This is a genomic window from Chryseobacterium sp. KCF3-3, from assembly GCF_045865955.1.
In the GTDB taxonomy this organism is placed as follows: domain Bacteria; phylum Bacteroidota; class Bacteroidia; order Flavobacteriales; family Weeksellaceae; genus Chryseobacterium.
This window is the reverse complement of sequence record NZ_AP035792.1, coordinates 2,650,908-2,707,363: the sequence shown is the minus strand read 5'-3', so window position 1 is coordinate 2,707,363 and position 56,456 is coordinate 2,650,908. Positions and strand designations below refer to the sequence as shown.

Below are 56,456 nucleotides of genomic sequence, written 5' to 3'. Positions count from 1 at the left end.
GACACTTACAACACGATTGATGAGAAAAAAGCTCATCTGGAAACGTTAAAACAAAATCTTCACAGCATTATCAGCGGAGATTAATACACAACAAAATAAATAAAGGCGGAGCAAAGCAATTTGTCTTCGCTTTTTCTTTTTATAAATATGAACAACGACGAATTTTATATTAAAAGATGTATTGAGCTGGCTCAAAAAGCTCTTGGCAACACCTACCCTAACCCTCTTGTTGGAAGTGTGATCGTACACAACGGAGAAATAATAGGTGAAGGATATCATCACAAAGCAGGAGAACACCATGCAGAGATCAATGCCATTAATTCTGTTAAGAATAAAGATCTTATTCCGGAATCTACAATTTATGTATCCCTGGAACCCTGCGCACATTATGGAAAAACTCCGCCATGTGCTTTGAAAATTAAAGAATTAGGCTTTAAAAAAGTAGTAATTGGTGCTATGGATTCTCATGATAAAGTGAATGGAAAAGGAAAGAAAATCATTCAGGATGCAGGAATTGAAGCAGTTTCAGGAATACTTGAAAAAGAATGCATTGAACTTAACAAAAGGTTTTTCACTTATCACGAAAAGAAAAGACCATATATCATTTTAAAATGGGCAGAATCCGGTGATGGATTTTTGGATCAGGATTTTAAACCGACAGCCGTTTCCAATACATTAGTGAACCAGTTTGTTCATCAGTTAAGAGCTGATGAGCATGCCATTTTAGTAGGAACCCAAACTGCTTTGAATGACAATCCAAGTCTTACCGTCAGAAATGCTGAAGGCGTAAATCCTGTCAGAATTCTGATTGATTTTGATTTAAAAGTTCCTGCCAGCTTCAATATTTATAACAATGAAGCAAGAACATTAATTTTAAATTCCGTAAAAGAAGGTACTGAAGGACATATTCATTTCATTAAAATCAATAAAGATAATTTCCTGTCTGAACTCATGGAGGCATTGTATAAAGAACAAATCCAGTCTGTCATTATTGAAGGTGGTCGTTTTACTCTGCAGGAATTTATAAATGCTAGTCTGTGGGACGAAGCCATTGTAATTAAAAACGAGAATTTGATATTAGAAAATGGGACAAAAGCCCCGGAATTCGGTCAAATTCCTGCTACAATTGAAAATTTCAGAGATAATACCGTTTCATTTTTTAAAGCAAAATAACACTTTTTATCACCTTCAAATGAAATAATTTCTTTACATTAGTTTTACAAAATTAAAATTACTATGAAAAATTTAAAGAAAGTTTCGAGACAGAGCTTAAAAAAAGTAAACGGAGGAATTGCTCCTGAGTGCTGTTCATTCTATCCACCATCATTACAGCATTGCTGTGCAACACCTTCCAGTATGAGTTGCCCACCACCTTGGGCCGATGGAACATTCCCTTGTTAACCTATTTTTAAGCATAACAATGAAAAATTTGAAAAAAGTATCAAGGATTGACTTAAAAGCAATCCAGGGAGGAAGGACTTTTGTAAACTGTATTTTACCTGATGGATAGCCTACCAGATGTATTGATAGTTGTCCTGTAGATTTTTGTGGTCCCACAAGTCACCTATGCTTGATTCCCGGAGATTTATGCTCCTAAAAAAGTTTAAAGATTCTTAGAAAATAAAACAGGAGCTGTCAGAAATCTGGCGGCTTCTTTCATTAACTACTAGGATTTATTTAATATTTTTGCAGAACAAAGCAGCTACTCTGATGACGTTTGAATACAAAACCATAGAAAAACCCATAGAAAATACTCTTTTAAAAGAAAAAGGAAGCAAGTTTATAGGATTTGCTTATCCTGTGACTAATGAAAAAGAACTAAAGAGTGCGCTGGAAAAGATAAGAGAAGAGCACCCGAAAGCTACTCATCACTGTTATGCTTTCAGAATGGGATTAAATGGGGAAAACTATCGCGCCAATGATGATGGTGAACCTTCCGGAAGTGCTGGCTTACCTATTTACAACCAGCTTTTGGCTAACGAAATCACGAATGTTCTTGTCATTGTTGTCCGTTATTACGGAGGAACCAAACTGGGAGTTTCCGGACTTGTAAAAGCTTATAAAGAATCTGCGAAGATTACATTGGAGGAAGCCAGTATTATCACCAGAGAATTAGAAACAGAAGTAGAGATTCAATTTAATTTCAATCAGCAGAATACAATTTTCACCCTGCTTTCAAAATTTGATGCTAAAGTTTTGAACTTCGATGCGAATGAAAATTGTATCCTTACCGCCTCCTTGAAACTGGCACAAAAAGAAAACATCTCAGAAAAGCTTTCTGAGATGCAATATGTTTCATTTGAATTTAATGATTAATCCCTTCTTCCACCAAGAAGCAAAGATCCCCAGTAAAGAAGTTGTGCCAGAGAACCTAATGCGGCTACCACATAAGTTCTTGCAGCCCATTTCAAACTATCCTGTACTCCAACAAATTCTTCAACAGTTACAGTTCCGGTATCTTTAAGCCACTTCATCGCTCTGTTACTTGCATCGTATTCCACTGGAAGTGTTACAAAAGCAAAGAGTGTGGTCATCGCAAACATTGCAACTCCGATTGCCAGAACAGTAGTATTTCCGTTGGGATTCTCAATCGTTCTTGACGCTGCCATTACCGCAATACCTGCAATAAGGACAAACTGCATCAGATTGGAACTTATATTCACTATAGGAACCAGTTTTGAACGTAAATTCAACATAGAATATCCTACCGCATGTTGTACTGCGTGTCCGCATTCGTGAGCTGCTACTGCCGCTGCTGCTGCGTTTCTCTGCATATAAACTCCTTCAGAAAGGTTTACTGTTTTATCTGCCGGATTATAGTGGTCCGTCAACTGTCCGGGTACTGATATGACCTGAACATCATTTATCCCGTTATCTCTCAACATCTTTTCCGCTACTTCTTTCCCCGAAAGGCCATTTCGAAGGTGTACATTGGAATAATATTCAAATTTCGATTTCAATCTGGACGAAACCCACCAGCTCACCAACATTGAAATACCAATAATGATATAATAACCCACCATTTTATATAAATTTTGTGTTTAATTTTACCCATAATCATATAAAAACTGTGCCAAAGTATAAGATATTATTATTTATATTTGTCCTTTAATTCCTCTCAAAAAACATGTCTACAGTTTCAATTATTGAAGTAAAAACAGCGGGTCAGCTCAAGCAATTCGTAAGGTTTCCAATGGATTTGTATAAAAACAATCCCTACTATGTTCCGTCCTTTATCAATGACGAAATCAACATTTGGAATGTGGATGAAAATCCTGCGCTTCAATATTCAGAAGCCAAGCAGTATCTGGCTTATAAGAATGATAAGATTGTAGGAAGAATTGCAGTTCTGATCAATCACAAAGAAGAGAGAGAGTTAGGCATTAAAAAAGTACGTTTTGGATGGATCGACTTTATTGATGATGCTGAAGTTTCAAAGGCATTGATTCAAAAAGCGGTTGATTATGCCAAAGAAAAAAATATTGACAAAATTGAAGGTCCAATGGGCTTTACCAATCTTGACAAGGCAGGAATGCTGATCAAAGGTTTTGACCAACTGGCGACTATGATTGGAATTTACAATAATGAATACTATCCAAAACATCTTGAGAACCTGGGATTGACTAAGGAAAAGGAATGGGTAGAATTTGAGATCATCTTCCCTGAAACGTTACCGGACAAAATTCATAAATTTAATCAGCTTATTTCTGAAAAGTACAAGCTGAAGGTTTTAAAATTCAAAACAAAAGAAGAGATTATCCAGTATGTAGATCCTATGTTTGATCTTTTGGATGAGACTTACAAACATCTTTCTACGTATACTCCAATTTCGGATGAACAGCGCAAAACCTACAAAGAGAAATATTTCAAACTTATTGATAAAGATTTCATTGTTTGTATTGCTGATGAACACAATAATCTGGTCTCATTCGCTATTACAATGCCTTCTTATTCCAAAGCCCTGCAGAAGTCCGGTGGAAAACTGCTTCCTTTTGGCTGGTGGCATTTCTTACAAGCAGGAAAGAAAAATGACAGAGCGAACTTCTACCTGATCGGAATTCATCCGGATTATCAGAGAAGAGGAGTAACTTCTATTATTTTCAAAGAAATCTGGGATATTTTCAGAAAAAAAGGAGTAAAGTATCTTGAAACCAATCCGGAGCTGGAAGAAAACAAAAGTATTCAGCTGTTGTGGCAGGATTACAATCCGGTGAATCACAAAAGAAGAAGAACGTATTCAATGGAACTCAAATAATTGATACTGCATTTTGTAAAACACAAACTCACACCCAAACTTTGAACTTTATGAAACCACAGCTTATCATATTTGCTATTTTAATTGCCGGATTTATCGGTTATAATATCTTTTTCCAGTCGCCCGATGACAAAACCAATACGGTAATTAATATTCTTTTTGCCAGTATTCTTTTTGGATATATTTCTTTTATGGCTTACACTCTTTTGAAAAAAATGAAAAAATAAGTGATAAACATAGCTCAATAGGAGCTTTAATCGCTTGCTTTTATTCCCCAATAAATAAATTCAAAATATCCGCAGTGTACATGATGGGATATAATTTTTCCAGAGTTACTACAAAAAAAGGGGAAAAACATCACAAAAAAATAATCATAAAAAGCTAATTTTTATTGATTCTAAATTACCGATTTAGCTGATTTTAATCCGACTTTTAAGCCGATTAATTTCATGCTTTCTTGTTTATTCGCTAAATTTGCAAATTGAGATAATAATGCAAAAATGAATTTACCTGAAAGTTATATTCCAATCCTTATCCAGGCTGGTGTAGCAGTAGGATTTGTAGCAGTTTCTTTGCTCGGAGCACATTTCTTAGGTCCACAACAGAAAAAAGGAGACTCTGTAAAAAACCAAAGCTGGGAATGTGGAATTCCTGTAGAAGGAAATGCAAGAACACCGTTTTCCATCAAGTACTTCCTGACTGCGGTATTGTTCGTACTATTCGATATTGAAATCGTATTCTTTTATCCTTACGCTGTCAACTTCAGAGAATTCGGCATGGAAGGTTTCCTTGCCGTGCTTACATTCGTTGCGATCTTCTTCGTAGCGTTTTTCTATGTCTGGAAACGAGGCGCGCTGGATTGGGATAAATAAATTTTAACATTAAAAGATTGAATAATTTAATCATTGAAAAACAGAGATGATTAAATTTTATAAACACTTTAATCTTTAAATATCAACAAAAGAAAATGTCAGATAAAAAACCAGTAATAAGAACAGATGCACCTGCTCCCGAAGGCTATGAAGGAGAAGGGTTTTTCGCAACAAAACTGAGCAGTGTAATCGGGATGGCAAGAAAGTTTTCACTTTGGCCGTTACCCTTTGCAACCTCTTGTTGTGGTATCGAGTTTATGGCTACCCTGAACCCGACTTATGATGCTTCAAGATTTGGTATGGAAAGAAACTCTTTCTCTCCAAGACAAGCAGATATGCTGATGGTTTGCGGAACTATATCAAAGAAATTAGGACCAGTCCTAAAAGAAGTTTACACTCAGATGGCTGAGCCGAAATGGGTGGTAGCAGTTGGAGCTTGTGCTTCCAGCGGTGGTATTTTTGATACGTATTCTGTACTTCAGGGAATTGATACAATTATTCCGGTAGACGTTTACGTTCCTGGATGTCCTCCAAGACCTGAACAGATCATTGAAGGCGTAATGCAGGTACAGGCTCTTGCAGAAAGCGAAAGCATCAGAAGAAGAGATATGCCTGAATATCAGAAATTATTAGATTCTTACAACATAAGCAACTAAACGGAAATGACAAACGAATTTGTATTAGAAGCCATCACAAGAGAATTTCCGGAATCTGTCATTTCAAGCTCAGAACCGTATGGAATGCTGACTATTGAAGTGAAGAAAGAAGATATTAAGAAAATCATTCACTATCTGAAAGATTCATCACTGGAATTTAATTTCCTTACGGATATCTGTGGTATTCATTATCCTGAATTCCCTGAAAAGGAAATTGGTGTTGTTTACCATTTGCATAATATGATGGCCAATTTCAGATTACGTCTGAAAATCTTTATGTCCAGAGAAAATATTGAAGTAGACTCTCTTGTAGAGCTCTATGCAGGAGCCAACTGGATGGAAAGAGAAACGTATGATTTCTATGGGATTAAATTTAAAGGACACCCGGATCTTAGACCTATTTTAAATATGGAAGATCTTGGATACCACCCAATGTTGAAGGAATATCGCCTTGAAGACGGTACAAGAACCGACAAGAACGATAGCATGTTCGGAAGATAAAAAAGCGAATGGCCAATGGCAGCTAGCCAATAGCCAGAAGCAAATAGCTAAAAGCAATCATTATGAAAGATAACTCATTATCTAATATACTAAACCAGTACGAAAGTAAGGAACAGATTGACGGACAATTATATACCCTGAATCTAGGACCTACCCACCCTGCTACGCACGGGATTTTCCAGAATATCTTAACGATGGACGGAGAAAGAATCCTTCACGCAGAGCAAACAGTAGGATATATCCACAGAGCATTTGAGAAAATTTCTGAAAGAAGAAACTATTCTCAGATCACTACCCTTACAGACCGTATGAATTACTGTTCTGCACCCATCAATAACTTAGGTTGGCACATGACAGTAGAGAAGCTGATTGGCGTGGAAGTTCCAAAACGTGTAGACTATATGCGTGTTATCTTGATGGAGCTAGCCAGAATCGGTGACCACCTGATCTGTAACGGGGTAACCGGAATGGACTCAGGAGCGATTACAGGTCTTACTTATATGTTCATCGAGAGAGAACGTATTTATGATATGTATGAGCAGATCTGCGGAGCCAGAATGACAACCAATATGGGAAGAATCGGAGGTTTTGAAAGAGATTTCACACCTAAGTTTCATGAGTTGTTGAAAGACTTCTTAAAAACTTTCCCACCAAGATTCAAAGAATTCTGTACTCTATTAGAAAGAAACAGAATTTTCATGGACAGAACCATCGGTACAGGAGCTATTTCTGCCGAGAGAGCTTTAAGCTATGGTTTTACAGGTCCAAACTTACGTGCAGCAGGTGTAGATTATGATGTAAGAGTTGCACAGCCTTATTCCTCATACGAAGATTTCGACTTCATTATTCCTGTAGGAACTTCAGGAGATACTTACGACCGTTTCATGGTTCGTCAACAGGAAATCTGGGAATCAATCAAAATTATCAAACAAGCATACGAAAATCTTCCGGAAGGACCATTCCATGCGGATGTTCCTGATTTCTATCTTCCTGAAAAGGCAGATGTATATCAGAAAATGGAAGCATTGATCTACCATTTCAAAATTGTAATGGGAGAAACTGATGTACCGAAAGGAGAAGTTTACCATGCTGTAGAAGGTGGAAACGGAGAATTAGGTTTCTATCTTGTGAGTGACGGAGGAAGAAGCCCTTACAGACTTCACTTCAGAAGACCATGCTTCATCTACTATCAGGCCTACCCTGAAATGATTACAGGTTCTGTAATTTCAGATGCCATTGTAACGATGTGTAGTATGAATATTATTGCGGGAGAATTAGACGCATAACTGGAATTATAAATTTTGAATTATAAATTATAAATTGATTTTAGACCGTTATTCATTTAGAATTTAAATCTAAAATCTAAAATTTCAAAAATGAGCGAAACAATAGCTTTTAAACCGGAAAGTTTAGCACAGGTACACAAAATTATCGCAAGATATCCTGAAGGAAGACAGAAATCTGCTCTTCTTCCCGTACTTCACTTGGCACAGAAAGAATTCGGAGGATGGTTAGATGTTCCTGTGATGGATTATGTTGCCGGACTATTAAGTATCCAACCGATCGAAGTATATGAAGTGGCAACTTTCTATACCATGTTCAATATGAAGCCGGTAGGTAAATATGTTTTGGAAGTTTGCAGAACAGGACCTTGTATGGTTTGTGGAAGCGAAAAAATTCTGGATCATATCAGAACAAAACTGAATATTAAGGACGGAGAGACTACTGAAGACGGTATGTTCACCTTAAAGCCTGCTGAATGTCTTGGAGCATGCGGATATGCACCAATGCTGCAGCTTGGAAAATTCTTTCATGAAAATTTAACGATAGAAAAAGTAGATGAAATCCTTGATCTTTGCAGACAGGGACAAGTTGCTTTAGACTAATAGAAATTTTAAATTCTAAATTTTAGATTTTAAATTATTCACTTAACGTTTAATCATAATTAATGCAAGAAGCCAAAAGCCGATTGCAATAAGCAAATAACAATGAGTAAAAAACTTTTACTTAAAGACGCACATATAGAAGGTATTCGCTACTTTGAGACTTACCGTAAACAGGGAGGTTACACTGCAGCAGAAAAAGCCTTGAAAATGACTCCTGACGAAATTCTTGAAGAAGTAAAAGCTTCAGGACTACGAGGTCGTGGTGGAGCTGGATTCCCAACAGGAATGAAATGGAGCTTTTTGGCTAAGCCTGAAGGTGTTCCAAGACACCTTGTTGTGAATGCGGATGAATCTGAACCTGGAACATTCAAGGACAGATATCTGATGGAGTTCCTTCCTCATTTATTGATAGAGGGAATGCTAATTTCTTCTTACTGTTTAGGTTCCAATACTTCTTATATCTACATCCGTGGAGAATATTCATGGATTCCGGATATCCTTGAGGAAGCTATTGAAGAAGCTAAAGCAGCAGGATTTTTAGGTAAAAATATTTTAGGAACTGGTTTCGATCTTGAAATCTATGTACAGAGAGGTGGTGGAGCATATATCTGTGGTGAAGAAACTGCATTGCTTGAATCCCTTGAAGGAAAAAGAGGTAATCCAAGACTAAAACCGCCATTCCCGGCTGTAAAAGGTCTTTGGGAGAGACCAACGGTGGTAAACAACGTTGAATCTATTGCTGCAATTGTTCCGATCATTGATATTACAGGTGCTGAATACGCTAAAATTGGTGTTGGAAGATCTACAGGAACGAAATTGATTTCTGCTTGTGGAAACATCAACAAACCAGGTGTATACGAAATCGATATGACAATCACGGTGGAAGAATTCATCTATTCTGATGAATATTGCGGTGGTATTAAAGATGGTAAAAAATTAAAGGCTTGTATTCCTGGAGGAAGTTCTGTTCCGATTGTTCCGGCTAATTTATTGCTGAGAACCGTGAACGGAGAGCCAAGATATATGAACTATGAATCATTGGCAGATGGTGGTTTTGCTACCGGAACAATGATGGGTTCAGGAGGTTTCATCGTTTTGGATGAAGACCAGTGTATTGTAGATCACACCATGACATTGGCAAGATTCTACAACCACGAAAGCTGTGGACAATGTACTCCTTGCCGTGAAGGAACGGGATGGATGTACAAGATTTTAAAGAAAATCGAGAAAGGAGAAGGAAAAATGGAAGATATCGATCTACTTTGGGATATCCAGAGAAAAATCGAAGGAAATACGATTTGTCCGTTGGGTGATGCCGCAGCTTGGCCGGTTGCAGCAGCGATCCGTCACTTCAGAGATGAATTTGAGTGGCACGTGAAAAACCCTGAATTGTCTCAGACACAAAACTATGGATTGGCACATTATGCAGATCCTATCCCGGCTGTTGAAAAGAATGCGTAGGTAAGATGAAAAAATTATTGGTTGTCGGCTTAATGATGTCGAATCTTGTATTTGCACAAAAGAAGAAGAGTGATACCGTAGATTATAACAGATCTGTTGAAGAGGATTTGTCATATGTAGCGAGTGAGAAAGAGCAGATTAAGGCTGAAAAAAAGGAGAAACCTTTACCATTAAGCAAAAAAGGTCAGGTTTTCGTATTTTATGGATGGAACAGAGCTGCTTATAGTAATTCTGACATCCATTTTACCGGAAACGGATACGATTTTCAATTGAATAATGTAACCGCGCAAGACAGACCTACAAAATTTGGAATTGTTTATTTTGATCCAAGCTGGTTTACGGTAACACAGTATAATTTCAGAATAGGATATTTCATTAAAGACAATTTAGCATTGGTATTGGGGATAGACCATATGAAATATGTAATGGATCAAAACCAGACTGTAGGTTTCAAAGGACATATTTCAGATCCTGAATATGCAGCAATGGTTCAAAATGGGCAGGTAAATCTTGCAGATGAGAAGTTCCTTACTTTTGAACATACAGACGGACTTAATTATGAAAACTTAGGTCTTGAGAAATACAAAAATCTTGTTCATAAGAAGAATATAGATTTAGTATGGTCTTATGGAGCCGGAATCGGGTTTATGTTTCCGAAAAGTAACGTAAAACTTTTTGGAAATGAAAGAAGTGACCGTTTTCACGTTGCAGGTATGGGAACTGATATCAGATCCAGTCTTAACTTAGTTTTCTGGAAAAACTGGATGCTGAGATTAGAAGGAAAAGCAGGATATATCAATATGTGGGACATTAAAACCACATTGAATAATAAACCGGACAAAGCACGTCAGGATTTTGTTTTCGGACAGATTCTGGGAGGAATTGGATATACATTTAATACAAAGAAATATAAATAACAAAGCCTATTGCTTAACGCATAAAGCTTAAAGCATATCATATGAGCGAAGAAGTTAAAAAATTCAAAATAACTATAGACGGACAGACTACTGAAGTTTTGCCTGGTACTTCTATTCTGGAAGCTGCAAGACAAATCGGTGGTAAATCTGTACCTCCTGCAATGTGCTACTACAGCAAGTTGGAAACCAGTGGAGGAAGATGTAGAACTTGTCTGGTAGAAGTTTCTAAAGGATCTGAAGCAGACCCACGTCCTATGCCAAAATTAGTAGCAAGCTGCAGAACTAATGTAATGGACGGGATGGAAGTAAAAAATCTTACTTCTGAGAAAGCTCAGGAAGGAAGAAAAGCGGTTACCGAATTCTTATTGGTAAACCACCCGCTGGACTGCCCTATCTGCGACCAGGCAGGAGAATGTCATCTTCAGGACTTAGGATATGAGCATGGTGTAGAAAACACAAGAACAGAATTCGAAAGAAATACTTACGAAGCTGATGATCTTGGACCGAACATCAAATTAAATATGAACCGTTGTATTCTTTGCGCAAGATGCGTACTGACAGCTAACCAGCTTACAGAAACAAGAGAACACGGTATCCTTTTCAGAGGAGATCACGCTGAAATTTCAACGTATTTAAATAAAGCCTTAGACAATGACTTCATCGGAAACGTTATCGACGTTTGCCCTGTAGGAGCATTAACAGACAGAACAGCACGTTTTGCAAGCAGAGTTTGGTTTACAAAACCGATGAACGCAACTTGTAAATGTGATAAGTGTTCTGGAAAAGCTGTTGTATGGTTTAAAGGAGACGAAATTGTAAGAGTTACGGCAAGAAAAGACCAGTGGGGTGAAGTAGAAGAATTCATCTGCGATACATGTCGTTTCGAAAGAAAAGCCTTATCAGACTGGAACATCGAAGGCCCTAGACATATCGACAGACATTCTGTAATTTCATTGAACCACTACGAAAAGCCTAAAGATGAGCTAAGAGTTTTAGACAATCCGATGGCTAAAGAAATCAGTGAAAAAGACGAAAAATAAAATAGTTGGAAGTTAGGAAGCTGGAAGCTGGGAGTTTAATAAATACCCTAAATTTCAGTTTTAATTTTAGCTGTTTTAATAATATATAAAAAATTTGGTAATGTGATGAAGAGTTGATGCCACGACGTGATAAACTTCCAGCTTCCAGCTCCCATCTTCAAACATTTAAAATAAAAAATGGATTTACTTACATTTAAACTTATACTTGTACTAGCACTTTTCCTGCTATCACTTACGATTGCAGCCTACTCTACCTGGGCAGAAAGAAAAGTAGCCTCTATCATGCAGGATAGAATTGGTCCTAACAGAGCCGGACCTTTCGGATTACTGCAGCCTCTTGCTGACGGTGGAAAATTCTTCTTTAAAGAAGACTTTACGCCAGCCAATGCAGAAAGATTCCTTTTCGTATTAGGGCCAGCTTTGGTAATGTTTATTTCATTGATTACAGGAGCTGTGATTCCTTGGGGTAAAAGTTTAAATATTGCAGGTACTTCTTTTGATCTTCAGGTAGCAAACATCGATGTTGGTGTACTTTTCATCATCGGTATGGCTTCCATTGGGGTTTACGGAATTATGATCGGAGGTTGGGCTTCGAACAACAAATACTCATTATTAGGTGCTATCCGTGCTTCTTCTCAGATGATTTCTTATGAATTGGCGATGGGATTAGCACTTCTTTCTATCATCATGATGTCTGGAAGTTTGGATTTAAAAGAAATCACTGAAAGTCAGACTACCGGAAAATTATGGGGAGTTATTCCTTGGGTTTCAGGATTGAACTGGAACATTTTCTACCAGCCGATCGCATTCCTTGTTTTCTTTGTCGCTGCTTTGGCAGAAACCAACAGACACCCGTTCGATTTACCTGAGTGTGAATCTGAATTGGTAACAGGATACTCTACAGAATACTCTTCCATGAAGTTAGGGTTATATATGTTCGGAGAATATGTGAACATGTTTATTTCCAATGCTTTTATGGTTGTTCTTTTCTTCGGAGGGTATAACTATCCTGGTATTGAATGGGTAACTCAGAACTGGGGAGAAAATGCTGCAGGAATCTTGAGCGTTGTAGCATTCCTTACAAAAACAGTAATCGGAATTCTGATCTTCATGTGGATCAGATGGACACTTCCAAGATTCAGATATGACCAGTTAATGCACTTAGGATGGAAAACATTAATCCCAATGGCATTGGTAAACCTATTAATTACAGGAGCTGTAATTTTAGCATTTGCAAACTAAGAAATTTGAAAATGAGCTGATTTGAAAATTTGATAATGAAATCAAAGTTTTATCTTTAGCGTATCATATTCAATCATCAATATTAAATAATTAAGATAACAGACAAGATTAGTCTAAAATCTAATGTCTAACATCTAATATCTATAATTAAATGAAACTTACAAACAGATCAAAAGTTGTTTCCAATAAAGAAATGACCCTTGCTGAAAAAATCTACCTTCCTGCCATCTTTACAGGGATGGGGATTACATTTAAGCATGCTGTAAGAACCGTGATAAAGGGTGCTCCCGCAGTATATTCGTATCCGGAAGTACAGAAACCAAGAACCACCATCTGGAGAGGTCAGCACGTTTTGAAGAGAGACGAAGAAGGCAGAGAAAGATGTACAGCTTGTGGACTTTGTGCGGTAGCTTGTCCTGCAGAAGCCATTACGATGACTGCTGCTGAAAGAACTAAAGAGGAAAGAGGTCTTTACAGAGAAGAGAAATACGCTTCAGTATATGAAATCAATATGCTAAGATGTATTTTCTGTGGTATGTGTGAAGAAGCTTGTCCTAAATCTGCCATCTATCTTACCGACAGATTGGTAGACGTAGAAACCAACAGAGGTTCTTTCATTTACGGAAAAGATAAATTAGTTGAAAAAATAAATGAAAGGATTGATATCACGACAAGACAATCCGAGAAACAAAAAAATGCGGTAAAATAATGGATCAGTTTTTATTTTTCTTGGTGGCGTTTTTAGCAGTGGCAAGTGCTGTTTACTTTGTATTTGCAAGAAATCCTCTTTATGCTATTTTGTCATTAATTGTTACGATGTTTTCAATTGCCGGAATGTACATTCTTCTCAATGCACAGTTCCTGGCAATCATCCAGATTATAGTGTACGCAGGTGCTATCATGGTACTTTTCCTTTATATCTTAATGATGCTTAACCTTAATAAGCAAGACGAAAGTAAAAAGAACAATACTTTAAAATTTGTTGGAGTTTTTACAGCAGGTCTTCTTTTGGTAGGTGTATTAGGAGTTTTCAGAGGAGTAAAAGACAATCACATTGTTGTTGAAAATGTAGACAGAGGTGTAGGTCTTACCAAAAATCTGGGTAGACTTTTGTTTAATGAATATGTTTTACCGTTTGAGCTTGCTTCCATCCTAATTCTGGCAGGTATTGTAGGCGCGGTATTAATCGGTAAAAAAGATTTATAAAATTATGGGAGAAGTAAATACATTTATACAAAGCATCCCTTTGGACTACTTCATCATTCTTTCATCAGTATTGTTCTGTTTGGGAGTAATGGGAGTATTGCTTAGAAAAAATGCTATTGTGATTCTGGGCTGTGTAGAGCTTATGCTGAATTCTGTAAACCTTTTATTAGCAGCTTTTTCAGCGTATAAAGGCAACGGCGACGGACAGCTTTTAGTTTTCTTCATTATGGTGGTAGCTGCTGCTGAAGTAGCAGTAGGTCTGGCAATTATTGCGATGCTATATAGAAACACCCGTTCTGTAGATGTGAGTATATTTAATAAATTAAGAGGATAAGAATGGAGAATCTAGTATATGCAATAGTACTTTTACCACTTTTAGGGTTTCTTATTAACGGGCTATTCGGGAAAAATCTTCCAAAAATATTGGTAGGATCTTTGGCTACAGCTATGGTTTTCGGATCTTTCTGTATTGCTGTAAGTATTTTCATGAATTTCAATTCTGAAAGCCAGCCTGTTATTGTAAAAGCTTTTGAATGGTTTAGAGTAAACGGAGTTCAAATCAATTTTGGATTCCAGATTGATCAGCTTTCTTTAATGATGGTGATGATCATTACGGGTATCGGTTCACTGATCCACTTATACTCTATCGGATATATGAGTCATGATAAAGGATTCTATAAGTTTTTTACTTACCTGAATCTTTTCATCTTCTCGATGTTACTTTTAGTAATGGGAAGCAACTACCTTATCCTGTTTATCGGATGGGAAGGTGTAGGTCTTTGTTCTTACCTGTTAATCGGATTCTGGTATACTAACGAAGAATACGGTAAAGCAGCAAGAAAAGCTTTCATCATGAACAGAATTGGTGACCTTGCGTTATTGATCGGTATTTTCATGATCGCTTCTCAGACTAATGCTGTAGATTATCTTTCTGTAGCAGAAAACGCTTCAAAATTTGAATTAGACGGAACAGTGATTATCTTTATCACAGCGAGTTTATTCATCGGTGCTACCGGTAAATCTGCTCAGGTTCCATTATATACATGGTTACCGGATGCGATGGCAGGACCTACTCCTGTATCAGCGTTGATCCACGCGGCAACGATGGTAACAGCAGGTATTTACTTAGTAGTAAGATCCAACTTCTTATTTACTTTAGCACCTACGGTACAGGGAGGAATTTTATTCATCGGATTCTTAACGGCTGCTTTGGCAGGATTTTATGCACTACGTCAAAACGACATCAAAAAAGTATTGGCATACTCTACAGTTTCACAGCTTGGATTTATGTTCATCGCTTTAGGTCTTGGAGCATATACAACAGCAATGTTCCACGTAATGACGCACGCTTTCTTCAAAGCTTTATTATTCTTGGGTGCAGGTTCTGTAATCCACGCTATGAGCAACGAGCAGGATATGCGTTTCATGGGAGGTCTTAAAAAATATATTCCTCTTACCCACGCTACATTCCTTATCGGAACATTAGCCATCTCAGGTTTCCCTTTACTATCAGGGATGATCTCTAAAGACGAAATTTTAGTAGCAGCTTTCGCTAAAAACCCTGTTTACTGGGTAATCTTATTTGTTTTAGCGGCAATGACTGCAACTTATATGTTCAGACTATACTACCTGACATTCCACGGAGAATTCAGAGGTACAGAAGAACAAAAACACCACTTACATGAAAGCCCTTCTAATATGACATTACCATTGATCGTATTGGCTATTCTTTCTGTAATCGGAGGTTTTATCAACCTGCCACACTTCATCGGTCACGGCCATTATGCTAAACTGATGGAATGGTTAAAGCCAGTTCTTACGGAACAAAGCTACAGCCAGATGGAAGCTACTCTTTCAGGAGTACCTTTCAATACTGAAATGATCTTATTAGCAGCTACAGTATTAATGTTCTTCACTGTATGGTTCATCGTTAGAAATACTTATGTAAGTAAGAAAAAGATGGCTGTTGCAGAGGAAAACTATACCGGATGGGAAAAGCTTTCTGCTAAGAAATTATACGTTGACGAACTTTACAACGCATTGATTGTAAAAACTGTTGAAGGATTAGGACGCGGAGGAAAAATGTTTGATAAGGGTATCTTAGACCGTTTTGTAAACTTTGTAGGTGATGGTGCTGAAGACAGCGGAAAAGCTATGAAGCGTGTACAGAACGGAAATGTAGAGACATATATCCTTATCATGTCTTTAGCTGTGGGAATTATATTAATTGTTAACTTTTTATTACAATAATAATGTCTTGTTTGTTATTAACATTATTACTATTACCTCTAGTAGGTTCGGGATTAGTTTTTGCCTGGAAGAATAATTCCAGCAAATATTTGGCGCTTGGAATTGCATTGGTACAAATGCTCCTTACGTTCTATATATTATCGGATTTTGATTTTACTCCGACAGTAGACAGCGTATTGCAGCACGAGATCAATTATCCATGGTCACAATTTATGAAGAGCTCTCTTCACTTCGGTATCGATGGGATGAGCATGCTTCTTTTATTATTGACCAACATTCTGGCTCCAATCATTATTTTATCATCTTTCAATGAAAATGTAAACTACAGAAATACATTCTACGGACTGATTCTGTTGATGCAGTTCGGTCTTGTAGGAGTGTTCACTTCTTTAGACGGATTGTTATTCTACATTTTCTGGGAAGTAACTTTGATTCCAATTTGGTTCATTGCCGGACTTTGGGGACAAGAGAATAAAAGGTTCGAGTTCACTACGAAATTCTTCGTATATACATTCGTTGGATCATTATTTATGTTAGCCGGATTGATCTATGTGTACAACCACTCTGCATCATTCGCTTTAACAGATTTATATAATGCTCAGCTGAATGAAGTACAGCAGACTGTGGTATTCTGGTTTATTTTCTTTGCTTTTGCAGTGAAATTACCGGTATTCCCTTTCCATACTTGGCAGCCTGACACGTATACCTACTCTCCTACTCAGGGATCCATGTTATTATCAGGGATCATGCTGAAGATGGCAGTATACGGTGTAATGCGTTATTTACTTCCAATCACTCCACTTCCTATAGCTGGAATTTCCGGACAGATCGTAATTATTCTTGCTATTGTAGGAATTGTTCACGGTGCGTTGATCGCTATTATCCAAACGGATATGAAGAGAATCATTGCGTATTCTTCTTTCTCTCACGTAGGATTGATGGTAGCAGGTATCTTTGCTTCTGCAGTAGTTACTTTAAGAGGAACTTTCAATGTAGAAGGAGCTGAAGGAGCTTTGGTACAGACATTTGCTCACGGTATCAACGTAGTAGGTTTATTCTACTGTTGTGATATTTTATATAAGAGATTTAAATCAAGAGACATCAGACAAATGGGTGGTTTAGCTAAAGTAGCGCCTAAGTTTGCTGTATTGTTTCTGATCATTATATTAGGTTCAATGGGAGTTCCATTAACCAATGGATTCATCGGGGAATTTATTTTGTTGAAATCAGTTTATGATTTTAACGGAACAGCGGCAGTAATTGCTGGTCTTACGGTAATTCTTTGTGCAGTGTATTTATTGAGATTCTACGGAAAAGCGATGTTTGGAGAAGGAGATGAAGCCGTTTTAAGTACAGCAAAAGATTTATCAGGTGTAGAATTTTCTGTATTGGCAAGTTTAGCGGTTTTTGTGATTTTACTAGGTATTTTCCCACAACCGGTAATCGACATGGTGAGTAGTTCGGTGAAGTTTATCTACCAATCAATGGTAAGTTAATTTGATATTTTAAGAAATGAGTGTTTTAATTATTGTTTTCCTAACGGCAGTTATTGCGTTATTTTCAGGAGTTTTTGAACAAGGAAAATTCGCAAGATACATTGGGATTTTGGGATTAATCATTGCATTGTATGTAAGTTTTATGCCGGAATGTTCGTTCTTCGACCATTACAAGCATATGTACGAGTACAGTGACAATACCGCATTATTCACTAAAATATCAATCGTAACAACTTTATTGTTATTCTTCCTGGGAGGTTTTGCTTTCAGCAACCACAGAAGCCACCAGTCAGAATTATATGCATTGATGCTATTTGCATTATGTGGAGGAATCATCCTTTTCGGATACCAGAACCTGGTAACGATGTTCTTAGGAGTTGAGATCCTTTCTATTCCATTATATGTAATGGCTGGAGCTAATAAAACTGATCTTAGATCCAACGAAGCTTCTATTAAATATTTCCTTATGGGTGCATTCGCAACAGGTTTCTTACTGTTCGGTATTGCGTTCATCTACGGAAGTGCAGGAAGTTTTGATTTATACAAAATCCACGATTTCGGGGTAGCTAATTCAGGGAATGTAATGTTCATCTTAGGAGTATTACTAATTCTTTGTGCATTGGCATTTAAGGTAGCTTTAGCACCTTTCCACATGTGGAGTCCTGATGTATATGCAGGTTCTCCTTCATTAATCACAGCTTTCATGGCAAGTGTAGTAAAGATCTCAGGATTCTTTGCTCTGTTCAGATTGATGACGCTTGGTTTCGCAGGAGTAACTCACGAATGGATTAATGTTTTAGGAGTATTCTTAATCATTACATTACTTTTGGCAAACGTTATGGGTCTTGCTCAGACGAATGCAAAAAGAATGTTGGCATACTCTTCAGTATCTCACGCAGGATATATCGGATTGGTATTCTTCGGAATGACAAGCCTTTCTACGTATAACCTGGCATTTTATTTATTTGCTTATTCTTTATCTACAGTAGGTGTTTTCATGTGTCTGATCTGGGTAGAGAAATTAAAGAGAGAAACTTCTTTCGGAGCCTTCAAAGGATTGGCGAAGACTGAACCTTTATTAGCAACAGCAGCAACGATCTCTATGCTTTCAATGGCAGGAGTTCCGTTAACCGCTGGTTTCATGGGGAAATTTGCTTTATTCTCCCAGGCTATGAACGGTGCAGCTTTCTTAGTATTAGTAGCCGTGTTAGGTTCTGCCCTATCTATTGCTTACTATTTAAGACTGATCATTGCGATGTTCTTCTTTAAAGAATCAACATTCAAATCATCAGAAAAAGTAACCCTTACTTACAACATCATTGCAGTGGTTGTTATTGCTTTGATTATCATTCTTGGAGTTTTCCCGGATCTATTTGCAAGAATATTCGGATTATAAAATCTGAATTTTAAGATATAAAAAGCACAACTCTTCAGTTGTGCTTTTTTATTATCCTTTGAATAATGAATATCTCCCCCAAAAAACTATAATTTTTATTTATCAGTAAATCTATAATCTGTCTTTCCAAAAAAAAGTAAAGAATTAGAACATACCTTGCAGAGTTTCCCAAAGCACCTGCAAATTATGTACAATAAAATAAAAATTCCACACTATCAATATTCTGCTTTTTTCATAACTTTACTTTAAATTTTTCAGCTCTTGGCTAATCTCTATAAAAAAGACTCTCCCTTTCAGGTTTATATATCATTCAAAAAATATTTGGATGTTCTGGAACATATCCGGTATAATGACAGACTGGAATACAGGGTCAATTATGCAGAGTCTTTACTAGAGAGCACCAGAAATTTTAAAGAACTTAGAGAAGGTTTTAATGACACTACCCTTCTTGAAAAACATGAAGACCTCATCAGACTACTTCTTGCTGATCTTTTTCCAACAGGCCTCACCAGAAACGAAATAAAAGCAGCAAGTATTCCGCTTTCCAACATTACTTTCAACTATACCGAAAGGTTTAAAGATATTCTGAAAGACGCAGGAAAAGACTTCGAAATAGAACTCAGGAATATTTCAGATAATGAATTTTATGTATTCTGTTGCTGTCTGATTCTTCAGAGCTACTTCAAAAAAGATATTAAAAGTACCATCCCGTTTTATTATGATATTCCCAATAAGCAGGGAATCATGAAGCATTATAAAATTACGGTCAATTCAGATTTTACAGAAATTACTCCTACAGAAGATGCCAAAATTCCGTCTGATGATGTTCTGGATATGCTGCTGGAAAATCTTGATGACTTTAAGCTTTGGAAGAAATATTTCCCATCTCAATCCTGGATATTGAAAGGATTTACCATTATTTCACTGGTAGACTGTACCTCTGAAGTTGCCCTTTCTGATCTGAAATCAAGCATGATTGAAATTGATCCGGAAAATATGAATCCCAACGAAAATCTCACAGAAATTTTCAAATCTTACTTTGATGTTCCTGAGCTAAGTTTTGGGCTGATGACTTTCAATAAAAAGGAACAGAAACTGGATAAGCTCCCGATTTATGAAAGCCTTCTCACCAATCATATCCTGGATTTCTGGATCAATGCATTTGATGAAGAAACCCGTAAGAGTACTTTTAATAATTTAAATCATAATTCAAAGCCTGTAGTTGTTTCCAATGTAAACAACCTGGACGAGAATGTCAAGCTGCTTCCTTCCTTCAGTATTTTAAAGGATAATAATGTGAACAGCTTCATGGTAATTCCTATCATGAAAGATGGTGAGCTCCTTGCTATCATGGAATTCACCTCTCCTATTGCCGGAAGTTTCAATGGTTTAAAGCTTAAAAAACTGGAGTTTTTCACTGATATGGTTCTTTTCTCTCTGAACAGATTTTACTTTGAGAAAAACTATCAGATAGAAGCTATTATTCAGCGTGAATATACAACCATCCACGACAGCGTGGTGTGGAAATTTAGAAATGAAGCTGAAAAATATTTTACAGCATCGCTTGGAAAAAAAATATATACTTTAAAGCAGATTGCATTTAAAAATCTGACTCCTTTGTTTGGGGTTTCAGATATCCGTTCTTCTTCTGAAAAACGTTTTAATCTGATGCTGCAGGATCTTAATCAACAAATTGAATGGCTGAATGAGGTTTTGGTACTCACCAATTCCGATTCAGAAAAATTTGTACTGGCGCTGGATGTTTTTGAGAATGAGATCAACAATGAGATCAAAGCGGATACGGAACAACGTTTCCAGAGATTATTAAGGGAAGAAATTCATCCTTTCCTCCAGGGTAAACTGGAAGTAAGAACCTCAAGAGAAATAAAAACTAAAATCAAAGACTATTTTTCACACATCTTTACTTCTACGGATCTGTTTTATCACCACAGGAAAAACCTTGATGATTCTATCACCCTGGTCAACCGAAAACTGGCAGATATGTTGGATGAAAGCCAGATAAAAGCACAGGAAATTTTCCCACATTACTATGAAAGATTCAAATCTGACGGTGTGGAACATAATCTGTACAGTGGTTCTACCATCGCTCCGGAACTTCACTATACTTCGAAAGTAGTTCACAAACTGAGATACTGGCAGCTTAAGACGATTTGTAAAATGGAACTTGAATTTCAGTCGTTCAAAAAATATCTTCCTGTACAGCTGGATATTGCTTCGCTGATCTTCGTGTATAATGAAAAAATAGACATCCGTTTCAGAATGGATGAAAAACGCTTTGATGTAGACGGAGCTTACAATTCTTATTACGAAATTATCAAAAAGCGTCTGGATAAAGCGCATGTCAAAGATTCTTCTGAACGTATCACCGCTCCCGGAAAAATCACCATCGTCTATTTCGGGATGGAAAATCAGAAAGAATACCTCGACTACATTTCAAAACTTCAGAAGAAAGGAGTATTACAGCATGATGTAGAATTTTTAAAGGTAGAGGATCTTCAGGGAATTACAGGATTGCTGGCGTTGAGGGTTTCTTTTACGCTTCCGCAGGAATAGAAAAATCCGGAATATACATCCCGGATGATTATTTATCGTTTTTCTTCAATAAAAATACTGATTTCAAATTCCTGTTTTACAGGATATTTATAAACTTTAGCAGAATACCAGTTGTCAAGTTCTTTTGATTGAAATAAACGTTCTATTTCTTTCTTTGAAGCTTCATCTGTATACTTTATGAAATCAATTTTTTCAATCGCATTTTGTTTTCCTATTGTTACGCGAAGTCTGTTTTCTCCTTTCTGTGCATTTGCCTGAACCTTAAATTTTTCAAATAAGATTTTGCGAAAATTGTCTATTCCGGTCTTAAAACCTGCATAATTAGGCTCAAACAGCTCTATATCATCAATACAGTTCCCATTTATTTTCTGGCATTTTTCCAGAGATGTTACAGCTTCTGATTTTAATGAATCAATTGCTTTTCTTTCTTCTGATGTAGATGGAAGTATTTTTATATTCTCTAATGTTGAAATATAATGAATTAGTGCTTCTGATTTTACAGAGTGTAACGTATCATTTTTAATAACTTTTCTAGTATGTGCTACTCCTTTAATCTCTTGCGAAGATACTTTGGATAGAAAAAGAATTGAGTAAATCAACATTAATTTCTTCATCATTAACGATATACTTTTATCCCTTTTATGATTTTACTTCCATAAAAATTTCTTTCTTCATTGGTGAATAAGGCATTATTTAATTCTTGGAAATATCTGGTTTCATGTCTTAAAATTGGAGTTTCCCATTCTATTGATAAAGTAACTACATTATGAAAAGAAGCTTCTTTATCACAAAAATTAAAATCAGTTGAAAAATTATAATATTTAGTTCTAAAATTTGGGACAGGCCAAACCGTTTTAGGTTGAATTTGTGTCATATCATTTAATAACTTAGAAAAAGGCTTCCCTATATAACTTGTTTTATTAACTTCAAATTGCTTTAAATAATTCAACGTATCTAGTTGAGCAAAACTTTTAATGAATAGACAAAAAGTAATCATTAATAATATTTTTGATATTTTTTTCATTGGTAATTATTTTAAATTGCAGTCTATTGTTTCTTTATATATTATTTTTGTTGGGTCTGTTGGATCAGGTAATTCTTTCACATAAATTGGGCTAAAATTACCCGAACTATCTTTTTTACTTATACCAATTCCCATTCCATATTTTCCTATTACAAAAGCTGTTGCAAGTTCCATTGATTCTTCATCAGATTTTTTTGAAACACTAAAAAAATAATTATATACTAAATTAAAGTCTTTTCCAATACTCATTGATGTATTCCAGTTTTGACTTGTCATATCAAAATAAGTAAGCTCGGGATAAGTTGTTGTAAAATTAGCAAAAGCAGTAGGATTTGTGATCGTATATACGTAAGTTGCTCCTGTATAAGCCCCATTAGTATAGTAATAATTAAAATTAGGATTAATATTATGAACTTTCCAAAACCAATAAATATCTCCAGGGGAAGCTACATCATAAGTTACTGATGTGTGGTTATGTATACCTCCTTCCACAACAAAATCAGGATTTGTTGCAGGCATTGGTACACTAGCCCCAGAAGAGCTTCCTAAAATGATACTTGAAACTTTATAAATACCTGAAGGATTTTTACCAAAAGTAAAAGCTTTTTCAACAGTTGAAGTAGAAATACCTGACTTCATTGTATTATTTTGTAAATCAACTACAGATTCATTTAAAAGGGTTTTTGCTTTTGCATTTTCAGTAATAATTTTTTTACAAGGTCTACTAGGAAGTGGTAAATTAGGGATTGTAGGTGTACCATTATTATTTCCGCCTGATCCTCCAAAAGGTCCACCACCTCCACCAGTTCCATCATCACCCAATCCAGTTGTAGCTGGAAGAGCTTTACATCTATGGACAACTACTGTTACCCGTGTGGAAGGCTGATCTGCTTTACAGGGACCTCCTTGCGTTTTTGGAAGCTCTCCATTGAAATGCTGTCCTTCACTGCAGGAAGTATAATAGGATTCTTCTACCCATTCACAGGAGATATCTGACTTCCCAACTAATCCACCATTGTAAGTTCCCGGATTAAGTTCTTCTACGGTCAGTTTTCCTTTTGTATCCACAGAGCCTCCATTGGCCAGAATTTGTTTTTCCGGTAGGGTAAAGTGATAAGTAATTAAAAGTTCTTTGTAAGTCCCATCAGGAAGAAGACTTAGCACAAGGTTTTCCAAAGGTGCATCCTCAGCAGCATTATCCCTTGTAAGATGAAAAGTATAACTGTGAACATCAGGCCCTCGTTCTATGTAAATCACATCATCTGTATTTACAGAAACCCCATTACTGTACTTTACAGCTTTCCCTGAAACATAGGTTTCTAATGTTTTAAATTTCTCATTGACTTTTTTAAGCTCAGGAATAAGATTAGTCTTGTGCTTACTTTCATCCAGTGAAATTCTTTTGTAAGTATACCGGAGAGCATTCCTGTCATTAGGATTCTCCTGCTGATCTGGGAAATAATCATTCCTGCAGGAATGTATTGCAAGGCTAAAGACTATCATAAGCAGCAGCTATGAAAGTAGTTTTTTCGTCATAATTTTGTGTTTTTAAAATAGTTAAAGTTTCAATACTTAAAAAAGCATGAGCAATATAAAGAAAAAATACTATGAAGCATTACGGGTTTCCACAATTCTTTTATAAATAACAGAAATACCTAATCTAGGAAAAAATTTTGTGCTAATCCACAAAATAAGTATCCGGCTTCTTCAATTCCCCTTGCGGAATTCCAGCCTGTTCAAAAATAGAAAATTCAATAGTACGGCAGATGCTGTTCAGGGCAAGGTCATTTTCCTCTTCACCAAAAGGTTCTCCAATCTCCTGAATAATAGCATCAAGAGCAATAAAGGTGTAGCTGATCAATAAAACGATTAAAGGCATCATCCAGCCCAAAGAATCTACCAATCCAAATGGAAGCCAGAAACAATATAAATAAACAGTACGATGCAACAAAACACTGTAAGCAAAGGGTAAGGGCGTATTGTAAATTCTCTCACAGCCTCCGGAAATATTAGAAAACTGGTTCAGCTGATGATCCATAGAAGTCATCACAATGGTGTCTATATTTCCTTTTTTATTCTGTTCATTGAGCCAGTCTGCAATAAATCCAAGAATAATACTGGGAATGAATTTTTTATTCTTCACCTGTTCCAGTTGTTCGGGCGAAAGCAATCTCTCAAGATGCTCTGTCCCGGATTTATCTCTCAACTGAAAGTTCAGTGACCAGGAGAATGCAGAAATCAGCTTGATCATTCTCTCTTTTTCCTCTTTAGCTTCAGGAGAAGAATCATTTACTAAGGATAAGATCTGTCTTGTGAGAGATCTGGTCTCAATCACAAGTAATCCCCAGAGTTTCCGTCCTTCCCAGAAACGGTCATAGCTCGCAGAATTACAGAAACCCATAAATATAGCAAGTGCCAATCCTATCAATGTAAAAATGGTAGGATTGAGATGTACTTTATAATCGAATATTCTCCCTTTGAAAAAATAGATAGCCAGGGAAAACAGCGTGATAATGGAAAGCTGAACAACAATTTTCTTTAATACGGAACCTCTCCATATAAATAACATTTTCAGCCAATTGGTACGCTGTCTGACGATCATTTGTGTGTATATTTTAATTAAAGACTAAGAAAAGCCACCCCGAAAGATAAAACGGAAATAATAATCCCCGCCATAAAGATCTTATAGGTAATGGATAAAAGCTTGTATTTTCTGTTAAGAACTTTCCCAAGATAATACAGATCTTTCACCATAGAATCGTAGATATAATCCCTGTCTTTAATAAGGTCTTTCATCGCATTGTTATAATCGTCAAATAACATCTGCTGAAAGTTCCCAAAGAACAGTAGGTTTACTTTTCTGTTAGTAATATCCTCAGAAGTAAATGTTGATTTTGTGACATTCGGTTTTGTGGATAAAATCGCAAATATGATTGTCAGTACGCTAGACAGTAATAATATGAAGCTTGGAAGAATCAGATGCGAATTCTTAGGAGCATCCAGTTTCGGTACCAATACAGAAAGACAAACTGAAATAATAATGGCATTTACCGATAAAAGAATATTGGCTTTGCTGTCTGCAATATCACTTAATCTTGTATGGTTATTCAACGTCACTCTGAATAAAGTATCCACACTTCTGTCCGATTTTTCTTTTTCTTTTTTACCTTCTGAAACCTCCTTTTTACTTTCTTTTTTCTCTTCTTCTTTTTCCAGCTTCTTCTCGATCTTTTTAATATTTTTCTTTTTCAGCGGTTCCCAGTTTTCTTTGGCGTAATCCGTATAAAAAGTATGCTTGTTTTTCAGCATGTCCAGATTTCCGGCATTCCATTCTTCATTGGAAAAACATCTTACATTGGTAAGCTCCCATTCTTTTCTCAAAGCATCGGAAATATCACTGTAATCATGTCCCGCAAAATGGCTGAAGTCTGCATCCTTTACAATTTTTTCCAGTAAATTCTGAGGTTCATACTGTATTTTCGTAGCCAAAATTAGTTTTTCAACGTCTGCAATATAGGCTTCCGGATAGTTTTCCTGGTGTAAAAAGGCTTTCATCACCTCTACACTCCTTTCCTCATGGTTGAGGGCACATTCTATATATCCCGTATCATGAAACCATAATGCCACGAGTACCTTCTCCTGATCCTCTTCAGAAACAGGAGTGTTTTTCATGATTTCCTCAGCCTTATTAACGGTATAGGCAGTATGGATAAAATTATGATAAAAATATACCGAAGATAACTTATCTTTGAATAAGATTTCAACATAATTTTTAGCTTTTTGTAAAATGCTCATCCCTGAAATTTTGTTAATGTAAATTTATGAATTTATCCTTTAAAACTCATCTAAAAAATACTTCTATTGTTCTTCGAACGGTAATGTCCGCAGGAGTCCTTTATTCCTGTGCTACCTATAACGTGCAAAAGGGCAAAAACTTATTTGAAGTAAAAGATTCCGAAATAAAATCTGAAAATGATTTTAAACTCTTTCTGATTGGAGATGCAGGAAACTCAGATGAACCTCAGGCACAAAAAACGCTGAATTTACTGAAAAGTAAGCTGGATTCTGCCAGCAGTAACTCTATGCTGATCTTTCTGGGTGATAATATCTACCCCAATGGGATGCCCAAAGAAACAGATAAAGATTATGCCACAGCAAAGCAGAAACTGGAAAATCAACTCTCCATTACCAAAAATTTTAAAGGGAAAACCCTTGTAATTCCGGGAAATCATGACTGGTACAGTGGACTGGAAGGATTGAATACCCAGGAAGGACTCGTTAAAAAATATCTTGATGATAAAAAAGCTTTCCTTCCTAAAAATGGATGCCCTATTGATGACATCAACATTTCTAAAGATATCAAACTTATTGCTATCGATTCGGAATGGGTGATTGCCAACTGGGACAATTATCCTGGAATCAACAAAAACTGTAATATCAAAACCCGTGAAGATTTTTTCACAGAGTTTAAAGATCTAATCATTAAAAATCAGGGTAAAAAAATAATTGTTGCCCTACACCATCCCATCATCAGTAGTGGAACACATGCAGGTTTTAATTCTGCAAAATCTCATCTCTTTCCCTTAAAGAGTAAAGTTCCTGTACCTGTGGTGGCAAGTGTAATCAATATATTAAGGAGTTCCTCAGGAGCCAGCCCTGAAGATATCAACAATCAACATTATGCAGATCTGGCCAACAGATTGAAAAGTATTGTTCAGGATAAAGAAAATATTATTTTCGTATCCGGCCATGACCATAATCTGCAATATCACGAAGATGGAAACTTAAGACAGATCATCAGTGGCGCAGGTTCTAAAACAGATCCTTCTACCATTGTAGAAAAAACAGACTTTTCCTACGGAGGCAGTGGTTTTGCAGTTTTAAATTTCAGAAAAGATGAAAGTACAGATGTGGAGTATTTTTCTACTAAAGATGCTCAACTTCAAAAACTGACTCATATTTCCGTGATTTCCAAACCGGATGTGTTTGTTAATAATTTCCCTAATTCTTTTCCTGCAACATTCTCTTCAACCATTTACCCGGTACCACTTACCGAAAAAAGAAAGTTTTACCGTTGGCTTTGGGGAGATCATTACAGAAGATATTACGGAATTCCCATTGAAGCTCCAACAGCTAATCTTTCTGAATTGAATGGTGGATACATTCCTTTCAGAGAAGGTGGAGGAAACCAGTCCAACAGTTTGCGATTGAAGTCTGCAGACGGACAGGAATTCGTGATGCGTGGCGTGAAAAAAAGCGCGATCCGTTTCTTAAATAATATGGCTTTCCAGAAAAGCACATTGGGAGAAGAACTTGCAGATACATATCCTGAAAAATTCTTACTTGATTTTTATACCACCAATCATCCGTTTACTCCATTTACGATTGGAAATATGTCTGAAAAACTGGGCATTTTCCACAGTAATCCTAAACTGTATTATATTCCTAAACAAAAGGCTTTGGGAACCTATAATGAGAATTATGGAGATGAAATGTATATGATTGAAGAACGTTTTTCTTCAGATCCGAAAACACTGGCTTCTCTCGATAATGCAAAAGATATTGTTTCTACAGATGATGTATTAAAAAACCTCAGCAAGAGTAATAAATATTCTGTAGACAGAGAATCTTACATCAGAGCAAGGTTATTTGATATGCTTATCGGAGACTGGGACAGACACTCAGATCAATGGAAATGGGCGCAATATGATGAGGGTGATAAAGTGATTTATAAACCCATTCCAAAAGACAGGGATCAGGCTTTCAGTAAATATGACGGGGCAGCTTTCAGAATTATTATGAATGTTCCGGCCATCCGCCATATGAAAACCTTTACAGAAGACATCAGCAGTGTCAAATGGCTTGCCATGGAACCTTACCCAATGGATCTTGTATTCTTAAAAGGCTCAGACCAGAATGAGTGGGAAACCCAGGCAAAATATATTCAGGAACATCTTACGGATACGGATATTGATGATGCTTTTCATAATCTTCCAAAAGAGGTGCAGGATGAAACGATTGCTGAAATCCAGAGAAAACTGAAAATAAGAAAAACAAAACTTCAGAGCTATGCCGCTCAGTACTATGATGTATTGCTGAAAAAAGTTCCTTTGGCGGGAACGGTAAACCCTGATAAGTTTGTCATCACCAAAAACGGACATTCAGTACTTGTACAGCAATATTATCTGGGTAAGAATAAAGACCAGAATGAACTGGTTTTTGAAAAGACCTATCACGATTCGAAAACAAAAGAATTATGGATCTATGGACTTGAAGATGATGATACTTATGTAGTAACAGGAAGCGGAAGTCCTAAAATGAATATCAGACTGATTGGTGGCTATAATCATGATACCTACAACGTTGCAGATGGAAGAAAAGTGAAGATTTATGATTTTAAATCTCAGAAAAACACGTATAATGACGGTAATGCAACAAAGAATATTACGGATGATTATGATATCAACAGCTATAATTATAAGCATCCTAAATATAATTCTGTTGCCGGATATCCAAACCTGGATTACAACCCGGATGATGGTGTTATTGTAGGAGTTCTGGCTAATTATACGGTGAATAATTTTATCCGTGACCCATTTACTCAGAGACATAGCTTAAAAGCTAATTTTTATACAGCAACTGCAGGATTTAGCCTCACATACAAAGGGGTATTTAAAAAGGCAATCTCAGGTTGGGATATCAACCTTGATGCATTTTATACGACTCCGAGATTCTCTCAAAACTTCTTTGGACTTTCCAATGAAAGTGAATATGACAAAGAGGATACGGAAAGAGAATACAACAGAGCCAGAATATCCAAGTTTAACTTCGCACCTTCTATCTCTCAAAAGAGCTGGATGAATCTCAGCCACCAGTTTCAACTGACTTTTGAAGATAATAAAGTACAGAGAAAAGCTGACCGTTTCATCAATCAGTCTCCGGATGTAAGACCTGGCGTATTTAACAGCCAGCAGTTTGTAGGAGCCAATTATACCTTTGGCTATAAAAATGCAGATAATACAGCCTTCCCTACTCTTGGATTGGAGTTTATGTTGAATGCAGACTGGAAAGCAACACTTTCTGATTTTAATAAAAACTTTGTTACCGTAAAAGGAAAACTTGCCATTGACCACAGAATTGATAAAAAGGGAACATTTGTATTCGCCAATTCCAGCAATGTGATGTGGATCAATAATAATAATTTTGAATTCTACCAGGCTGCAGCTATTGGAGGCAATAATGGAATGAGAGCCTTCAGAAATGAAAGATTTTCAGGAAGATCATATTTTACCAATAACTCGGAAATCCGATGGGATTTCGGACGGGTAAGAAATAATATTGTTCCTGCAAACATGGGAATTCTTATCGGATATGATATCGGCCGTGTATGGAATGACAATGAAAACTCCAGAAAATGGCATCAGTCTGCCGGTGCCGGTGTATGGCTGAGTATTGTGGAAATGATGTCTGCAAGATTGAATTATTTTTATGGCTCAGACGGTGGAAGGATTTCTGCCGGAGTGGGAATGAAATTTTAATCTGGTCATTAAAAAAAATCTCATTTTTGAAATGAGTACCGCAGTCAAAAACTCAACATAAAACACTGTTTAACAACATATTAAACTATTTAAAATTAAAAATTTGAAAAAATTTCAATTTTAATAAAATTTAATAATTCAAATTTTCAACTCACACTTTTTACTGATAAAATAAATATGGCTTTTAAATAAAGGCCATATTTTCAGCTATATAAGTCAAAACCAGACATAGTTCAATATGATTATCAATTCCTTAAAAAATAGACATTTTAAAAACATTTTATATTTGTGGCAACAAAAAATCAACAAATGATGAAAAAAAAGCTACTGTATATGGCATTATTTGTCATGTTCATACACTTAAATGCACAGATAGGGATTAAAACTCCAACTCCACAACATACTCTGCATGTAAATGGTTCTCTTCAGGTAGTTAAAGATCTGAATGTAGGCGGAGATGACAGAACAAAGGGAAATTCAGGAAACAAAGGCGAGGTCTTAATGTCCAACGGAGCGGGAAATGCTCCGGTTTGGAAAACGATTGAATCTGAAAACTTTCTAAAGGTGGTTTATGTGGGAAACAAAACAAATATCAGCCCTGCAAGTGGAAGCTATACAGGAACGCATTCTACACCGGTGAACACTCATGAAAGCTATTCGCAAACCTATGTTTTCAATGTGAGTAATAAGATTGATAATGCTTATTTAACGTACAATTCTACAACGGGGCTTTTCACTGTAGTAAAACCTGGATTTTACAATATTGTTCCTTATGCTACCTATGATCTTAATTTAAATCCATCAGGGCAAACTGCAGGAACAGCTAATTCATACATACAAAAAGTTTCCCCTACACTTACAACGCTTGCGGGTATCTCTACAGGCCATGGAGAGCGTACTACAGGATTAAATCATAATCTTTCCTCCATTAACTTTTTTGATACAGGAGAAACCTTTAGGATACGCTGCCGTTATACTCAGGATTTCAGATTATCAAGCGGAAATATTCATATTTCGTATCTGACTCCGTAAACATTACAAATGTCAATCACTTCATTAACATTTCATATATTCAAAAACCCCACAGATTTCTCTGTGGGGTTTTATTTATTCATTTATGGTACTGGAAAGTATAATAATATTTGCCCATTGGCATCGTATTTATAGTTCCATGTTTTTATTGATGTTTTTGGAGGAATACTAAGAACTAAGTTTACAACAGTAGTTTCTTTTTTTCTGAAATTATTAACGGATAAACTTTTCTCAAAAAAAGTATCATTGATCAGATAAAGTTTTTTAAATGGATTAGCTGCACTATCAAAATCAGAATATATAGTGGTGGTCATCTTATTATCTACTCCATTTATTCTTTCCAAAAACTCGCTTTTAGTAAGATTGCTGCTGTTATCATAATAATAGGTTGTGAAATATTCGTAGTTTCCAGGACCAGGAAATACCAAATGGGCACTTTTTAATTTATCCTGTTCATAAGTATAAGTTTTTGCAAAAGATAGAGAACTTGTGCCAGTACTATTATTTACATAATAATGTTCTTTCTTTGAAAGTCTATTATTATCCATTGTATAATGATATTCGTTATGCCCTACAGCATTTGCCTCCTCCAATTGACTTACAACTACTTTATTATTAATATAAGATAATTTAGTGATATGATCAGCAAAAAACAAATTTTCAAATTGTACATATATTGGATAAAACCTGCCTTTAATATTAGTTAACTTATCATTTTCAAAGGTAAATTCATAAAACTCTTTAGGATTAAGGGTTCCAGCACCATCTGAACAATATGTGTACGCTTTTTCTGTCTGTATAACCGGAGGCGGTGGAGTGTCTGCTGGAGTATCATCACTACTGCTGCATGAAAACAGACTTAATGCAAGTGAAAGGTAAAGTAATTTTTTCATGGTTGGTTAGTTTATTTTTTATAAATATATAATTTAATTTAAAGAAAAAGTATACACATTTCCACCTTCATTCTTCCCTTTCTCATCGGCAATCATTAGCGTTTTATCATCAAAGAATACCATAGCTTCTTTTTGGGAATTATGATTCAAAGGGATTTTCTGAATTTTTGCAGCACTGAAATTGTCTGCTGTAAATCCAGTAAGAACGTGTACATTTTTATGGGTAAGCAATACAATTTTATCTTTTGTACTGTTGATGGTGGCAGAGGTAATAGCTGCATCATTATAACCTCCATCAAGCTTTAATGTCCCTATTAACTTCGCTTCAAAATTACCTTCTTTGTTAGGCACCTGGAAAACAAGGAAAGTTCCATCAAAACCTTTGCTTCTGTTTTTGGTGAATAAGTAAAAGTTACCATTCATTTCAACAAAAGCTTCACAATCATACAACAGATTTGATTTTTTTGGAGGAAACTCCGTCTGTCCCTGATAATGGAATTTAGTTGTCTGAACAACCTTGGCAGCAATTTGTTTGGTATCTTTTAAATCTGTTTTTAAAATCGCCAGATCCTGCCTGTTATTGTCATTATTTCCAAAATCTCCGATATAAATATTTCCCTGAGGATCAGATATAATATCTTCCCAGTCTGTATTTTCAGCATTTTCTACCGGTATTTTTGCCAGCATATCGCCTTTATCACTCAGCCCGTATATTGCATTTTTATTTCCTCTGTCTTCTATCGCCCAGATTGTTTTCTTATCCTTTGATAAAGTAATTCCGGAAACTTCCTTCAACTTTTTAGGTAAGGTAAACTGAACTTTCAATTCATCCTCGTTAGTGGGAGAATTCTGAGCTTTTGGATTGCAGCTCAATAAAAGCAAGGCGGGTAAAATAAGAAAGCGTAACATATTTATTTTTTATTTTTTTAACTGAATATAAGAAGCATTAATTGTTCCAATCGGCAACTATGAAAGTTTTTTTGCCTTTTCCCAAAGAACATCCATTTCTTCCAGAGACATATCTGCCAGTTTTAAATCCTGATCTTCGGCAAGTCCTTCCATCTTTTGAAATCTTGAAATAAACTTAAGATTGGTTCTTTCCAACGCAGAATCCGGATTAATACCTGAAATTCTTGCATAATTAATCAAAGAGAAAAAAACGTCGCCAAGTTCCTGTTCTTTTTTATCCAAATCCGTCTCCGCATGGAACTCCTGAATCTCTTCATCTACTTTTTTCCATGCATCTTCTGCATCATGAAACTCAAAACCTATTCCCTTCACCTTGTCCTGGATTCTGTAGGCTTTCACTAAACTTGGCAGGCTTTTCGGAACTCCACCCAAAATAGATTTGTTCCCTTCTTTTAATTTTAATTTTTCCCAGTTCTGTTTCACTTCTTCTTCATCTTTCACTTCAACATCTCCATAGATATGAGGATGACGGAAAATCAGCTTTTCATTCAGGGAATTAATCACATCTGCGATATCAAAACTTTCTTTTTCAGAACCTATTTTAGCATAAAAAACCAGATGAAGCAGAACATCACCCAGTTCTTTTTTTACTTCCTGTAAATCTTCCTGTAAAATAGCATCTGAAAGCTCGTAGGTTTCTTCAAGGGTAAGATGGCGAAGTGATTGTAATGTCTGTTTCTGATCCCACGGACATTTTTCACGCAAATCATCCATAATATCCAGTAATCTTCCGAAGGCGTCCAGTTTCTCTTGTTTCGTATTCATAAATAATGGGAAATTCAATCTCATACAAATGTAAGGGATATTCGGACATCATTACAAACGTTGGAAGTAAAAGTTGCGGAGAGCAGAATTCGGATAGATTCGATATATAAACCTAACAGATTTTCGAAACCTGTTAGGTTTGGAATATTAGCACACAATTATCTTTTGTCTGAAAAAACAAAAAACCTTGTCCGGAAATTCCAGACAAGGTTTTGTATTTTTAATTCAAAAATGAATTATCCTTGTTTTCTGTGTGTACTCTTAGGAGCTGATTTTGCAGCGGAAGTAGCTTTTACTTTTGGAGCAGCTGGTTTTTCTGCTTTTGGAGCTTTTTTAGCTTCTTTTTCAATGCTTACTTCTTCAGCTGGTTCACCTTCCAAAGTTTCAGGCTCTGCTTTTACAAAGCTATCCGGAGTGATATATCCTGCTTTATGAAGGATGTTGTACCACTGAGCCAATTTCTTGATGTCAGAAGAATATACTCTTTCTGTATCATAGTTAGGAAGTGATTCCAGCATAAAATCTTTCAAATCTGCATCAGAAGATTTGTGAGAAATCGTTTCCTTATAGTCGTTGTTTTTAGCAATATTTTCAAATACTTCAAACAAAGGAACTTCTTTCTCAAATGTAAACATGGCAATATTGTCCAATAAACTTACCTGGCTTGAGTTTCCAATGCTTACTTTTTTCTTGTTGGTAACATCTTCAATGATGAATCCGTTTCTTAATTGAGAAACTAATTTGAAAAGTCCTGGTTTTCCAGAAATTGAAATTATTTTTTCTAACAGCATAATTTTATTTTTTGTAAATTCTGCAATCAGCACTAGCTTTTTGCTTTTTATTATTCGTTTTAATCCTTATTTAATTATTTTGGAAATCTCATTTTGTAACCGATGTTCACGTCACCCTGAGAGATTTTAGTCAGCTTACCTTTTACGAGTTTCTTCTTCAGAGCGCTCAGGTGATCGGTAAACAGAACTCCTTCAATGTGGTCATATTCATGCTGAATTACGCGGGCTCTAATATCGGAAAAAGTTTCTGTATGTTTCACAAAATTTTCGTCATAATATTCAATAACGATTGTTCCTTTTCTTTTCACATCTTCTCTTACATCCGGGATAGAAAGACAGCCCTCATTGAACTTCCATTCTTCCCCTGATTCTTCAAGAATCTGGGCATTGATGAAAACTTTTTTGAACTCTGCCAACTCATCTTTAATATCTTCATAATCCTCATCTTCTGCAAGAGGCGTCACATCTATTACAAACAGACGGATATCCAAACCAATCTGTGGCGCTGCAAGACCTATGCCATTTGCGCTGTACATGGTTTCGAACATGTTATCTATCAGTTCCTGTAATTCGGGATAATCTTTGTCTATATCTTTTCCTACTTTTCTCAAAACAGGATCCCCAAAAGCTCTTATCGGTAATATCATCTTAATCTTTGTTCTAAAAAATTCTGCAATATGATTGTTGCACTTACTTTATCTATTAATCCTTTTTCCTGCCTCTTTTTCTTGTTTTTTCCACTTTGGGAAATAAAAAATGAAGCCATTTTGGAGGTAAACCTTTCATCCAAACGATGAACTGCAATATCCGAAAATTCTTTTTTAAATTCTTCTATGAATTTTAAAATATCGGTTTCCACTTCAGAAACATTTCCTTTCAAATCTATGGGAAGCCCAACTACCACTTCATCTACCTTGTTTTCATTGAAATATTTTTTCAAAAATTCCATTAAAGAACGGTTCTCTACAGTCTCCAGCCCACTGGCTATAATCTGCATATCATCGGTTGCAGCGATGCCACAACGAGCCTTTCCGTAGTCTATTGCAAGGATTTGTCCCATAAGTTTGCAAATTTAGTAAAATTTACTGATTTTATTCATAACGCAGTTTTTTTATATAAATCATGTTTTATTCCATTATTTTTTTTATAATTTTAATCTTCCAAAAAACAATTATATGAAGAAACTCATCCTCGTTAGACATGCAAAAAGCGACTGGCCGGAGGAAACGGAGGACTTTGACAGACCTTTGGCAGACAAAGGTTTGGAGGATGCTATGCACATGTCCAGATTCCTGAAAAGCAATAATATTTCTATAGACCATTTTGTATCGAGCCCTGCGGTTCGTGCACTGAATACCTGTAAAATCTTTAATCAGGCCTATCAGCTGAAATGTTCTACTGATGAAAAACTATATAACCCTTCGGAAAGAAGCTTTGAATCTGTAATTTATGATCTGGATGACAACCTGAATTCAGTTGCGTTCTTCTCTCACAATAATGGAATTTCCAATTTTGCCAATTCCATTTCTGAGGATATTTTCCATTTTCCCACTTGCGGAGTTGCCGGTTTTGAAGTAGACTGTGAATCCTGGGCAGAATTCGACGGTGCTAAAAAGAAACTTCTTTTCTTTTATGAACCAGGGAAAATATAATTTCACTTTTCTATTTTTTTATGTCACAATAATTACGCTTCTTTTCTCTTGCCAGAAACAGAAGAAAAGTTACTATGAATCTATTGCACTGAATGATATCAAACTTTCCTCTTCTCCAAAACCCGGAAGCTGGCGGTATAATCATGATGAGCATTTCCAGACATTTGAAGATTTTCAAAAATTAAAAAAGATAAAACCTGTACCTGGAAAAAACACTATTTATCTTCAGCCCATCAGGAAATTTGATAAACTTCAGAAAAAAGAAATAACACTTACTCAACAATATTTGAAAAACTATTATCAGCTGGAGACAAAAGTACTTCCTGTTTTATCAAACAGTATTTTCCCCAGCAATGTCAAAAGAATTTCAAAAGAAGGGAATGAACAGATTCTTGCAGGATATGTACTGGACAGCATTCTGATCAAAAGAAAACCAAAAGACGCTGTAGTACTGATGGGAATTACCGAAAAAGATCTTTTCCCAAAACCGGAGTGGAACTATGTTTTCGGACTGGCTTCTTATGAAGATGGTGTAGGAGTAACTTCTATGTACAGATTTGCAGGTGGTCATTTAACCGATTCAAATTTCAATGAAAGCCTTTTAAGATTAATAAAAATCAGTTCACATGAAATTGGTCACATGTTTGGAATCAGCCATTGTCTGAATGCTAATTGCGTGATGAATGGAACCAATTCATTAACTGAAACTGATTATCATCTTGCCAGAGCCTGTTCGTTATGCCAAAGAAAATTGAATTCAAGCATACATTACAACAATAAAAAAAGATTACTTGAACTAAAAAATTTCTTTGAAAAGCAACATCTTAACACAGAGCTTACTTTAGCAAATCAGGACCTGAATCTTGTGCAATAAACCAATATTTCTTTTACCGACTGCTTATTCCCCTCCACCGGAGGGGTGGCAAAAAATTTATTTTTTGACGGGGTGGTTATCTTCAGCTAAAGCCCGTTCCTACTGAATTATTTCAGTTCTAATTTTCAATGATTATTAAAATCAGTGTTATCTGTGAATAAATTAGTGGCATTCGTAGTTAACAAACAAAAAAGAACAGACCGAAGCCCATTCTTTTTAATATTTTTCTAAGATTTTATCTTTTACTTTCTTTTCAAATCCAGATCATCAAAATCAAAACTGAAATCCGTCACATCAGAGATCGCTTTCAATTTTGCAGATTCTGCTTTTCCGTTTTCATCATAGCTGAAAATAATGTAGGCATCCGCATCATAACTTCTGTCGTCCCATTTGATGATGAAAGAATTATTGGAATAAGGAAGTAATTCTCCTTTTAATCTTGGTGAATTTTTACATGAAATTCTGTAGGTATTTCCCTGCTGGGCAATGTCTACATCACCAAACCAAACATCGTTATACGTTCCTGTGAACTGCTCTGCTTTTGGTTGCAGCGCTTTTTCTTTTTTGAAGGCTTCAGACTTTGCAAAAGCATCTTTCTTCTGTTTGTTGAATTCAGCTTCCATTTTAGACATTCTGTCACCATAGGTTTTCAGCCAGTTTCTGTCGGCAACCCCAAGGTAAGAGTCTTTCACTGTATTGGTAATCGTGTTGAAGGCTGCTCCTGATTGCTGATTTGTCAAGACTACAATTCCCAACTTCATATCAGGAATTAAAGTAAACTGTGTAACCGTTCCAATCAAACCACCGGTATGTTGTACTTGCTTATGCCCTTTTACATCACTCAGAAACCATCCTAAACCATATCCGTAAAAACTTGTATCATATGGATTTTTTGCAGCCACTCTATCTGGAATTTGCAAGCTCCATAACTGTTGTACATTCTTATCAGAAACCAGCTTTTTACCATCTTTTGTAGTGAAGTTATTTAAAAGACATTCTGCCCAGGTTGTCATATCTTTGATATTACTCATGATTCCTCCAGCTGCATTGCCCGTCTCATTCCAGTCATGAGGAACAGCAATTGCTTTTCCGTCTACCGGAGCGTGTGCGTCAATTTTGTTTGCTGTAGCTTTTGCTCTGTTGTAGCTTCCGAAACTTGAAGTCATGCCTACAGGTTTCATGATTCTTTGCTCAATAAACTCTGCCCAGCTTAATCCGGAAACTCTGTGAATGACTTCTCCGGCCACAATAAACATGATATTGTTATAATCTAATTTTGTTCTGAAAGGATTCTCCGGTTTCAGGTATCTCACATTGTGAACGATATCATTAACAGTTAAATTTCCTCCTTCCGGAAAAAACATTAGATCTCCCTGTCCAAGTCCTAAACCAGCTCTGTGAGTGATAAGATCTTTGATCGTTACATTCTGAGAAACGTAAGGATCATACATTTGAAACTCAGGAATATATTTTGAAACTTTATCATCCCAGTTCAGTTTTCCTTCATCTGCTAAGATGGCTAATGCTGTACAGGTAAAGCCTTTTGAGTTGGAAGCAATCCCTACTAGCGTATTGTCATCCATCGGCTGCTTTGTTGTAAGAGAACGTACACCAAACCCTTTGGAATAGATCATTTTTCCATCTTTCACAATTCCTACCGACATTCCCGGTACATCAAAGGTTTTCAGGGTATTTTGGATCAGTTCATCCAGTTTTTTTTCTTCCACCTGCGCATTGGCCAATCCAACGGTCAAAAGAAAAATGAAAAAAGAAAGTTTACGTTTCATTGTTTATTTTAATTTTCCCAAATTTACTAAATATTACGCATGCTAATTTTAGCCGTGCTAAAACTTTACGATAAATCAGCAGTATTCATGAAAAAGCCTATTTGTATCTGTATTTTCTCTCTTTTCGCAATCAGTGGTATCAAAGCCCAGGACAGAACTTCCAATCCTTTACTTTTACAGACCTGGAATCTCAGTAAAATGGACACCTATATTTATACCTATGAAAAACAGGATGGTTTTGAAGCAAGAAGAGAAGGAATAAGATTTCAGAAAAATGGAAAAATCACAGGAAATCTGATTAAATCTACCTTAAGATATGATACCCTGGAAGAACCTGTAAATAAAAAAAATGAAAAACCAGACCGTTATATCGGGAGCTGGAAAAAAGCTTCAGATTCTACAGTGACGTTAGTTTTCCCTTCTAATACCAATATGACCGGTACTTTTGTTATTTCAAAGCTTACAGAGAATCAACTGAAACTGAAAAAGGTTTTCAGCGCAGATATTGAAAAGAAAATGGATTCTATCAGAAAAACAAAAAATATTACTGATTAGGATCTCCTGTGAATTGATAAAAGCTTCTTTATATTTGCAGTCTTAAAAAAATAGTAAAATGACAGTTAACAGATTATTGACTTTCTTCTTATTGATGATAAGCTGTAATTTATACTTCTCTCAGGATGTAACCATCAAAGACGATAAAGTTTTACTGGATGGAAAACAGATCCTGAAAGCTGAAAAGATCAATGTAGCACAATATTCATTTTTCTCCATGAAAGATGATGAGGAAGTTCTTCTTTACAGATATATGGATAATGAAACGCCAAGTTATGTAAGTGATGATTATTTTATCCTGAATTTTCTGACAGAAAAGGTAAAGGTAGAATCTACTGATATCGGTAAAATTGCCAATTTTATGAATTCTAAAAAAGGGATGGAAAAGCTGGTGAAATGGTTATTGAAAGAAAGAGTCATTAATCATGACGGAGCACTGAATCCCGACCGTGTAGCCATTTTCAAAGATAAATACAACGAAAACATTACTGAAAGAACCCTTAGATAATGACAAAAGTTCTTCTCCTCTCCGACTCTCATTCTTATATTGATGACCGAATTCTGGAATATGCTTCTCAGGCTGATGAAGTATGGCATTGCGGAGATTTCGGAAGTCTGGATGTGATTGAACAGCTTGAAAAAATAAAACCCCTGAAGGGTGTTTACGGAAATATTGATGATGCTAAAATTCAGGCAGAATTTCCGGAAGTGAACCGTTTCTTTTGTGAAAAACTGGAAGTTTTGATGATTCATATCGGAGGTTATCCGGGAAAATATACTCCACTTACTAAAAAAGAAATTGCAGAAAAAGCTCCGAAATTATTTATTTCAGGACACTCTCATATTTTAAAAGCAATGTATGACGAGAAAAACAGCCTTCTTCATCTTAACCCGGGAGCTTGCGGTAAACAGGGCTGGCATAAAGTGAGAACTATGATGCGCTTTGTGGTAGACGGTGAGGAAATCAAAGATCTGGAGGTCATTGAACTGGGACCAAGAGCCTGACGGGGTGAGAGGGTTTGAGAATTTGAGAGTTTGTGTTCATCCATTTTACTTTCTACCTTTGCAGAAATATTGGGTTCAGATAAGTCTTAAAAATTATGAAGATCGGCGATAAGGTTTCGGTAGTAGATGAAGATTTAAACGGAGTAATTACTTCCGTGAAGGGAAATATTGTCGTTTTTAAAGATGAATATGGTTTTACTCATCAATACCCTAAAGAAAAACTGGTTCCTAAAGATGCTGATCTTTATGAAAATATCAGAGTCGTAAGAAAAGCGGAACCTAAAAAAATCATTTCTAAAAAACATCAGAAAAATCATTTGGTTTTAGACCTGCATTTTCATAATTTGGTAAAGAATCCCAATGATTATGACAGTTTTGAAAGATTGTTTATTCAAAAGGAAAAACTGATTGAAGTGATTGAGTTTTGCAGAAAAAACAACCTGAAGAGACTGGAAATTGTTCACGGCATTGGTGACGGGACTTTGCAGAGGATGGTTCGGGATGTATTGGAAAGCCAGGTCAATATTGATTTTTATAATAAGGAAATACTTCACCATCAATCGGGTGCGGTAATGGTAGAATTTCACTAAATTTGCAGGAATTGAAATATGAACGTACTTAATTTACTTTTTACCAAAGACGGATTGATTTGCCAGATTGTTAAAAACAAAAACATTCTGGAGGAAAAGTCTTATTTCGTTACTGAAGAGACACCGGCCAATCTTATTGACCAAAAGCTGGATGAAGTTCTTATAAAGCAGCGCTATGACGAGATCCATGTGATTTCAGCATTGAATCACTTCACCCTGATGCCGGAAGGTTTTTCCGAGCATGATGCAGGATTTGACCTGATTGCTTTCAACGCTCCCACAGACAGAGAAAAGGAAGAACTGATGCTTTCTATCAACAAGAAATTCAACATTCAGTTTTATTATACTTTCCCGAAAAATTACTATAAAAAAATAAAGGAACTGGCGATACCGGCTCATTTTAATTTCTCCGGAGAAAAGTTTCTAAGTTCTGTCAATAATAAAGCAGGTAAAGAAATTCACATCAATCTGTATCATAATCAGTGTGAGTTTTTTGCGATTGATAATAAAAAAATCATTCTTTATAATAATCTGGATGTGAATTCTGAAGTAGATTTCCTTTACTTCATTATGTTTACATTGAGCAAGATCGGTTTCGGAATCAATGAAACCACCTTTTATGCTTATGGAGAAACTACGGAAAATGAAACGTTTATTTCCGAACTTCAGAAATTTGTTAAAAACCTGAAAATTGTTTTTGACAATATTCCCAACAAGAATTTTATACTTAACTAGGTTGCAGGCCGCAGGTAATAGTCACCTGCTCCCTATAATCTACAACCTAAACCCTAACAAAAAATATGTTCAGAATCATATCAGGCAAATGGAAAGCCAAAAAAATTGCCGCTCCTAAAAACTTTGAAGTAAGACCTACAACCGATTTTGCGAAAGAGGCTTTATTCAGCATTCTGGAAAACAAATACGATATGCAGTCGATTTCCGTGCTTGATCTTTTTGCAGGAATTGGCTCTATTACCTTTGAATTTGCTTCCAGAGGATGTCAGAATGTAACGTCTGTGGAATTGAATCCAAAGCATACCGCATTTATCAACTCCACTGCTTCTGAGCTTGACATGGCACTTCAGATCAATGTACAGAGAGGTGATGTTTTTGACTGGTTAAAAAAATTCAGAAATAAAAAATCGTTCGAGATTGTTTTCTCCGATGCTCCTTTTGAAATGGAAGAGAAAAAATACCACGAGCTGATTTCTCTGGTTTTAAACAATAAATACCTGAAAGAAAACGGAGTTCTCATTGTAGAGCACCAAAGCCGTATGAAGCTTGAACATCCTAATTTAATAGATACCCGAAAATACGGAAACGTAAGTTTCAGTTTTTTTGAACCGAATAAAGAAGATAATCAGGAACTTTAGTTTCTGATTATTTTTTTTGAGATGACAGGAGATTCTTCGCCCCATTTTGTGATCGCTTCCAATACGGGTAAAAGCGTCTTTCCAAAGTCTGTCAGTTCATATTCAACAACTAAAGGAGGCTTTTCCGTAAAAACCTTTCTATCCACAATTCCGTCTTCTTCCAGCTGTTTTAGCTGTAAGCTTAATGTTCTTTCCGTAATTGTCGGAATTGATTTTCTTATCTCGTTATAGCGTTTAGCTCCTCCAATAAGGTGGTGCAAAATTACTGCTTTCCATTTCCCTCCTATAAATTTCATGGTGACACTGGTACAGCAGGGATACGATTTATTATCTATGGTATACATTTTTATACTATCATTTTTTACCGTTATTGCAAAGTTAAGAAACTTAAATTACTTTTGTAACTATAAAAATGATAGTATAAAATTATGAACTTTTTAGACCAAATGAAAAACAGGTATACTGTAAAAAAGTATAACCCACAGGGAAAAATCAGTGAAGAACAAATTGCAACGCTTCAGGAGATTTTAAATTTAAGTCCTTCTTCCATTAACAGCCAGCCATGGAATTTTATCTTTGTGAATGATCCGGAACTGAAAAGGCAATTAGGGAGAAGTCTTATTTCAATAAAGAAAAAGTGTTGGACAGCAGCCATATTATTGTCTTTCAGGTGATCAAAAACATAGAAAGCTTTGAAAAACAAATTGAAGAAAACCTTCCGGAAGGTTCTGTTAATTATTACCGAACTATGGTAAAACCCAAAGGAGAAGATGCTATAAAATCATGGCTTGGTCATCAGGTCTATTTATCATTAGGAGTTCTTTTATCTGCATGTGCAGCAATGGGAATAGATTCTACTCCGATGGAAGGAATCGAACCTGAAGGATATGATGCTATTCTGAATAATGAAAAATACGAAACACTATTTGCGGTAGCTATTGGAGAAAGAGATGAAGCAGATGCCAATCAGCCTAAATTTAATCCGAAGAAAAGGCTGAATGCTGAAAAAGTAATTGTGGAGGCATAATTTAAATACAAATTTCAAGATCTTTTTCACAAGAAATACAAATGAAATTGAATATTATTTTCCCACAGATTTCACAGAGGACACAGATTTTTAGCATTATTATCTGTGGAATTTGTGAAATCTGTGGGAACTCAATGAGGCATAAAACTTTATGGAAAATAAATCTTTGTGCCTTAAAAACATGATTTTGTAACGACAAAATGTAAAAAATAAAAAAGTCTGCTTCAATAGAGAGGCAGACTTTTTTATTTATAATACTTTCAATTCTAAATCAATTGTTTTTCCGAAGAATTTCTTGGAGATTTTCTCAAAATTCTTGGTAATATCCGAAAGGTAGAAATGATAATTCGGTTTTGAATTATGATCATTTAGGAGGTTATACTTATCCAGAATGATCTTCAGATGATTGGCTACAATATTCGGAGAGTCTATCACACGGACCCTGTTTCCGTAATACTGCTTGATTTCATCTATTAAAAGGGGATAATGGGTACAGCCCAGAATCAACGTTTCAATATTCTTTAATTTATTATTGCTTAAATAATTATAAATAATAGCATGCGTGATGGGATGGTTTTTAAAACCTTCCTCAATGGCAGGAACCAATAACGGGGTAGCCAATTCGTCTACTTTGATCCATTTATTGTGCTTACGGATGCTCTTTTTATACAGCCCTGAATTCACAGTTGCCTTAGTAGCAATTACTCCTACATTATTATGGATTTCGTATGAAACTTTTTCTGCAACAGGATTAATAACGTCTATGACAGGAACTTTTCCGGCAACAGACTGCATAACTTCGTTCAAAGCGTTTGCAGTTGCCGTATTACAGGCTATCACAATCGCTTTACAGTTCTGCTCCAGCAGAAAATTGGTGATCTTTGTAGAATATTCAATAATCGCATCTTTAGACTTTTCACCGTATGGAAGATGCTTGGTATCTCCAAAGTAGATCAGATCTTCGTTGGGAAGAAGTCTTTTGATTTCTTTGGCAACGGTAAGACCTCCTACCCCGCTGTCGAAAATTCCGATAGGCTGGCTTGGTGAAAGATGTGAATAATCTTGTTTTTTCGTTTTCAAATGAGTTGAAATTTTATACAAAAATAGTGAAATTGTTGGATGCTGGATGCTGGATGCTGGAAGTTTTTCACAAACAGCTCTTCCCGCTTCCCACTCCTGGCTTCTCATCTAAATAATAAACAAATCCGAAGCAATTCCGTCTGCCATAAACCAATGTTTTTCAGGAATTTTTAAATGGTCGTTCTCAATGATTAAAATACCTTCCTCTATTTTGGACTTGCTCTCTCTCTGAAAATGCTCCAGCATTCTGTCTGAAAATTTACTTTTTAAACTTTCCATATCTACTCCCCAAATAGTACGTAAACCAATCATAATCATTTCATTAAACTGATCTTCCTGGGAAAGAATTTCTTCCTCCTTGGCAAGAAGTTTATCATTCAGTTTTTTAATGTACTGCTGATTATTGGCTACATTCCAGCTTCTGATATCAAATCCGTTATAGGAATGTGCTGATGGTCCTATTCCAAGATATTCATTGTATTTCCAATAGGCAGAATTGTGTCGTGAGTAGAAACCAGGTTTGGCAAAATTAGACACTTCGTAATGTTCAAAACCATTGTCTTTTAAAAAGTCGGAGAGATAATAGAATTCTTTGTTTTGCTCTTCTTCTTTGGGACTTTTTATTTTCCCTTTTGAAATCCAGTTTTCCAAAGCTGTTTTAGGCTCAACCGTCAATGCATAAGATGAAATATGAGGAACTTCTAAAGCAATTGTCTTATTCAGGTTTTCTTTCCAGATTTCAAGATTGGAAGTGGGTGAACCATAGATCAGATCAATACTCAGGTTTTCAAAGCCAAAATCCTGTGCCCGTTTGATGGAACTTTCTGCTTCAGAAGCACTGTGAGCTCTGTTCATCAGTTTCAGATCTTCTTCAAAAAAACTTTGAGTACCAATGGACAGTCTGTTCACCGGTGTTCCCGCCAGCTGTTTTAAGAAATTTTTATCCAGATCATCGGGATTGGCTTCCAGAGTGACTTCAATATCTTTTTCAAAACTGAAATATTTCAGAACATCATCTATTAAAGAACTGATCTCATCCACTGAGAGAATAGAAGGAGTTCCACCTCCAAAATACAGGGATTTCAGATTTTTATTCTGTAACTCATCTTTTCTTAATAGTATTTCAGTTTTCATGGCACGAAGCATTTCATCCTTGAAATTCAGGGATGTTGAAAAATGAAAGTTACAATAACTGCATTTTTGTTTACAGAACGGAATGTGAATATATATCATAAAAAAAGCTCTGAAAAATTTCAGAGCTCAAATTTATTTAAATTAAATTAATTAGTATCTAAATCCTCTAGCATTAATGAAGTTGTCGAAGTTATACCCCAGACCAATCATGAAGCTGTTTCCTCCATAGCTCTGGATGTCAGACAATCCAAGGTTATAAGTAGCTCCGATCATGAATTTGTTGAATCTTACTTTTACAATTGGAGAGATACTCAGGTTCTGATTGTCAAATCTGTTCTGAACCGTTCTGTAGCTTACCCCGAAAGAGAATGCGTTGATATCATTAGAGAATGTCGCCATCAAGTTCCAGTCGACCATTCTCGTTGAGTTTGTATTAAGGTTAATCAATGCTGAAGGTGCTAATGTAATGTTGTCAGCAATGTTCCAGTTGTATCCTAAATTTAAGAAGAATTTAATTGGAGAAGGCTCGTAGTTGTTTACGATAGAAGCATCATTACTTAATGCGATATCATTTACGGAAACACCCCCGAATAAACCTCTGTAGGTAGCAGCCAAACCGAAGTTTGCATATACCATAAAGATATTACTTTCTTCACCTCTTAATAATGGGTCACCACCTTCTTCAGTATTGATTTTTGAATAATCAAAATTCATGTTATAGAAGTTAACACTTGTACCGAAAGAGAACTGGTCTTTTCTGTCTCCTTCACTACTCAGTGGAATAAAATATGAAGCACCAGCCGTGATACCACCCGCAGAGATTGGTCCGTTACTGTCTCTGAACACGGAAATACCAGCACCTACTCTATCAAAGATATTCGCATTCATCCCGATTGACTGAACATTGGGAGAATTACTGAATTTTGAAAATTGTTGTTGATAATTGGCGTTGAGCTGTACGTAATCTGTTTTTCCGTATTGAGCTGGGTTGAACAGGAACTCACCATCCAAAAGATATTGCTGATAGTATGGTAGTGATTCTTGTGCTTTGTATGCATTTGACAAAAGAGCTAAACATACGATAGCATATAGTTTTCTCATAACAAATCTTGATTTCAATTCAACAAATATAAAAAAAATCTCAATATATTTTTAGTTTTCCAAATAATTTCTCCATTTTTTTACAGCATCCGCCATATCTTTGGGCATTGGGCTCTCAAAATATAATTCCTTTTTTGTTGTTGGGTGTATAAATCCAAGGGTATGTGCATGAAGAGCATGTCTTGGCAAAATTTCAAAAACATTTTTAATAAATTGCTTGTATTTTGGAAGATTTACCCCTCTTAAAGGCGTATGTCCTTCATATCTTTCATCATTAAACAAAGTATGCCCTATATGTCTGAAATGCGCCCTGATCTGATGCGTTCTTCCCGTTTCAAGCTTACATTCCACCCAGGTCATATACTTGAATCTTTCCAGCACCTTATAATGGGTCACTGCGTGTTTTCCCTGGCTGCCATCTTCATAAACAGACATCTGCATTCTGTTTTTAGGATGCCTTCCGATATGTCCTCTGATTGTCCCCTCTTCATCCTGCATATTTCCCCATACAAAAGCCCAATACAGTCTTTTCGTAGTTCGGTTAAAGAATTGTTTTGCCAGGAAGCTTAATGCATATTCATTCTTGGCAATCACCAACAGTCCGGAGGTATCTTTATCAATTCTGTGAACAAGCCCTACTCTGTCAAGATCGGATTTCTCACCATTCTTCTCAAAATGGAAGGCCAGTGCATTCACCAATGTTCCGTCCCAGTTTCCAAATCCTGGGTGTACCACCATTCCCGCTTCTTTATCCACTACAACAAGGTCATCATCTTCATAAATGATATTTACAGGAATATCCTGCGGAATAATAACATTTTCTCTCGGAGGATGGGTAAGCAGTACAGAGATCTGATCTCCCGGTTTTACACGGTAATTCTGCTTCACCGCCGTTCCGTTCACTATCACATTTCCGGCTCTGCAGGTCTGTGAAATTTTATTCCTTGAAGAATTCTGTCTGTATATTAAAAGGAACTTATCAATTCTTAATGGTTCCTGCTTGCTGTCAACAGTGATATTAAGATGTTCATACAAACCTTTATTTTCCTCGTCAATATCGATGTTCTCAATACTGTTGGAATCTAATAATTCTTCATCTAAAAAATCGTCGTTATCTTCTGACATTGTTTTATATTTTTTACACAAAAGGCTTCAACATTTTATAGTTGAAGCCTGTATTTTTGATATTAATCTGATCTTATTCTACGACAACCTTCTTAGCTTTTGGCTTTTGAGCAGGCTGTTGTGTTGTTGTTGCTGCAGGTTTGGTTGTACTTCCAGCAGTATGAGTACCGTTCCCGGCAGAGGTTTTAGGTTTTTCAACAGTTGCAGCAGCTGGTTTAGCTGCTGTAGTCTGAGTTTTAGGGGTCTCTGTCTTCGGAACTTCCGGTTTTGGAGTTTCTCTTTTAGGAGCTGGAGCGGGTACTACCGGAGCATCATAACTTGGCTCACTATGCACTTCTTCATATCGTACCGGAGGAAGTGAAGTATCCACTTTCATACGATAAATAGAATTCAACTGCTCTACTTTTGCTCTTAATTCTGCCGGAGTTTTCTTACTTGCCCAAAGGTCAATCTGCATTCCCTGATCACGAACATCTCCGGAAGCCGGATCCTGATAATAAATAATATCAGATTCATCTTTACTTCCATCTTCATGCTCTACCAATCCTACTTCAAACATACTCTTGGCAATTACAACTCTTGCTTCTTTTACCGTAAGTCCTACAACATTCGGAATAGAAATATTTCTCATTGGCCCCGATCCTACCACAACATCAATCGTAGAGAATCTTGGTAAACGGGTACCTGGGTTCACAGCGTTTCCTTTATACAATATTCTTAAAAGGGCATCTTTCTGAATACTAGGCTCATAAATCGTATCACCGATTTTAAGACCTACCTGATCCAATCTCTGGAATGCCAGTCCTGAATATTTATTAATAACATTCGGCACCGCAATAGGAGCCCATGTTCTCGGATTTACTTTAAGCGTTACAGTTCTTCCGTCTTTTACACGGGAACCTGGCGCAGGATATACCTGCAATACCTGGAATGGTCTGTATTTCGGGTCGTAATTGGCACTGTCTACTTCATATTCCAGTCCTGTATCATCTAATATTTTAACGGCATCATGTACCGATTTATTTACAATATTGGGAACAGGAATTTCCTGACCGTGGTTAGTATGGTACTCCAACCAGCGAAATGTGAGCCATACCAGCCCAACGAAAACACCGATGGCTACTACTAAATTCAGTAAAACTTTCCAATTGAAAAGTGATTTAAGCATACTTAAAAATACTTTAATTATAACCGCAAATATAGCTAATAATTTTAGAATGGACTTTTTATTTAACACAATTCATTTTTGATTTTAAAATTTGAGGATTTCCCATATTGCATTGCATAAAATGATTAAATTTGCCTTAATTGATACTATATGGTTATGAACAAAAAAAGTGTTGCCGTAGTAATGGGTGGCTATTCTGATGAATATGTCGTTTCTCTAAAAAGCGGACAATTGATTTATGATTCTCTGGACAGAAATCTCTATGACGTATATAAAGTAGTAGTCCTTAAAGATGAATGGTATTTTTTAGGTGAAAATGATAAAAAATATGCCATCAACAGAGGAGATTTTTCTGTGACTTTAGATAATGGGGAAACTTTAAAATTTGATGCTTGTTTCAATATCATCCACGGAACTCCGGGAGAAAACGGAATTCTTCAGGCATACTGGGATGCAATCGGCCAAAAATATACAGGTTGTGATTTTTACCAGAGTGCCCTTACTTTCAATAAAAAAGACACTCTTGCTGTATTATCAAAATACGGAATTCCTTCCGCAAAAAGTATTTATTTAAGAAAAGGCGAAGACATCAATGTAGATGAAATTGTATCAGAGCTTAACCTTCCCCTGTTTGTAAAACCAAACCAATCCGGATCTTCTCTGGGAATTTCCAAAGTAAAAGAAAAATCTGAATTGATTGCTGCTACTGAAGTTGCCTTCAAAGAAGACAATGAAATCCTGATCGAAAGTTTCCTGGATGGAATGGAAGTTTCTGTGGGAGTTATTGATTTTAAAGGAGAAACTATTGTATTAGGGATTACGGAAATTGTTCCTACCAATGAGTTCTTCGATTATGAAGCGAAGTATGAAGGTGCTTCTGAAGAAATTACGCCTGCAAGAATTGATGAAGAAACTACAAAAAGAGTGGAAGAAATTGCCAAAAGAGCTTACAATTCATTAGGAATGAGTGGTTTTTCAAGAAGTGAATATATTCTGATGAACGGAATTCCTTACATGCTGGAAATGAATACCAACCCAGGATTCTCTCCTGCCAGTATTCTTCCTCAGCAGGCAAGACATTATGGAATTTCCATCATGGATCTTTGTGGAAATGAAGTAGAAAAAGCACTTAATAAGTAAATATAGAAGTTAGAAATTAGAGGTTAGAAGTTAGAAATAATAAATACATAGCTTTTAACTCATAATACACTACTCAAAATCATAACTCGTACAACATGAAAATTGCTGTTTTTCCAGGGTCTTTTGACCCTATTACACTAGGACATTACGACATTATAGAAAGAGCGGCACCGCTATTTGATAAATTAATTATTGCAATCGGGCAGAATTCTCAAAAGAAATATATGTTTCCTCTTGAAAAAAGAATGGAATTCATTCAAAATTCAGTGGCAGAATTCCCCAATGTGGAAGTAGATTCATTTGAAGGTCTAACGGTAGATTACTGTTTTGAAAAAAATGCTCAGTACATCATCAGAGGATTGAGAAACCCGGCAGATTTTGAATTTGAAAAAGCGATTGCCCATACCAACAGAACGTTAGCTCACAAAAAGCTGGAAACCGTATTCTTACTGACTTCCTCAGGAAAATCATTCATCAGCAGCAGCATTGTAAGGGAAGTTATTAACCACGGCGGCGAATATGAACTGATGGTTCCGGACTCTGTGAGAGTGGAGAGATAAACTAAACAATATTTGATAAGCGATAAATGATAATTGATACAATGGCCAAGAATTTGCTTAAGCAAAAAAAATCATTCATCAATTATCATTTATCATTCATAATATATGCACGAACAGTTCAATTTTGCGATAGAAGTCCTTGGGACCATTGCCTTTTCCATGTCCGGAAGTTTTGCAGCGATGCAGAAACGGCTTGATCCGTTCGGAGTGCTTATTATTGCATTTGTAACTTCTGTGGGAGGAGGAACTGTAAGAGATCTGTTACTGGATATCCCTGTATTCTGGATGCATGATATTCTTATGTGTACCCTGATTCTGGTGACCAGTATTTTTTCCATGATATTCAAATCTCTTGAAAAGAACTTCAAGGTAACTTTATTTATCTTCGACAGCTTCGGGCTTGGACTATTTACCATTATCGGAGTTCAGAAAGGATTAAATGCTGGAATTCATCCTATGATCTGTATTGCATTAGGAACTATTACAGGCTGTTTCGGAGGGATTATCCGGGATATATTACTCAATAGAATTCCATTAATTTTCAGAAAGGAAATTTATGCCACAGCATGTATCGTAGGTGGAGCAGCATTTTTGCTGATGACCCAATATACCACACTGTCATACACTTTCATTCAGATTTTCACCATTTTACTCATCGTTGCCATTCGAACTTTCGCAGTGAAATACCACTGGCAGATGCCAAAATTTTACGGATATGATCAAAACTCGGAAATGTAATTTAAAAACCATTCTTGTTCGATAAAATTTAAATAGAATTAACAGGTCGCTCTTCGGGAGCTTTATTTTATGGGGATTTCATTTTTCTACTAACAGCAGATCCCGATGGGATCAAATTTAGCTCCAATGGGAGCTGACTGTTAATAGAACGTATTTGTTTTAAAATGAGAGCTCCGGAGGAGCGACCTGTTAATTCATAGCGTAAATATTAATATTTTCAATGTATTTATACTTTTTATCGGACAGTAATGGGTCGTACAAAAAAGACTGTCCTTTTAGGACAGCCTCTTTTATATTATATATTAGTTTAACTAGAAGAATTTTCCTCTGTTTCTCATATTCGGGTTATGCATATGCTTCTGCATGGTTGGCATTTTCAACTGATCTTTCATCATTTTGATCTGATCCGTCATCATTCCTGCGCTGTCTAGTCTTTTTGCCTCTTCCAGCAACTTCTGACCTTCCTGCTTTCTTCCTTTAGAAATAGCAGCTGCTGCAAGATTCAAAGTAGCCATTGCTCTGTCGTGTTTCATATTCAAACCATACTCTAAAGCCTTCTTCATGAAAGGTTCTACTTTAGCAGGGTGATCCTGAGCTTGTGTCAGTCCTGATAAATAGTGAAAATATCCATACTGAGTCTTATGAAGTTGTCCTTTATAATCTGTTATCTTGGATAACCATTCTCCGGCTTTTTCCATATTTTGTTTCCTCAATTGCCAGAATGCCAATAAGATATACTCATTTTTAAAGAAGAGTAAGATAGGAAATGCAGCCAAAAGAAAAACAACAATACCCCATCCAAGATTTCTTGTGAAAATCATCATATAAAGTCCTAACAGGATAAGAACTGCTGCTACTGCAATTTTTATGTATTTATTCATTATTAAATTTTAGAAGTGCAAAGATAATAAATTTAGAGCTTAAAGTTCAAAAAGTCAATTGTGAATGGTCAATTCGCTGCGCTTATTAATTTTTGTATCTGTAAGAAAATTCACGATTCACTTTGCGAAGCAAAATTGACTATTGACATCTAATCTTCTTTTTTGATTTTTTCAAACGTCTGGAAACAGAAATCATAGCCATTCTTTTCATCTTTCTCATGGCAGATTTCGTTGGTCATTTTCCAGATTTTAGGATCTATTTTCGGAAAGAATGTATCAGCCTGAAGATCTGCTTTCACCAAAGTAACTTCAAGTCTGTCCACAACATCCATAGTCTGCTCATAGATATTTCCTCCTCCGATAACAAAAACTTCTTCGTCAATCTTCTTAGCAAATTTCAATGCTTCTTTGATGCTTCCTACGATAAGAATTCCTTCCTCAAACCAGTCTTTCTTTCTTGACACAACAATGTTGGTACGGTTCGGAAGAGCTTTTCCAATACTTTCATAGGTCTTTCTCCCCATAATAATCGGATGCCCTGAAGTAATATCTTTAAAATGTTTCAAATCTTTGGGAAGATGCCAAAGCAACTGGTTTTCAAAACCAATTTCATTTTTCTCTCCCATTGCCACCACTATTGTTGTCATTCAAATAATTTTTTACAAAATTAGCACATAATTTGTATATTTGGTTAGCACAAAAAATTTAAAAAAATAAACTATGAAAAATAAAGGATGTCTGGGTGCAGGAACCATTGGTATTGCCCTTCTTATTATTGTTGCTATTCTATTCTTCTGGGGAAAAAGCGGATATAACAGCTTTGTCAACAAAGAACAGACGGTAAACGCAAAATGGTCTAATGTAGAGACTGTATATCAGAAAAGAGCGAACCTTATTCCTAACCTGGAAAGAACCGTAAAATCGTATTCAAAATTTGAGCAGGAAACTTTAACACAAGTTGTGGAAGCTCGTTCTAAAGCAACTTCTATCAATATTGATCCTACGAATATGACCGAAGCTGATCTGGCAAAATTCCAGGCAGCACAAGGAGAATTATCGGGTGCATTAAGCAGATTGATGGCTGTAGTAGAGTCTTATCCTAACCTAAAAGCAGATCAGCAGTATATCAACTTCCAAAGAGAATATACCGCTATCGAAAACAGTATCAGAACTGAAACGGTTTACTATAATGATGCTGCGAAGGATTACAACACTTCCATCAAGACTTTCCCGAATAATATTCTGGCGAATTTCACCAACTTCAAAGAAAAACCTTATTTCAAAGCTGACGCAGGCGCTCAGAAAGCCCCTGAAGTATTCAAATAATAATGGGTAATTTCCTAACAAATCAACAGATCGCTTCCCTTGTGGAAGCGATTCAATCTGCGGAAGATCATTCTACAGGAGAGATCAGAGTGCATATTGATTCCAATACGGAAAACCGTGATGCCAGAACTGCATTTGATGTTTTCAAAAAACTGGATATGGATAAAACAGCAGACAGAAATGCAGTGCTTTTCCATGTCAATTTTGAACAAAAATACCTTACCATCATTGGAGATATTGGAATTCATGAAAAAGTAAAACAGTCTTACTGGGATCATCTTCACGATTATATCACCGCTGAATTTGCCAAAGGAAATTATTATCAGGCGCTGAAAAGTGCTATCCTGGAAACAGGACTTGAACTCAAAAAACATTTTCCTGTAGAAGGAGAAAATCCAAACCAACTCCCAAATGAAATTACGTTCTCTTAAAATAGTATTTTCATTTTTACTACTCTGCTTTTACACTTTTGTATCAGCACAATACACCATTCCCGAAAAGCCTCCAGTGCTCTATCCTGTTTTTGATGAAGCCGGATTGCTTTCTCAGCAGGAAAAAGATGCACTTAATAATAAACTAATCAAGTTTGCAGATTCTACCTCAACGGAAATTGAAGTCGTCATCATCCGCTCTACCAAAGGGGAAGATGTGAATTTTCTGGCAACCATGTTCGGGGAAAAATGGAAAATCGGAAAAAAGGGTGTGGATAACGGAGTGGTTTTCCTTATTGCCACAGAAGACAGAACCATGTCTATCCAACAGGGACGCGCTGTAGAGCAATATCTTACTGCTTCAGTAGCAGGACAAATCTTAGATTACATCGTCACTCCAAATTTCAAGAAAGGACTTTGGTATGATGGAATCAATGGTGGAACCTCAGCTATTATGGAGGCTGTTGAAGGAAAATTCAAACCTGTAGCTACAACAGCTCCTTCCGGTAATGGAAGTGCCTTTAAAGTTCTTATCATTGCTTTTATTATTTTCATCATTATTGCTATCCTTTTTGGAAACAGAGGAGGCGGACGTGGTGGAAATAATGACGACGATGATGATGTGATCATTACCAGAAGAGGACGCAGAAATTATCCTGGCGGTTTCTTCCCATTCCCAGGCGGCTTCGGAGGAGGTGGCTTTGGCGGAGGAAGTTCCGGCGGCGGTGGCGGAGGCTTCGGCGGTGGCGGAAGTTTTGGAGGCGGTGGCGCATCCGGAGGTTGGTAAACTCTTATATTTATATCATTTTTACATTATAATATTAAGTTCTATTTCGAATTTACTGCAATTTTTATTTAACTAATCCCATGAAGTTTTCATTTGTTTTTTTCTTCTTACTCTTCTCAATCAGTACATTTTCTCAGAAAATAAATTCAGAAAATTATTATGATTTTTATAACAACAATATAAAAAATCTAAAAAGCAAAAGACTATACACCATATGGTTAAATAAATTAGAAGCCAGTGCAATTTTAAAAGAAGAAATGAAAAATGCAGGTTTTGAATGGCTCAGTGATTTTAGAATTGTGAAAATTAATGATGAAGAATCCGTTATTGCTGTTTGCTATTCGGAAAAATCTAAATTTGGTTTTGTTTATGAATCCGCTCATTATGCTAACCCTAAAAAAGAAAACAGGGCTATAAAAAGTTTATATAAACAAGATACAGGAAATGATTATTCAGAAAAAATAGTAAGTATTAACGGAGATTCTAAATTTGTTAAAATAAAAGACCTCCCTTCTCATTTACAAATTATAAAAGAAGATGTCTACTGGTATCAGCATACTGAGAACCCTGAAGATGATAAATACTTAGTCACCAAACAGGATATGCTTACTATTCTACGTGAGGATATCCGTAAAATGATAAGTAGTTTCAAGAAATAAATTATACTCTTTTATAACATTCACAACCAAATCAGAAAATGGGGAAAGAAATTCTCAGCCGGTTATTTTATTCGTTTCTATTTTCATTGGGACTATCATTAAGCATCACTATATTAGCCTCTAAAAGTTCTGGGGGATCAGAAAGCAGCCAAGTACTGATAATAATGATCTTTTATATTCTTTTTATTTTACTATGCTGCTTTTTATCTTCGATGACTGCATTCTTCAATTTACTGGTACAGGTAAGAAATAAGCTATTCCTTAGTATTATTTCATTCTTTTGTTTCCCTTTAGTCATTCATATTTATACAATCCTGCAAAACATTAAAGGGCCGTTTTCTACGTTGCTTATTTTTTACAGCCCCTCTTCACTTTATTTGTTAGCCCTTATTTACAATTTCTATATTTTCAAAAAAAAATTAAAAGGGATACAAATTCAAAATAACAAATAATTATTTTTTTATCTAAATGCTAAAAATACATCCCATATTCATTTAATCTTAACATTAAATTCAGTTTTCAATAGTAAAAAATTAACAAAAGCGTTAAAAAAATACCGTTTATTCAATATTTTTCTTATATTTACTGAAAACAGGATTATGAAGAAGACGCTGGTAGTATTTGCACACCCTTATCTGGAGCACTCCAATTCGAATGTAGAGCTCATCAATTTCTACGTTCGCCACCAGCATTATACCC

Annotated in this window: 62 protein-coding genes and 1 pseudogene (2 of these 63 cut by a window edge); 42 read left to right on the top strand and 21 right to left on the bottom strand. The window is 36.0% G+C overall.

All coding sequences use genetic code 11. The annotated features are described in order from the left end of the window. The 5 genes from ACKTTZ_RS12160 to ACKTTZ_RS12140 all read left to right on the top strand — a co-directional run. Positions 1–84, top strand: the 3' end of a protein-coding gene (locus ACKTTZ_RS12160) for a DUF349 domain-containing protein (RefSeq protein WP_407849008.1). 1,716 nt of this gene lie to the left of the window's left edge; only the last 84 of its 1,800 coding nucleotides appear in the window; its start codon lies beyond the left edge, outside the window; it ends in the stop codon at positions 82–84. Positions 85–147: 63 nt separating this feature from the next. After that, positions 148–1,173: a bifunctional diaminohydroxyphosphoribosylaminopyrimidine deaminase/5-amino-6-(5-phosphoribosylamino)uracil reductase RibD gene (gene ribD / locus ACKTTZ_RS12155; protein ID WP_034693441.1), complete on the top strand. Its 1,026-nt coding sequence runs from the start codon at positions 148–150 to the stop codon at positions 1,171–1,173. A 63-nt stretch (positions 1,174–1,236) separates the two neighbouring features. Continuing rightward, on the top strand, positions 1,237–1,401 hold the full coding sequence (locus ACKTTZ_RS12150) for a bacteriocin-like protein (RefSeq protein WP_167348784.1): 165 nt from the start codon (positions 1,237–1,239) through the stop codon (positions 1,399–1,401). Then, positions 1,382–1,510, top strand: a complete 129-nt coding sequence (locus ACKTTZ_RS12145) for a bacteriocin-like protein (RefSeq protein ID WP_407849005.1) — start codon at positions 1,382–1,384, stop codon at positions 1,508–1,510. The genes ACKTTZ_RS12150 and ACKTTZ_RS12145 overlap by 20 nt, the downstream gene beginning before the upstream one ends. A 200-nt stretch (positions 1,511–1,710) precedes the next feature. Beyond that, the gene (locus ACKTTZ_RS12140; protein WP_034693440.1) at positions 1,711–2,316 is read left to right on the top strand and encodes a YigZ family protein; all 606 of its coding nucleotides are present in this window, start codon (positions 1,711–1,713) and stop codon (positions 2,314–2,316) included. Here the strand turns inward: ACKTTZ_RS12140 and ACKTTZ_RS12135 are convergent. After that, positions 2,313–3,023, bottom strand: a complete 711-nt coding sequence (locus tag ACKTTZ_RS12135) for a zinc metallopeptidase (protein ID WP_185103647.1) — start codon at positions 3,021–3,023, stop codon at positions 2,313–2,315. The genes ACKTTZ_RS12140 and ACKTTZ_RS12135 overlap by 4 nt on opposite strands. Before the next feature lie 104 nt (positions 3,024–3,127). On the opposite strand from ACKTTZ_RS12135, the gene ACKTTZ_RS12130 reads away from it, so the two are divergent. The 18 genes from ACKTTZ_RS12130 to ACKTTZ_RS12045 all read left to right on the top strand — a co-directional run bounded on the left by ACKTTZ_RS12130 (position 3,128) and on the right by ACKTTZ_RS12045 (position 21,752). Beyond that, a complete protein-coding gene (locus tag ACKTTZ_RS12130) occupies positions 3,128–4,255 on the top strand; it encodes a GNAT family N-acetyltransferase (protein WP_034693438.1) in 1,128 nt (375 codons plus the stop codon). A 50-nt stretch (positions 4,256–4,305) separates the two neighbouring features. Beyond that, on the top strand, positions 4,306–4,482 hold the full coding sequence (locus ACKTTZ_RS12125) for a hypothetical protein (RefSeq protein WP_167348785.1): 177 nt from the start codon (positions 4,306–4,308) through the stop codon (positions 4,480–4,482). 273 nt (positions 4,483–4,755) lie between these two features. Further along, positions 4,756–5,127 (top strand): NADH-quinone oxidoreductase subunit A, encoded by a 372-nt coding sequence (locus tag ACKTTZ_RS12120; protein ID WP_103234088.1) that lies wholly within the window; start codon positions 4,756–4,758, stop codon positions 5,125–5,127. Positions 5,128–5,222: 95 nt separating this feature from the next. Then, positions 5,223–5,783, top strand: coding sequence for an NADH-quinone oxidoreductase subunit B (locus tag ACKTTZ_RS12115; RefSeq protein ID WP_407849002.1), 561 nt, complete (start codon positions 5,223–5,225; stop codon positions 5,781–5,783). 6 nt (positions 5,784–5,789) lie between these two features. Beyond that, complete coding sequence (locus tag ACKTTZ_RS12110; RefSeq protein ID WP_034693433.1) at positions 5,790–6,284, top strand: NADH-quinone oxidoreductase subunit C; 495 nt, start codon at positions 5,790–5,792, stop codon at positions 6,282–6,284. Between the two features lie 62 nt (positions 6,285–6,346). Further along, positions 6,347–7,570 carry an NADH dehydrogenase (quinone) subunit D gene (gene nuoD, locus ACKTTZ_RS12105; RefSeq protein WP_034693431.1) on the top strand — a complete coding sequence of 408 codons (1,224 nt, stop codon included), beginning with the start codon at positions 6,347–6,349 and terminating at the stop codon, positions 7,568–7,570. A 90-nt stretch (positions 7,571–7,660) separates the two neighbouring features. Then, complete coding sequence (nuoE, locus tag ACKTTZ_RS12100) at positions 7,661–8,170, top strand: NAD(P)H-dependent oxidoreductase subunit E (protein WP_034693429.1); 510 nt, start codon at positions 7,661–7,663, stop codon at positions 8,168–8,170. Between the two features lie 102 nt (positions 8,171–8,272). Further along, positions 8,273–9,631, top strand: coding sequence for an NADH-quinone oxidoreductase subunit NuoF (gene nuoF / locus ACKTTZ_RS12095; protein WP_034693428.1), 1,359 nt, complete (start codon positions 8,273–8,275; stop codon positions 9,629–9,631). Between the two features lie 5 nt (positions 9,632–9,636). Then, positions 9,637–10,548 (top strand): hypothetical protein, encoded by a 912-nt coding sequence (locus ACKTTZ_RS12090; RefSeq protein ID WP_407848999.1) that lies wholly within the window; start codon positions 9,637–9,639, stop codon positions 10,546–10,548. 41 nt (positions 10,549–10,589) lie between these two features. Then, positions 10,590–11,588 carry a 2Fe-2S iron-sulfur cluster-binding protein gene (locus ACKTTZ_RS12085; RefSeq protein WP_034693425.1) on the top strand — a complete coding sequence of 333 codons (999 nt, stop codon included), beginning with the start codon at positions 10,590–10,592 and terminating at the stop codon, positions 11,586–11,588. A gap of 177 nt (positions 11,589–11,765) precedes the next feature. Beyond that, positions 11,766–12,830 carry an NADH-quinone oxidoreductase subunit NuoH gene (nuoH, locus tag ACKTTZ_RS12080; protein WP_034693422.1) on the top strand — a complete coding sequence of 355 codons (1,065 nt, stop codon included), beginning with the start codon at positions 11,766–11,768 and terminating at the stop codon, positions 12,828–12,830. Positions 12,831–12,981: 151 nt separating this feature from the next. Continuing rightward, positions 12,982–13,539: an NADH-quinone oxidoreductase subunit I gene (locus tag ACKTTZ_RS12075; protein ID WP_034693420.1), complete on the top strand. Its 558-nt coding sequence runs from the start codon at positions 12,982–12,984 to the stop codon at positions 13,537–13,539. After that, positions 13,539–14,036: an NADH-quinone oxidoreductase subunit J gene (locus ACKTTZ_RS12070; RefSeq protein WP_034693417.1), complete on the top strand. Its 498-nt coding sequence runs from the start codon at positions 13,539–13,541 to the stop codon at positions 14,034–14,036. The genes ACKTTZ_RS12075 and ACKTTZ_RS12070 overlap by 1 nt, the downstream gene beginning before the upstream one ends. Positions 14,037–14,040: 4 nt before the next feature. Beyond that, the gene (nuoK, locus tag ACKTTZ_RS12065) at positions 14,041–14,370 is read left to right on the top strand and encodes an NADH-quinone oxidoreductase subunit NuoK (RefSeq protein ID WP_002983557.1); all 330 of its coding nucleotides are present in this window, start codon (positions 14,041–14,043) and stop codon (positions 14,368–14,370) included. A 2-nt stretch (positions 14,371–14,372) separates the two neighbouring features. Continuing rightward, on the top strand, positions 14,373–16,286 hold the full coding sequence (nuoL, locus tag ACKTTZ_RS12060) for an NADH-quinone oxidoreductase subunit L (protein ID WP_034693414.1): 1,914 nt from the start codon (positions 14,373–14,375) through the stop codon (positions 16,284–16,286). A 2-nt stretch (positions 16,287–16,288) separates the two neighbouring features. Next, the gene (locus tag ACKTTZ_RS12055; protein WP_142018570.1) at positions 16,289–17,782 is read left to right on the top strand and encodes a NuoM family protein; all 1,494 of its coding nucleotides are present in this window, start codon (positions 16,289–16,291) and stop codon (positions 17,780–17,782) included. A gap of 16 nt (positions 17,783–17,798) precedes the next feature. Further along, positions 17,799–19,178: an NADH-quinone oxidoreductase subunit N gene (locus tag ACKTTZ_RS12050; protein WP_253316265.1), complete on the top strand. Its 1,380-nt coding sequence runs from the start codon at positions 17,799–17,801 to the stop codon at positions 19,176–19,178. A 261-nt stretch (positions 19,179–19,439) separates the two neighbouring features. Beyond that, a complete protein-coding gene (locus ACKTTZ_RS12045) occupies positions 19,440–21,752 on the top strand; it encodes a GAF domain-containing protein (RefSeq protein ID WP_407848994.1) in 2,313 nt (770 codons plus the stop codon). Between the two features lie 32 nt (positions 21,753–21,784). On the opposite strand, the gene ACKTTZ_RS12040 is transcribed toward ACKTTZ_RS12045, so the two are convergent. From ACKTTZ_RS12040 to ACKTTZ_RS12020, 5 genes are all read right to left on the bottom strand, one after another. Continuing rightward, on the bottom strand, positions 21,785–22,369 hold the full coding sequence (locus ACKTTZ_RS12040) for a hypothetical protein (protein WP_034693403.1): 585 nt from the start codon (positions 22,367–22,369) through the stop codon (positions 21,785–21,787). Then, on the bottom strand, positions 22,369–22,776 hold the full coding sequence (locus ACKTTZ_RS12035; protein WP_034693401.1) for a hypothetical protein: 408 nt from the start codon (positions 22,774–22,776) through the stop codon (positions 22,369–22,371). The genes ACKTTZ_RS12040 and ACKTTZ_RS12035 overlap by 1 nt, the downstream gene beginning before the upstream one ends. Before the next feature lie 6 nt (positions 22,777–22,782). After that, positions 22,783–24,279, bottom strand: coding sequence for a hypothetical protein (locus tag ACKTTZ_RS12030; protein ID WP_407848992.1), 1,497 nt, complete (start codon positions 24,277–24,279; stop codon positions 22,783–22,785). A gap of 175 nt (positions 24,280–24,454) precedes the next feature. Beyond that, positions 24,455–25,378, bottom strand: a complete 924-nt coding sequence (locus ACKTTZ_RS12025) for a bestrophin family protein (RefSeq protein WP_407848990.1) — start codon at positions 25,376–25,378, stop codon at positions 24,455–24,457. A gap of 17 nt (positions 25,379–25,395) precedes the next feature. Then, positions 25,396–26,571, bottom strand: a complete 1,176-nt coding sequence (locus tag ACKTTZ_RS12020; RefSeq protein ID WP_034693398.1) for a Pycsar system effector family protein — start codon at positions 26,569–26,571, stop codon at positions 25,396–25,398. 26 nt (positions 26,572–26,597) lie between these two features. On the opposite strand from ACKTTZ_RS12020, the gene ACKTTZ_RS12015 reads away from it, so the two are divergent. Next, complete coding sequence (locus ACKTTZ_RS12015; protein WP_407848987.1) at positions 26,598–30,314, top strand: metallophosphoesterase; 3,717 nt, start codon at positions 26,598–26,600, stop codon at positions 30,312–30,314. A gap of 309 nt (positions 30,315–30,623) precedes the next feature. After that, a complete protein-coding gene (locus ACKTTZ_RS12010; protein ID WP_253316275.1) occupies positions 30,624–31,346 on the top strand; it encodes a hypothetical protein in 723 nt (240 codons plus the stop codon). Positions 31,347–31,429: 83 nt separating this feature from the next. Here ACKTTZ_RS12010 and ACKTTZ_RS12005 read toward each other — a convergent pair whose 3' ends face one another. The 6 genes from ACKTTZ_RS12005 to ruvX form a co-directional block, all read right to left on the bottom strand. After that, entirely contained in the window at positions 31,430–32,239 is an 810-nt protein-coding gene (locus ACKTTZ_RS12005) for a hypothetical protein (protein WP_034693389.1), read from the bottom strand. Between the two features lie 33 nt (positions 32,240–32,272). Further along, positions 32,273–33,148, bottom strand: coding sequence for an SdiA-regulated domain-containing protein (locus tag ACKTTZ_RS12000; protein WP_407848985.1), 876 nt, complete (start codon positions 33,146–33,148; stop codon positions 32,273–32,275). Positions 33,149–33,205: 57 nt separating this feature from the next. Continuing rightward, positions 33,206–33,973 (bottom strand): nucleoside triphosphate pyrophosphohydrolase, encoded by a 768-nt coding sequence (mazG, locus tag ACKTTZ_RS11995; RefSeq protein ID WP_034693382.1) that lies wholly within the window; start codon positions 33,971–33,973, stop codon positions 33,206–33,208. A 236-nt stretch (positions 33,974–34,209) separates the two neighbouring features. Beyond that, positions 34,210–34,764, bottom strand: coding sequence for a DUF5606 domain-containing protein (locus tag ACKTTZ_RS11990; RefSeq protein WP_034693379.1), 555 nt, complete (start codon positions 34,762–34,764; stop codon positions 34,210–34,212). A 74-nt stretch (positions 34,765–34,838) separates the two neighbouring features. Next, the gene (gene def / locus ACKTTZ_RS11985; RefSeq protein WP_034693378.1) at positions 34,839–35,411 is read right to left on the bottom strand and encodes a peptide deformylase; all 573 of its coding nucleotides are present in this window, start codon (positions 35,409–35,411) and stop codon (positions 34,839–34,841) included. Then, positions 35,408–35,824, bottom strand: a complete 417-nt coding sequence (gene ruvX / locus ACKTTZ_RS11980; RefSeq protein ID WP_034693376.1) for a Holliday junction resolvase RuvX — start codon at positions 35,822–35,824, stop codon at positions 35,408–35,410. The genes def and ruvX overlap by 4 nt, the downstream gene beginning before the upstream one ends. 115 nt (positions 35,825–35,939) lie before the next feature. Between ruvX and ACKTTZ_RS11975 the strand changes: the two genes are divergently transcribed. After that, positions 35,940–36,416, top strand: a complete 477-nt coding sequence (locus ACKTTZ_RS11975) for a histidine phosphatase family protein (protein WP_034693375.1) — start codon at positions 35,940–35,942, stop codon at positions 36,414–36,416. Continuing rightward, positions 36,397–37,290: a Zn-dependent protease gene (locus tag ACKTTZ_RS11970; RefSeq protein WP_407848981.1), complete on the top strand. Its 894-nt coding sequence runs from the start codon at positions 36,397–36,399 to the stop codon at positions 37,288–37,290. Before ACKTTZ_RS11975 ends, ACKTTZ_RS11970 begins: the two co-directional genes overlap by 20 nt. Before the next feature lie 242 nt (positions 37,291–37,532). On the opposite strand, the gene ACKTTZ_RS11965 is transcribed toward ACKTTZ_RS11970, so the two are convergent. After that, positions 37,533–39,077, bottom strand: coding sequence for a serine hydrolase (locus ACKTTZ_RS11965; protein WP_407848979.1), 1,545 nt, complete (start codon positions 39,075–39,077; stop codon positions 37,533–37,535). 87 nt (positions 39,078–39,164) lie between these two features. Between ACKTTZ_RS11965 and ACKTTZ_RS11960 the strand changes: the two genes are divergently transcribed. The 6 genes from ACKTTZ_RS11960 to ACKTTZ_RS11935 all read left to right on the top strand — a co-directional run bounded on the left by ACKTTZ_RS11960 (position 39,165) and on the right by ACKTTZ_RS11935 (position 42,600). Further along, entirely contained in the window at positions 39,165–39,632 is a 468-nt protein-coding gene (locus ACKTTZ_RS11960) for a hypothetical protein (protein WP_156106394.1), read from the top strand. 58 nt (positions 39,633–39,690) lie between these two features. Continuing rightward, positions 39,691–40,140, top strand: a complete 450-nt coding sequence (locus ACKTTZ_RS11955; protein ID WP_034693367.1) for a hypothetical protein — start codon at positions 39,691–39,693, stop codon at positions 40,138–40,140. Beyond that, complete coding sequence (locus ACKTTZ_RS11950) at positions 40,140–40,637, top strand: metallophosphoesterase (RefSeq protein ID WP_034693364.1); 498 nt, start codon at positions 40,140–40,142, stop codon at positions 40,635–40,637. Before ACKTTZ_RS11955 ends, ACKTTZ_RS11950 begins: the two co-directional genes overlap by 1 nt. A 95-nt stretch (positions 40,638–40,732) precedes the next feature. Beyond that, positions 40,733–41,227, top strand: coding sequence for a Smr/MutS family protein (locus ACKTTZ_RS11945; RefSeq protein WP_407848976.1), 495 nt, complete (start codon positions 40,733–40,735; stop codon positions 41,225–41,227). Positions 41,228–41,245: 18 nt separating this feature from the next. After that, complete coding sequence (locus ACKTTZ_RS11940) at positions 41,246–41,962, top strand: DUF3822 family protein (RefSeq protein WP_407848974.1); 717 nt, start codon at positions 41,246–41,248, stop codon at positions 41,960–41,962. A gap of 65 nt (positions 41,963–42,027) precedes the next feature. Further along, positions 42,028–42,600, top strand: a complete 573-nt coding sequence (locus ACKTTZ_RS11935; RefSeq protein WP_407848972.1) for an RsmD family RNA methyltransferase — start codon at positions 42,028–42,030, stop codon at positions 42,598–42,600. Here ACKTTZ_RS11935 and ACKTTZ_RS11930 read toward each other — a convergent pair. Next, positions 42,597–42,944: a helix-turn-helix domain-containing protein gene (locus ACKTTZ_RS11930; RefSeq protein WP_034693356.1), complete on the bottom strand. Its 348-nt coding sequence runs from the start codon at positions 42,942–42,944 to the stop codon at positions 42,597–42,599. The two genes, ACKTTZ_RS11935 and ACKTTZ_RS11930, sit on opposite strands and share 4 nt — an antisense overlap. Before the next feature lie 84 nt (positions 42,945–43,028). Here ACKTTZ_RS11930 and ACKTTZ_RS11925 point away from each other — a divergent pair. Next, positions 43,029–43,627: pseudogene (locus ACKTTZ_RS11925) on the top strand (nitroreductase family protein). A 249-nt stretch (positions 43,628–43,876) separates the two neighbouring features. Here the strand turns inward: ACKTTZ_RS11925 and murI are convergent. From murI to ACKTTZ_RS11900, 5 genes are all read right to left on the bottom strand, one after another. Next, a complete protein-coding gene (gene murI, locus ACKTTZ_RS11920) occupies positions 43,877–44,707 on the bottom strand; it encodes a glutamate racemase (RefSeq protein ID WP_034693761.1) in 831 nt (276 codons plus the stop codon). A gap of 108 nt (positions 44,708–44,815) precedes the next feature. Beyond that, entirely contained in the window at positions 44,816–45,940 is a 1,125-nt protein-coding gene (gene hemW / locus ACKTTZ_RS11915; protein WP_407848970.1) for a radical SAM family heme chaperone HemW, read from the bottom strand. Between the two features lie 51 nt (positions 45,941–45,991). Then, on the bottom strand, positions 45,992–46,942 hold the full coding sequence (locus tag ACKTTZ_RS11910; protein WP_034693352.1) for a PorP/SprF family type IX secretion system membrane protein: 951 nt from the start codon (positions 46,940–46,942) through the stop codon (positions 45,992–45,994). Between the two features lie 51 nt (positions 46,943–46,993). Continuing rightward, a complete protein-coding gene (locus tag ACKTTZ_RS11905) occupies positions 46,994–48,067 on the bottom strand; it encodes an RluA family pseudouridine synthase (RefSeq protein ID WP_034693350.1) in 1,074 nt (357 codons plus the stop codon). Positions 48,068–48,140: 73 nt separating this feature from the next. Continuing rightward, positions 48,141–49,235, bottom strand: a complete 1,095-nt coding sequence (locus tag ACKTTZ_RS11900) for a PASTA domain-containing protein (RefSeq protein ID WP_034693349.1) — start codon at positions 49,233–49,235, stop codon at positions 48,141–48,143. A 156-nt stretch (positions 49,236–49,391) separates the two neighbouring features. Between ACKTTZ_RS11900 and ACKTTZ_RS11895 the strand changes: the two genes are divergently transcribed. The 3 genes from ACKTTZ_RS11895 (at position 49,392) to ACKTTZ_RS11885 (ending at position 51,673) form a co-directional block, all read left to right on the top strand. Further along, positions 49,392–50,375 (top strand): D-alanine--D-alanine ligase, encoded by a 984-nt coding sequence (locus ACKTTZ_RS11895; RefSeq protein WP_407848967.1) that lies wholly within the window; start codon positions 49,392–49,394, stop codon positions 50,373–50,375. A gap of 95 nt (positions 50,376–50,470) precedes the next feature. Next, positions 50,471–50,935 carry a pantetheine-phosphate adenylyltransferase gene (gene coaD / locus ACKTTZ_RS11890; RefSeq protein WP_034693345.1) on the top strand — a complete coding sequence of 155 codons (465 nt, stop codon included), beginning with the start codon at positions 50,471–50,473 and terminating at the stop codon, positions 50,933–50,935. Between the two features lie 105 nt (positions 50,936–51,040). After that, a complete protein-coding gene (locus tag ACKTTZ_RS11885) occupies positions 51,041–51,673 on the top strand; it encodes a trimeric intracellular cation channel family protein (RefSeq protein WP_034693342.1) in 633 nt (210 codons plus the stop codon). Between the two features lie 311 nt (positions 51,674–51,984). On the opposite strand, the gene ACKTTZ_RS11880 is transcribed toward ACKTTZ_RS11885, so the two are convergent. Then, complete coding sequence (locus tag ACKTTZ_RS11880) at positions 51,985–52,554, bottom strand: membrane protein (protein ID WP_034693340.1); 570 nt, start codon at positions 52,552–52,554, stop codon at positions 51,985–51,987. 149 nt (positions 52,555–52,703) lie between these two features. Next, positions 52,704–53,201: a dihydrofolate reductase gene (locus tag ACKTTZ_RS11875; protein ID WP_034693339.1), complete on the bottom strand. Its 498-nt coding sequence runs from the start codon at positions 53,199–53,201 to the stop codon at positions 52,704–52,706. Between the two features lie 73 nt (positions 53,202–53,274). Here ACKTTZ_RS11875 and ACKTTZ_RS11870 point away from each other — a divergent pair, with 73 nt between their 5' ends. The 5 genes from ACKTTZ_RS11870 to ACKTTZ_RS11850 form a co-directional block, all read left to right on the top strand. Continuing rightward, on the top strand, positions 53,275–53,880 hold the full coding sequence (locus ACKTTZ_RS11870; RefSeq protein ID WP_034693337.1) for a LemA family protein: 606 nt from the start codon (positions 53,275–53,277) through the stop codon (positions 53,878–53,880). Positions 53,881–53,882: 2 nt separating this feature from the next. Then, entirely contained in the window at positions 53,883–54,311 is a 429-nt protein-coding gene (locus ACKTTZ_RS11865; RefSeq protein WP_185103643.1) for a TPM domain-containing protein, read from the top strand. Further along, on the top strand, positions 54,292–55,098 hold the full coding sequence (locus ACKTTZ_RS11860; RefSeq protein WP_407848963.1) for a TPM domain-containing protein: 807 nt from the start codon (positions 54,292–54,294) through the stop codon (positions 55,096–55,098). Before ACKTTZ_RS11865 ends, ACKTTZ_RS11860 begins: the two co-directional genes overlap by 20 nt. A gap of 80 nt (positions 55,099–55,178) precedes the next feature. After that, the gene (locus ACKTTZ_RS11855; protein ID WP_034693333.1) at positions 55,179–55,757 is read left to right on the top strand and encodes a hypothetical protein; all 579 of its coding nucleotides are present in this window, start codon (positions 55,179–55,181) and stop codon (positions 55,755–55,757) included. A gap of 599 nt (positions 55,758–56,356) precedes the next feature. Beyond that, positions 56,357–56,456, top strand: the beginning of a protein-coding gene (locus ACKTTZ_RS11850; RefSeq protein WP_034693331.1) for an NAD(P)H-dependent oxidoreductase. 422 nt of this gene lie beyond the right edge of the window; only the first 100 of its 522 coding nucleotides appear in the window; its start codon is at positions 56,357–56,359; the stop codon falls past the right edge of the window.

Excerpts from the sequence above, each read along its gene's own strand:
- ribD (WP_034693441.1), top strand. The coding sequence starts at position 148 with ATGAACAACGACGAATTTTATATTAAAAGATGTATTGAGCTGGCTCAA.
- ACKTTZ_RS12150 (WP_167348784.1), top strand. The coding sequence starts at position 1,237 with ATGAAAAATTTAAAGAAAGTTTCGAGACAGAGCTTAAAAAAAGTAAAC.
- ACKTTZ_RS12145 (WP_407849005.1), top strand. The coding sequence starts at position 1,382 with ATGGAACATTCCCTTGTTAACCTATTTTTAAGCATAACAATGAAAAAT.
- ACKTTZ_RS12140 (WP_034693440.1), top strand. The coding sequence starts at position 1,711 with ATGACGTTTGAATACAAAACCATAGAAAAACCCATAGAAAATACTCTT.
- ACKTTZ_RS12135 (WP_185103647.1), bottom strand. The coding sequence starts at position 3,023 with ATGGTGGGTTATTATATCATTATTGGTATTTCAATGTTGGTGAGCTGG.
- ACKTTZ_RS12130 (WP_034693438.1), top strand. The coding sequence starts at position 3,128 with ATGTCTACAGTTTCAATTATTGAAGTAAAAACAGCGGGTCAGCTCAAG.
- ACKTTZ_RS12125 (WP_167348785.1), top strand. The coding sequence starts at position 4,306 with ATGAAACCACAGCTTATCATATTTGCTATTTTAATTGCCGGATTTATC.
- ACKTTZ_RS12120 (WP_103234088.1), top strand. The coding sequence starts at position 4,756 with ATGAATTTACCTGAAAGTTATATTCCAATCCTTATCCAGGCTGGTGTA.
- ACKTTZ_RS12115 (WP_407849002.1), top strand. The coding sequence starts at position 5,223 with ATGTCAGATAAAAAACCAGTAATAAGAACAGATGCACCTGCTCCCGAA.
- ACKTTZ_RS12110 (WP_034693433.1), top strand. The coding sequence starts at position 5,790 with ATGACAAACGAATTTGTATTAGAAGCCATCACAAGAGAATTTCCGGAA.
- nuoD (WP_034693431.1), top strand. The coding sequence starts at position 6,347 with ATGAAAGATAACTCATTATCTAATATACTAAACCAGTACGAAAGTAAG.
- nuoE (WP_034693429.1), top strand. The coding sequence starts at position 7,661 with ATGAGCGAAACAATAGCTTTTAAACCGGAAAGTTTAGCACAGGTACAC.
- nuoF (WP_034693428.1), top strand. The coding sequence starts at position 8,273 with ATGAGTAAAAAACTTTTACTTAAAGACGCACATATAGAAGGTATTCGC.
- ACKTTZ_RS12090 (WP_407848999.1), top strand. The coding sequence starts at position 9,637 with ATGAAAAAATTATTGGTTGTCGGCTTAATGATGTCGAATCTTGTATTT.
- ACKTTZ_RS12085 (WP_034693425.1), top strand. The coding sequence starts at position 10,590 with ATGAGCGAAGAAGTTAAAAAATTCAAAATAACTATAGACGGACAGACT.
- nuoH (WP_034693422.1), top strand. The coding sequence starts at position 11,766 with ATGGATTTACTTACATTTAAACTTATACTTGTACTAGCACTTTTCCTG.
- ACKTTZ_RS12075 (WP_034693420.1), top strand. The coding sequence starts at position 12,982 with ATGAAACTTACAAACAGATCAAAAGTTGTTTCCAATAAAGAAATGACC.
- ACKTTZ_RS12070 (WP_034693417.1), top strand. The coding sequence starts at position 13,539 with ATGGATCAGTTTTTATTTTTCTTGGTGGCGTTTTTAGCAGTGGCAAGT.
- nuoK (WP_002983557.1), top strand. The coding sequence starts at position 14,041 with ATGGGAGAAGTAAATACATTTATACAAAGCATCCCTTTGGACTACTTC.
- nuoL (WP_034693414.1), top strand. The coding sequence starts at position 14,373 with ATGGAGAATCTAGTATATGCAATAGTACTTTTACCACTTTTAGGGTTT.
- ACKTTZ_RS12055 (WP_142018570.1), top strand. The coding sequence starts at position 16,289 with ATGTCTTGTTTGTTATTAACATTATTACTATTACCTCTAGTAGGTTCG.
- ACKTTZ_RS12050 (WP_253316265.1), top strand. The coding sequence starts at position 17,799 with ATGAGTGTTTTAATTATTGTTTTCCTAACGGCAGTTATTGCGTTATTT.
- ACKTTZ_RS12040 (WP_034693403.1), bottom strand. The coding sequence starts at position 22,369 with ATGATGAAGAAATTAATGTTGATTTACTCAATTCTTTTTCTATCCAAA.
- ACKTTZ_RS12035 (WP_034693401.1), bottom strand. The coding sequence starts at position 22,776 with ATGAAAAAAATATCAAAAATATTATTAATGATTACTTTTTGTCTATTC.
- ACKTTZ_RS12030 (WP_407848992.1), bottom strand. The coding sequence starts at position 24,279 with ATGATAGTCTTTAGCCTTGCAATACATTCCTGCAGGAATGATTATTTC.
- ACKTTZ_RS12025 (WP_407848990.1), bottom strand. The coding sequence starts at position 25,378 with ATGATCGTCAGACAGCGTACCAATTGGCTGAAAATGTTATTTATATGG.
- ACKTTZ_RS12020 (WP_034693398.1), bottom strand. The coding sequence starts at position 26,571 with ATGAGCATTTTACAAAAAGCTAAAAATTATGTTGAAATCTTATTCAAA.
- ACKTTZ_RS12015 (WP_407848987.1), top strand. The coding sequence starts at position 26,598 with ATGAATTTATCCTTTAAAACTCATCTAAAAAATACTTCTATTGTTCTT.
- ACKTTZ_RS12010 (WP_253316275.1), top strand. The coding sequence starts at position 30,624 with ATGATGAAAAAAAAGCTACTGTATATGGCATTATTTGTCATGTTCATA.
- ACKTTZ_RS12005 (WP_034693389.1), bottom strand. The coding sequence starts at position 32,239 with ATGAAAAAATTACTTTACCTTTCACTTGCATTAAGTCTGTTTTCATGC.
- ACKTTZ_RS12000 (WP_407848985.1), bottom strand. The coding sequence starts at position 33,148 with ATGTTACGCTTTCTTATTTTACCCGCCTTGCTTTTATTGAGCTGCAAT.
- mazG (WP_034693382.1), bottom strand. The coding sequence starts at position 33,973 with ATGAATACGAAACAAGAGAAACTGGACGCCTTCGGAAGATTACTGGAT.
- ACKTTZ_RS11990 (WP_034693379.1), bottom strand. The coding sequence starts at position 34,764 with ATGCTGTTAGAAAAAATAATTTCAATTTCTGGAAAACCAGGACTTTTC.
- def (WP_034693378.1), bottom strand. The coding sequence starts at position 35,411 with ATGATATTACCGATAAGAGCTTTTGGGGATCCTGTTTTGAGAAAAGTA.
- ruvX (WP_034693376.1), bottom strand. The coding sequence starts at position 35,824 with ATGGGACAAATCCTTGCAATAGACTACGGAAAGGCTCGTTGTGGCATC.
- ACKTTZ_RS11975 (WP_034693375.1), top strand. The coding sequence starts at position 35,940 with ATGAAGAAACTCATCCTCGTTAGACATGCAAAAAGCGACTGGCCGGAG.
- ACKTTZ_RS11970 (WP_407848981.1), top strand. The coding sequence starts at position 36,397 with ATGAACCAGGGAAAATATAATTTCACTTTTCTATTTTTTTATGTCACA.
- ACKTTZ_RS11965 (WP_407848979.1), bottom strand. The coding sequence starts at position 39,077 with ATGAAACGTAAACTTTCTTTTTTCATTTTTCTTTTGACCGTTGGATTG.
- ACKTTZ_RS11960 (WP_156106394.1), top strand. The coding sequence starts at position 39,165 with ATGAAAAAGCCTATTTGTATCTGTATTTTCTCTCTTTTCGCAATCAGT.
- ACKTTZ_RS11955 (WP_034693367.1), top strand. The coding sequence starts at position 39,691 with ATGACAGTTAACAGATTATTGACTTTCTTCTTATTGATGATAAGCTGT.
- ACKTTZ_RS11950 (WP_034693364.1), top strand. The coding sequence starts at position 40,140 with ATGACAAAAGTTCTTCTCCTCTCCGACTCTCATTCTTATATTGATGAC.
- ACKTTZ_RS11945 (WP_407848976.1), top strand. The coding sequence starts at position 40,733 with ATGAAGATCGGCGATAAGGTTTCGGTAGTAGATGAAGATTTAAACGGA.
- ACKTTZ_RS11940 (WP_407848974.1), top strand. The coding sequence starts at position 41,246 with ATGAACGTACTTAATTTACTTTTTACCAAAGACGGATTGATTTGCCAG.
- ACKTTZ_RS11935 (WP_407848972.1), top strand. The coding sequence starts at position 42,028 with ATGTTCAGAATCATATCAGGCAAATGGAAAGCCAAAAAAATTGCCGCT.
- ACKTTZ_RS11930 (WP_034693356.1), bottom strand. The coding sequence starts at position 42,944 with ATGTATACCATAGATAATAAATCGTATCCCTGCTGTACCAGTGTCACC.
- hemW (WP_407848970.1), bottom strand. The coding sequence starts at position 45,940 with ATGATATATATTCACATTCCGTTCTGTAAACAAAAATGCAGTTATTGT.
- ACKTTZ_RS11910 (WP_034693352.1), bottom strand. The coding sequence starts at position 46,942 with ATGAGAAAACTATATGCTATCGTATGTTTAGCTCTTTTGTCAAATGCA.
- ACKTTZ_RS11905 (WP_034693350.1), bottom strand. The coding sequence starts at position 48,067 with ATGTCAGAAGATAACGACGATTTTTTAGATGAAGAATTATTAGATTCC.
- ACKTTZ_RS11900 (WP_034693349.1), bottom strand. The coding sequence starts at position 49,235 with ATGCTTAAATCACTTTTCAATTGGAAAGTTTTACTGAATTTAGTAGTA.
- ACKTTZ_RS11895 (WP_407848967.1), top strand. The coding sequence starts at position 49,392 with ATGAACAAAAAAAGTGTTGCCGTAGTAATGGGTGGCTATTCTGATGAA.
- coaD (WP_034693345.1), top strand. The coding sequence starts at position 50,471 with ATGAAAATTGCTGTTTTTCCAGGGTCTTTTGACCCTATTACACTAGGA.
- ACKTTZ_RS11885 (WP_034693342.1), top strand. The coding sequence starts at position 51,041 with ATGCACGAACAGTTCAATTTTGCGATAGAAGTCCTTGGGACCATTGCC.
- ACKTTZ_RS11880 (WP_034693340.1), bottom strand. The coding sequence starts at position 52,554 with ATGAATAAATACATAAAAATTGCAGTAGCAGCAGTTCTTATCCTGTTA.
- ACKTTZ_RS11875 (WP_034693339.1), bottom strand. The coding sequence starts at position 53,201 with ATGACAACAATAGTGGTGGCAATGGGAGAGAAAAATGAAATTGGTTTT.
- ACKTTZ_RS11870 (WP_034693337.1), top strand. The coding sequence starts at position 53,275 with ATGAAAAATAAAGGATGTCTGGGTGCAGGAACCATTGGTATTGCCCTT.
- ACKTTZ_RS11865 (WP_185103643.1), top strand. The coding sequence starts at position 53,883 with ATGGGTAATTTCCTAACAAATCAACAGATCGCTTCCCTTGTGGAAGCG.
- ACKTTZ_RS11860 (WP_407848963.1), top strand. The coding sequence starts at position 54,292 with ATGAAATTACGTTCTCTTAAAATAGTATTTTCATTTTTACTACTCTGC.
- ACKTTZ_RS11855 (WP_034693333.1), top strand. The coding sequence starts at position 55,179 with ATGAAGTTTTCATTTGTTTTTTTCTTCTTACTCTTCTCAATCAGTACA.